Below are 43,702 nucleotides of genomic sequence, written 5' to 3' on the forward strand. Positions count from 1 at the left end.
CGATCTCGTCGGGCGGCGGCGGCGGCACGTCATAATCGATCGCCGCGAACTGCGGCGGCGGCTCCAGCGCGGCCGACAGATAGGAGAGCCGGCGCCTTGCGTCGTAAGCATGCGGCCCGCGCGGATAGCGCCGCAGGTACGACCAATACGCATCAGCCGTGTCGGCGTTGTAGGTGCGCCGCCAGGTGATGGCCTCGCGCCGCGCCGCCACGATCGCGCGCACGCGCTTGGCCAACGGATCGGTCGGGTAGGCCTGCAGATAGTCCTCGTAGCCTTGCAGCGTGTCGCGCTCCAGCGCCGCGGCATAGGCATCCTGGGCCGGGAAATCGCGGATCGGCTTGGTGCGCAGTCCGGCGTCGACCTGCTGCGGCGGCGCATCCGGCTTGCGCTCGAAGAACATGAAGGGCGCGTCGACCTTCTGCGCATTCCACGGGATCTCGGCGCCCTTGGTCATCTCGTTGACGCGCAGGCGGACGCGGTCGAACACCTCGGGCAAGGTCAGGCCGCCGGCGCGAATCATCTCCGCCAGCGCTTGCGCGTAGGGTCCGTAAGGCGGCGCACCGTCGGGGGCGACGGTGCCGGGCGCCGAATTGAAAGCGATCAGCATCTTCGGATCGGGATCGACCAGCGCAAGGCCGCCGGCCAGCGGCTGGCCGTCCTTGGCGAAGGAATTGCTGCGCGCCGCATCGAGCACAATCACGCCGGCCTTGATCGGCAGCGCCGACAGCTGATGGCTGTAATCGGAGAGGCGAATCGCCTCGACCGGCACGTCGGTGTCGCGGGCGATCTTGGCATCCACCGGCACGAAGTAATTCTCGCCGGTGAGCTGCACGCCGTAGCCGGCGAGGTAGACGAAGGCCACGGCGTTGGGCCCCGCGTCCTGCACCTTCTGGATGAAATCGCGGAACGACTTGCGGAGCGTCTCGCTGTCGAGATCGCGTGCCCCGATCACGTCGAAGCCGGCGGCCTGCAGCGTTTGCGCGATCAACCCGGCGTCGTTCGCGGCGGTCTGCAACGCGCTCGCCTGATAGGCGCCGTTGCCGACGACGAGCGCAAGGCGTTTCTCCTGGTCCTGCGCATGCACGGGAAGCGACGCAAGCGACACCAGACCGACGATCAATGCCCACAGAATGCGCGCCATAGTGGTCGTCCCTTTTCTTCTCAAGAGTTGGCGTAACGGATGGAAATGCTACTTCCGTGAATACGCGCTGAACAGGATTGCGGCAATTGTGGCAATCCTTGGTCTGAGCCGTCCTTGCCGCCCCGGACCCCGCTTCCCTGACCAGCGCCGTTCGGCGATATTATGCAGATAAAACAGGCAAAAAGGGAGCACTCGATGCCAATCGCCGGACAAGGCATGCTGCTGACGTCGATGGATATCGACAGCTTACACGAAGCTGAATTCAATCTCTGGTACGACCGCGAGCATCTCGAAGAACGAGTCGCGATCGACGGATTCCTGGAAGCCCGCCGCTACATCGCCCATGACGGCAGGCCGAAATATCTCAGCCTCTACTCGACCGCGACCTTCGACGTGCTCGAGAGCCCGGCCTACCGCAAGGCGCTCGCCAGCCAGACCGACTGGTCGAAGGCCAACATCGCGCGCTTCCAGAACATGATCCGCGGGGTCTCCCGCATCACGATCAGCCGCGGCGTCGGCCGCGGCGCCGCGCTCGGCATCATCCGCCTGCGCCCGCCGGCCGACGGCGCGGACAAACTCCGCGCTGCATTGCGGGAGCAACTCGATCCCGCCGCGCGCGACGGCATCATCTCGATGCACCTTTTGGAGAACGATCCCGTGCTGTCGAAGCCGCTGACACCGGACGCCGACAAAGCCGATCCCGGCGCCGGCGACTGGTTCGTACTGATCGACGCCACTGACGTTGGCGCAGTCCCTGCGGCCGCAACGGCCATCACCGGCAACGCTGCCTTGAAGCAGTTCGTGGTCACCAGCGGCGTCTACAGGCTGTTGTGGGATATCGCCAAGAGCGATCTTCCGCGCGCGTAACAAGCGCGGCTTGAAGCGCGCTTTGGCGGTGCAGTCATGCTGCACCGCCACATAACGAAAACGAGATTAACGCTGAGCGCACATCAGCCGCGCGAAAGCAGATGATCGGACAATTTAGCCTTTGCCTTCTCTGGAACGGCTCTAATAAGATAAACCTATGATCCAATTCAAAAACCAGAACAACGCCACGTGAGCGTTCGTCGTCAACGATAAGGCCGCGCGGTCAGGCATTTTCGCGCGGGTCAAAGGTAGGAATGAAACCGACTGATATCTCGGCGCCGGATTACTTTCATAAAGTAGTCGATTGCCAATGGGCCTGCCCCGCACACACCCCCGTTCCCGAGTACATCCGGTTGATTGCTGAGGGGCGTTACAGCGACGCCTACATGATCAATTGGAAGTCCAACGTGTTCCCCGGCATTCTCGGGCGCACCTGTGACCGTCCATGCGAGCCGGCGTGCCGCCGCGGCCGCGTCGAGGACAATCCGGTCGCGATCTGCCGCCTGAAGCGCGTCGCCGCCGACTTCAAGGACGACATCAAGCATCGCCTGCCGAAGCCGGGTCCGAAGAACGGCAAGCGCGTCGCACTGGTCGGCGGCGGCCCCGCCTCGCTCGCCGTGGCGCGCGATCTCGCCCCGCTCGGCTATCACTGCACCGTGTTCGACGGCGATCCCAAGGCCGGCGGCATGATGCGCAGCCAGATCCCGAAATTCCGCCTGCCCGACAGCGTGATCGACGAGGAAACCGACTACATCCTCGACCTCGGCGTCGAGTTCAAGGGCGGCCAGCGCATCGACAGCCTGAAGCAGCTGCTCTCCGAGAATTATGACGCGATCTTCGTCGGAAGCGGCGCGCCGCGCGGCCGCGAGCTCGACATTCCCGGCCGCAAGGAGGCCGCCGCCAACATCCATATCGGCATCGAGTGGCTGGCCAACGTGTCCTTCGGCCACGTCGAAAAGATCGGCCGCCGCGTCATCGTGCTCGGCGGCGGCAACACCGCGATGGATTGCTGCCGCACCGCGCGCCGCCTCGGCGGCGAGAGCGTCAAGGTGGTCGTCCGCTCCGGCTTCGAGGAGATGAAGGCTTCGCCGTGGGAGAAGGAAGACGCCCTCCATGAGGACATCCCGATCCTCAACTACATGGTTCCGGTGGCGTTCAAGCATGTGGCCGGCAAGCTGATCGGCGTGATCTTCCAGAAGGTGAAGGCGGAGTACGACGCCAAGGGCCGGCGCAATCTGGTGCCCTCGGGCGAGCCGGACGAGACCATCCCCTGCGACGATGTGCTCGTTGCGGTCGGCCAGGAGAATGCGTTCCCCTGGATCGAAGCCGATTGCGGCATTGAATTCGACAAGTGGCACATGCCGAAGGTCGACACCAAGACGTTCGTCTCGACCAATCCCAAGGTGTTCTTCGGCGGCGACGCTGCGTTCGGGCCGAAGAACATCATCTGGGCGGTGGCGCACGGCCACGACGCCGCGCTCTCCATTCACAAGATGCTGTCCGGCGAGGACATCAACGAGCGCGCGCTGCCCGAGGTGCATGTTTCCTCGCAGAAGATGGGCATCCACGAGTGGAGCTACGACAACGACATCTCCACTGACAAGCGCTTCAAGGTGCCGCATCGCGACAAGGTGATCGCGCTGAAGGACATCCGCGCCGAGGTCGAGCTGGGCTACGACCTCAAGCTCGCGCTCGGCGAAGCGGAGCGCTGCCTGAACTGCGACGTGCAGACGGTGTTTGCCGCGCCGCTCTGCATCGAATGCGACGCCTGCGTCGACATCTGTCCGATGGACTGCATCAGCTTCACCGAGAACGGCGAGGAGGATGATTTGCGGCAGCGGCTGAAGGCGCCCTCGCCGCATCACGACCAGGCGCTCTACGTCTCCGGCGACCTGAAGACCGGCCGCGTCATGGTGAAAGACGAAGACGTCTGCCTGCATTGCGGACTGTGTGCCGAGCGCTGCCCGACCGGCGCCTGGGACATGCAGAAGTACCTCATCGATATGGTTCAAGCGGGATCAACATGTCAGTCCAAAGCCCGATCAGCAGCGTAAACGACTTCGTCGTCCGTTTCGCCAACGTCAACGGTTCGGGCTCGGCTTCCGCCAACGAGCTGTTCGCACGTTCGATCCTGCGCCACGGCGTGCCGGTGTCGCCGCGCAACATCTTCCCCTCCAACATCCAGGGGCTGCCGACCTGGTATGAGGTGCGCGTCACCGAGGACGGCCATCTCGGCGCTCGCGGCGCTGTCGACATGATGGTGGCGATGAATCCGCAGACCTGGGACAAGGACGTCGCCTCGATCCAGCCCGGCGGCTATCTGTTCTATGATTCGACCAAGCCGATGCCGACGTCGAAATTCCGCGAGGACATCACGGTGATCGGCGTGCCGCTGACCGCGATCACCAACTCGACCTACACCGATCCCAGGCAGCGCCAGCTGTTCAAGAACATCATCTATCTCGGCGCGCTCTGCGCGCTGCTCGACCTCGATCCCAAGCTTGTCGAGCAGCTGATCGGCGAGCAGTACAAGGGCAAGGAGAAGCTGCTCTCCTCCAACGTCCATGCGCTGCATCTCGGCCGTGACTGGGCGCTGCAGAACCTGAAATGCCCGATCGGGCTCAGGGTGAAGAAGTCCGACAAGGTCGGCGATCGTATCTTCATCGAGGGCAACAGCGCGGCCGCGCTCGGCGCCGTCTATGGCGGCGCCACGGTGTGCGCCTGGTATCCGATCACGCCGTCATCGTCGGTGGCCGAAGCCTTCACCAGCCATTGCAAGAAGTATCGCCACGATCCCGAGACCGGCAAGGCGAAATACGCGATCGTGCAGGGTGAGGACGAGCTCGCCTCGATCGGTATCGTGATCGGCGCCTCCTGGAACGGTGCGCGGGCTTTCACCGCGACCTCGGGTCCGGGCATCTCGCTGATGACCGAGTTCATCGGCCTGTCCTATTTCGCCGAGATCCCGGCCGTGATCATGAACATCCAGCGCGCCGGCCCCTCGACCGGCATGCCGACCCGCACCCAGCAATGCGACGTGATCGCCTGCGCCTATGCCTCGCACGGCGACACCAAGCACGTGCTGCTGTTCCCGGAGGATCCGGCCGAGGCGTTCGAGTTCGCTGCCGCTGCCTTTGATCTCGCCGAGCGGCTGCAGACCACGATCTTCCTGATGCTCGATCTCGACATCGGCATGAATCACCGGCTGTGCCGCCCGCTGAAGTGGGATGACGCGAAGCAATATGACCGCGGCAAGGTGATGACGGCGGAGATGCTCGAGGAAGGCCGCGACTTCGGCCGCTACCTCGACGTCGACGGCGACGGCATCCCCTATCGCACCTATCCCGGCACGCATCCGACCAAGGGCTCCTACTTCACCCGCGGCACCTCGCGCGACCGTTACGCGCGCTATTCCGAGGAAGGCGCCGTCTACGCCGACAACATGCAGCGCCTGGTACGCAAGTTCGAGACCGCGCAGGACATGGTGCCGCGGCCGTTGCAGGCCAATGCGGCAAAGCCGACCAAGTATGGCGTGCTCTATTTCGGCTCGACCTCGCCCGCGATGGACGAGGCGATCGGGATTTTGGAGGCCCGCGGCCATCAGCTCGACCGCATGCGCATCCGCGCCTTCCCGTTCCACTCCAGCGTCGCGAGCTTCATCGCCGATCACGACTTCGTCTACGTGGTCGAGCAGAACCGCGACGCGCAGCTCCGTCAGCTGATCGTCAACGAGAACGGCATCGACCCGGTCAGGCTGGTGCCGATCCTGCACTATGACGGCACGCCGATCACCGCGCGCTTCATCGCCAACGCGATCGGCGACCACCAGGATCATCTCAAGGTGACCCCTCTCCGCAAGGCCGTGACATGACCTACATAGCAAAGCCGAAATTTCATCATCCCGGCCTGAAGAAGAACGAGCTGGGCTATACCCACCGCGACTACGAGGGGAAGATCTCGACCCTGTGCGCCGGCTGCGGCCACGATTCGATCACCGCCTCGATCATCGAGGCCTGCTACGAGCTGTCGATCGAGCCGCATCGGGTGGCGAAGATTTCCGGCATCGGCTGCTCGTCGAAAACCCCGGACTATTTCCTCGGCAACTCGCACGGCTTCAACTCGGTGCATGGCCGCATGCCGTCGGTGCTGACCGGCGCCAACCTCGCCAACCGCGACCTGATCTATCTCGGCGTTTCCGGCGACGGCGACAGCGCCTCGATCGGCTTCGGCCAATTCGCGCATTCGATCCGGCGCGCCGTCAACATGACCTATATCGTCGAGAACAACGGCGTCTACGGCCTGACCAAGGGCCAGTTCTCTGCGACCGCCGACCGCGGCTCGAAGTCCAAGAAGGGCGTCACCAACACCGACAACGCGATCGACCTGGTCGCAATCGCGCTGCAACTCGGGGCCACCTTCGTGGCGCGCAGCTTCTCCGGCGACAAGACGCAATTGGTTCCCTTGATTGCCGCTGCGATCCGCCATAAAGGCGCGTCCTTCATCGACGTGATCAGCCCGTGCATCGCCTTCAACAACCACGCCGGCTCGACCAAGAGCTTCGATTATGTGCGCGAGCACAATGACGCGGTGAACCGGCTCGACGTGCTGGTCGGCCGCGATCCGATCAGCGTCGACTATGCGCCCGGCACCGTGCAGGTGGTCGAGCAGCATGACGGCTCGCGGCTCGCGCTGCGCAAGCTCGACGCCGACTACGATCCGCATGATCGGCTCGGCGCGATGACCTTCCTGCAGAAGCATGCGGCCAAGGGCCAGATCGTCACCGGCCTGCTCTATGTCGATCCGGAGGCCGAGGATCTGCACACCCATCTCGACACCGTCGAGACGCCGCTCAACACGCTGGACGAACAGGCGCTCTGCCCCGGCTCGGCCGTGCTGGACAAGATCAACGCCAGCTTGCGGTAAATTCGAATTCGGTTACAGACCGGGCCTTCCGTTCCACCGGAAGGCCCGGTTTGCGTTTAGTCGGCTACTTGTGCAGCAAACTCTATGTCGTCCCTGCCTAGTGCGCAATTGCGCACGGGAGCAGGGACCCATAACCACCGATGCAGATTGTCGAGCTGCGCTGGAACAACGAGTCCCGTTCACAACAGAGGGCACGGCGTATGGGTCCCTGCTTTCGCAGGGACGACAGCGGAGTTGGTGACGACTACTTGTCGCTCAGCACGTCGCCGAACAGTGCCCAGGACTTGCCGTCGAACCGTGCCATCTGGATCTGTCGGATCGGCGTCACATTGTCGGGCTCGGTCTGCACCTTGATGCCCGGCAGCAGCATCGGCAGTTCCAGCGCCTTCAGGTTGGTCGCCTGCTTGATGATGTTGTCGCGGCTGTAGTCGCCGTTGCAGTTCTTCAGCACCGCCGTCATGACTTGCGCGACCGTGTAGCCCTGCACGTTGAAGAGATCACCTGCCCTCGCGTTCGGCTGATACTTCTTCATCCAGGCCGCAAACTCCTTCTGCGCGGGATCGTCGGCCCAGCGCGGATCGGTCGGGTCCTTCAGATAGAGGCCGGTCACGACCCCGATCACATTCTCGAGCCCGGCCGGCTCGAGCACCGCCGAGACCGAGTTGGAGACAGTCGGCAGGATGGTCAACGGCTTCCAGCCCATGCTCGCCGCCTTGCGCAACGCCTGCGCCGCGAATTTCGGGGTCGCTTCGGCGAAGAACACGTCCGCGCCAGACTCGCGCATCGTCACCATCTGGGAATCGATGGTCGGGTCGGTCGTGAGGTAGGTGGTCTCGGCCACGATCTGGCCGACATGCTCACCAAGCCCGTCCTTGAAACCCCTGAGATAATCCTTGCCGGCGTCCTCGTTCGGCGTGATCACCGCGATCTTCGCATCCGGCTTGGTCTTCAGGATGTATTTTGCGTAGAGCCGACCTTCGAGCTCGTAGGTTGGATTGAAACCGACCGTCCACGGGAATTGCTTCGGATCGTTCCAGCGCGTCGCGCCCGAGGACACGAACAACTGCGGCACTTTCTTGATGTTCAGGTACTTCTGCACGGAGATATTGGGCGCGGTGCCGACAGCGCTGAAGATCGCGAGCACCTCGTCCTGCTCGACGAGCTTGCGCGTCTGCTCGACCGTCTTCGACGGCGAATAGGCGTCGTCGAGACTCTCGAAGTCGATCTTGCGGCCGTTGATGCCGCCCTGATCGTTGAGCATCTGGAAATACGCGGCTTCGGCGCGCGCGATGGTGCCGTAGGCGGACGCCGGACCGCTGTAGGGCGCGGTGTTTCCTATTCTGATCGCGCTTTCGGCTGCGATGGATGGCGCGATCGAGGCGGCCGTGAGCACGGTGAAGGCGAGCAGGCCCGCCAGGCAAGAGCGAGTTGACAAGAGCATATCCTTTTCTTGGTTTTCTTGACGCGGCGCACATTATCAATCGCGCCGGAGCAGGCAATCACCAAGAAAGCCGCCGCGGAATTTCCGCATGCCGGCAATCACGTTCGCGCACGGAACGTGATGTGTTTTCAAAGCCTGCAATGTTGCCGGGATGTTCATGATGTGAGCCTTCGCCGGACGCGAAGGTTCACCGAGCAAGATCTGCATTCCGCGCGGCGGGCTGCGCCGCGCTCAGGTCAGCGAGAGCGTCATCCTCAAGCCGCGACCGCTGCCGCGCGCGGACTGACGACGTATTCCTTCAGCACCTTATCGGTACCGTCGACTTCGGTCAGCGCGACGTCGTAGGTCCAAAGATCGGCGAGATGCTGCAGCACGCGCCGTGTGTCGGTCTCGTTGAGCTGAGCGCCCTTCACGGTGGTGTGGCGCAGCATCAGGCGGCGATCGCCGTCGAGATCGACATCCACGACCTCGATATTGGCATCGACGAACCCGACGTCGTATTGCCGCGCCAGCTCACGACGAACCCGGCGGTAGCCACGTTCGTCATGGATCGCATCGACCTTGATCCCCTGGCTTTCGGCGGGGTCGTCGTGCAGATGGAACATGCGGAAGCGCCGGATCAATGCCGGACTGAGGAACTGGTTGATGAAGCTCTCGTCGCGATAGTTGCTCCAGATCTCGCGCAGCACGCCCTCGACGTCACCCTTGCCGGCGATGTCAGGGAACCAGTCACGGTCCTCGTCTTCCGGATTCTTCACGATCCGCTCGATGTCCTGCATCATGGCGAAGCCGAGCGCATAGGGATTGAAGCCGGAATAGCGGCGGTCATCGAACTCGGGCTGGAACACCACATTGGTGTGCGACTGCAGGAATTCGAGGAAGTTTCCGTCGGTGATCCGGCCCTGCTGATGCAGCCGGTTCATGATGCGGTAATGGGTGTAGGTCGCGGTGCCCTCGTTCATCACCTTGGTCTGACCCTGCGGGTAGAAGTACTGCGCGATGTGGCGCACGATGCGAATGAGCTCGCGCTGCCAGGGTGCAAGGCGCGGCGCGGTCTTCTCGAGAAAATAGAGGATGTTCTCCTGCGGCAGACCGAGCAGGGCGCGGCGGCGCTCGGCGGTGAGCGCGGCCTTGCTCTTGGCCTTGGTGTTCGGCACCGTCCGCCACAAATCGTTGAACACGGCCTCCTCGTGCTGCCGGCGCTCGCCGGCCCGCTTCTCCTCGGCACGCAAATCGAGCGTCTTCTTTCCGGGATAGCGATCGACGCCATGCGACATCAGCGCATGCGCGGCGTCAAGCGTGCGCTCGACCGTCTCGCGGCCATGACGGTCCTCGCAGACTGCGATGTAACCCTTGGCGAATTCGAGATAGTCGAGGATGCCCTCGGCATCGGTCCACTGCTTGAACAAATAGTTGTTCTTGAAGAAGTGATTGTGCCCGAACGCCGCGTGCGCGATCACCAGCGTCTGCATCGTCGCCGTGTTCTCTTCCATCAAATAGGAGATGCACGGCGAGGAATTGATCACGATCTCATAGGCGAGGCCCATCAGGCCCTTGCGGTAGGACGCTTCCTGGAAGGCGAACTGTTTGCCGAACGACCAGTGCTTGTAGAACAGCGGCATGCCGACCGACGAGTAGGCGTCGAGCATCTGCTCGGCGGTGATCACCTCGATCTGGTTGGGATAGACGTCGAGCCCGAGTTCGGTGCGCGCGATCTTCTCGCAGGCGTCGTGAACCCGCTGCAAGGTCTGGAAATCCCAGTCGGCGCCATCGAACAGCAGTTCCCCGGAAGAACCCATCACGCTACACCCTTTCCTGCTTGCTGCGGCGCTTGAACAGCTCCTGGAACACCGGGAAGATCTCGCCGCGTTCGCTGACCTTGCGCATCGACAGCGGCTGGCCCTCGTTGCGCAGGCGCTCATAGAGCGTCCAGAGCGAGGAGTCCGGCATGTCGAAGGTATAGTTGGCGGCTTCACCGACCTCGAGATAGGCGAAGAACTGGCAGACCGGCAGAATCTTGTCGGTCAGCAATTGCCCGGTCAGCCCGCTGTCCGAGGTCATGTTGTCGCCGTCGGAGGCTTGCGCAGCGTAGATGTTCCAGTCGGCGGGACGGAAGCGGGTGCGGACGATGTCGTTCATCGCGACCAGCGCGCTCGACACCAGCGTGCCGCCGGAAGCCGGCCCATGGAAGAACGTATCCTCGTCCACCTCCTCGGCGCGGTCGGTGTGCCGGATGAACACGATCTCGACGTGCTTGTAGCGCCGCTTCAGGAACACGTAGAGCAGCATGTAAAACCGCTTTGCCAGGTCCTTCATGTGCTCGGACATCGAGCCCGAGACGTCCATCAGGCAGAACATCACGGCCTGCGCCACCGGCTTCGGCACCGTCTCGAAGCGGCGGTAGCGGATATCGATCGGATCGATGAACGGAATTCGCTTGGCCTTGGCCTTCAGCGCCTCGAGCAGCGCCAGCAACTCGGTGCGGCGCGTCTCGTCGTCGCACTCTGCAAGCTCCGCCTCGAGCGTCTCGATCTCGTCCTTGCGCGGCCGGCGCAACGCCACGCGTCGCGCCAGCGCCCGGCTCACCGTGCGACTGATCGAGATGTTGGCGGGCGAGCCCGATGTCGCATAACCCGCGCGGCGGATCCCCTCGCTCTCGGTCTCCGCGAGCTTGCGCTTGGCAAGATCGGGCAATTCGAGGTCGTCGAGGAAGAGATCGACGAACTCCTCGCGGCTGAGCACGAAGCGGAAGGCGTCCTCGCTGTCGCCCTCGCCCGCGCCGGAGCCCTTGGCGCCGCCCTGGTTCGGGCGTTGCAGCCAGTCGCCCTCGACGAACTTCTTGTTGCCCGGCATCACCATGTCGCGCGTGCCGCCTTCGCGCCGGAACCGCGGCTCGTCCATGCCGTCCAGCGGGATGGTCACTTCGCCGCCCTCCAGGACATCCTTGATGTCCCGGTCCTGAGACGACTTCTTGACGGCTCCCTGCACCAGCGCCTTGGCGCGCCGCAGGAACCGCTGCCGGTTCTCCAGGCTCTTGCTACCCGGATTCAACCGCCGATCGACGATATGCATGACCACGTTGCATCTGCCTCACCGGATGCGATCATGACCAGTCGCATCGCATTTTTCTTGGACGGGACGGAACGGGACGAAACGGAAAGCCGATGCCGGCTTTCCGGATCGTGTACTAGCCGGCCTGCTTCACCCGCATGTACCACTCGACGAGGCGGCGGACCTGACGCTCGGTATAGCCGCGCTCCACCATCCGCTCGACGAACTCGCCGTGCTTCTTCTCGGTCTCGCCGTCCTTCTTGGAGCCGAACGAGATCACCGGAAGCAGATCCTCGACCTGGGAGAATATCCGCTTCTCGATCACGTCGCGGACCTTTTCGTAGGAGGTCCAGCTCGGGTTCTTGCCGTTGTTGTGCGCCCGCGAGCGCAGCGAGAACTTGACGACCTCGTTGCGGAAGTCCTTCGGGTTGGCGATGCCGGCCGGCTTCTCGATCTTGGTCAGCTCCTGGTTCAGCAGCTCGCGGTTCATCAGCTGGCCGGTGTCGGGATCCTTGAAGTCCTGATCCTCGATCCAGGCGTCGGCATAATCGACGTAGCGGTCGAACAGGTTCTGGCCGTAGTCGGAGTAGGATTCCAGATAGGCTTTCTGGATCTCGTTGCCGATGAACTCGGCGTAGCGCGGCGCAAGGTCGGCCTTGATGAATTCGAGATAGCGCTTCTCGGTCTCGTCGGCCAGCTGCTCGCGCCGGATCGCCTGCTCCAGCACATACATCAGGTGCACCGCGTCGGCGCCGACCTCTGTGGTGTCGTGGTTGAAGGTCGAGGCCAGCACCTTGAAGGCGAAGCGGGTGGAGACGCCGTCCATGCCTTCGTCGACGCCGGCAGCGTCCTTGTATTCCTGCACGCTGCGCGCCTTCGGATCGGACTCCTTCAGGCTCTCGCCGTCATAGACCCGCATCTTGGCAAACAGCGTCGAGTTCTCGTGCTTGCGCAGGCGCGACATCACCGAGAAGCGGGCCAGCGTTTCCAGCGTGCCGGCGCGCACGGCGCGGCGGCAAGCTCGGAGGTCTGGATCAGCTTCTCGTAGATCTTCTGCTCCTCGGCGACCCGCAGGCAGTACGGCACCTTGATGACGCAGATGCGGTCGATGAAGGCTTCGTTGTTCTTGTTGGTCTTGAAGCTCTGCCACTCGGCTTCGTTGGAGTGCGCGAGGATGATGCCGGTGAACGGGATCGCACCGATGTTCTCGGTGCCGATGTAGTTGCCTTCCTGCGTCGCGGTCAGCAGCGGGTGCAGCATCTTGATCGGCGCCTTGAACATTTCGACGAACTCGAGCACGCCCTGGTTGGCGCGGTTGAGGCCGCCGGAATAGCTGTAGGCGTCGGGATCGTTCTGGGCATAGGTCTCGAGCTTGCGGATGTCGACCTTGCCGACCAGCGAGGAGATGTCCTGGTTGTTCTCGTCACCGGGCTCGGTCTTGGCGACCGCGATCTGGCGCAGCCGGGAGGGCTGGATGCGCGCGACGCGGAACTGCGAGATGTCGCCGCCGAAGGATTCGAGCCGCTTGTAGGCCCAGGGCGACATCAGCCCGCTCAGCCGGCGGCGCGGAATGCCGTACTTCTCCTCGATCATCGGCCCGAGCTGCTCCGGATCGAACAGTCCGAGCGGGCTCTCGAACACCGGCGACAGCTCGTCACCCGCCTTCAGCACGTAGATCGGATGAATTTCCATCAGCGCCTTGATGCGCTCGGCGAGCGACGACTTGCCGCCGCCGACCGGCCCGAGCAGGTAGAGGATCTGCTTGCGCTCCTCGAGGCCCTGCGCGGCGTGACGGAAGAAGCCGACCAGCCGCTCGATCGTGTCCTCCATGCCGTAGAAGCCGGCGAAGGCCGGATACGAACGTATCGTACGGTTCAAAAAGATACGGCCAAGGCGTGGGTCCTTGGCCGTGTCGATCATCTGGGGCTCACCGATTGCCGCTAATAACCGCTCGGCCGCATTGGCATATCGCATCGGATCACTTCGACACGACTCCAGATACTCGGCCATCGACATGTCGGTCTGGCTTCGCGCTTCAAACGACCTTGCGAAGGCGTTGAACAAAGAATCGTTGTACATGATCCCTCTCTCCACGATATGTATCGCCGCACGACTGACACGAGTCGTAACCAGAGCGTCCAAGGATCGAATCAGCGTCGGCACGCTGGGTCCATTGGACACTCGACCGACTCACTTCGGCAATGCACGGCGCGTGCAGCCCCTGCCTTATCAACAGGCAGGAAGCTTAATGGTTCATCAATATCCCCCGTTGGTAACCTGATTTTAGCGGTTGTAACCCCTCAGCCACATCCGTGGTTTACCGGGGCCCAGGCTTCCGAGGCAGACATCCGAGCGGGGCAACTTCCCCATCCGGAGATGAACGTTGGGCTCCCTGAAAAGGTGTGGCTGTCCAGCCTTGGCGTCAAGATGCGTGCGTCACAGACTCGCATGAACAAACTGTCAGACGAGGTTGAACGTGCCTCCTTGTCGCCGCGACTAAGGCAACGAGCCCGCGCAGTTCCGCGCGGCACCATTGCCGCGCTGTAAAGATGACACTTTGGAGGCGCAGGCTATTCCCGAGGCGGTCATGAAGCAGACGTTTCTTGTTGTCGCACTTGCCGCCGCAGCCTGCGCCGGCGCGGCGTCGACCGTCCAGGCGCAGGAAGAGGTCGACAAGGCGGTCGACAAGGGCCTGGCAGCCGCCTCGACAACAGGATGTTCGCAGGCCCGCCCGGCGCGAAAGCCTATGCCTGCTTCGTGCGGCGATACGATGCAAATCATCTGGCGCAGCATCCGAAGCAGAAGGTCCGTTCGATGAAGCTTCTGGTGTCGGCCGAAGACGCACCGGAAGACAAGACCACCAACTACTCGTTCCGCCTCGGCGTCGCCTACCGCCACCGCTCCGGCAATTTCGACTCCAGCGGCTACTGCAACCACGCGGTCGCGACCGAATCCGGACACGAAATCCGCTTCGAATGCGGCGTGGATTGTGAGGGTGGCGGTATCAGCGTGGCGTTGTCGAAGGACGACAAATCCGCGATCGCACGCCTCGCCAGCATCAGGATGTGGAATCGCAACAAGCCCGACGTTGAGGCGAGCGAAGAGCTGCTCGCCGGCGCCGACGACAAGATCTTCCGCGTCGATCGCGTGGACCTGAGCGAATGCGCCGAACTCGTGACCGACCGCAAGGAACTCGCGGCGCTCCGTCACAAGTGATAGGCTTGCACAAGCGATAGGCTTGGTCAGGTCAACAATAATTGCGCGAGGGACGCCATGCACCGACGCAGCATCCTGTGGGGCACGCTCTCGGCGATCGGCGCCGCCTTCGCGGCGTCGCGGGCGACTGCCGCCACCGAACCATCGCCGCAGAAGCTGAGGATGGTCTATCACCTCGACGACCTCGACAAGGTCAGTTTCGTGATCGGCAACATCCAGAACCATCTCGACGGCGTCGGCGGCCCCGGCAATGTCACGATCGCGCTGGTGGTGCACGGCCAGGCGCTGAAGGCGTTTCATTCGTCAGGAGCCAATCCTGACCTGTCCAAGCGTGTCGGGCAGTTCAGCAAGGATGGCATCGAGCTCGCCGCCTGCGGCAACACCATGAAATCGCAGAACATCGGCCTGAAGGACCTGCTTCCCGGCTTCGTCGCCGCCGAGCGCGGCGGCGTGGTCCGCCTCGCCGAGTTGCAATCCCAGGGCTATCTCTACCTGCGGCCCTGACGCGCGGTCGCGCACCGCAACGCGTCATAAAAATGTGCTGAGTTCGGGGTCTGCTCGGACCGCGTCCGAGGGGATCGAACTGTTGTGAATGGCGTTATCCCTTGGGAATACTGATATTCCGCCCGGGCCACCAGCCATGTTGACAATCCCCCTCCGCGCCCGAAAGCTGCCCGAGAACCCAAAAATCGACCCTCGATCGAACGAGAACAGGCACCCATGAACCCCGTCAAAGCACTCGAAAATCACCGCCAGGCCGTCTGGCTGGACTTCCTCGCCCGCGGGTTCGTCGCCAAGGGCGACCTGAAGCGGCTGATCGAGACCGACGGCGTCAAAGGCGTGACGTCCAACCCCTCGATCTTCGAGAAGGCGATCGGCAGCTCGGACGAGTATGACGGGGCGATCGGCCAGGCCCTCAAGAAGGGCGACCGCTCGGTCGCCGACCTGTTCGAGCATCTTGCCGTCGCGGATATCCAGCATGCCGCCGACGTGCTGCGCCCGGTCTATGACCACAGCCATGGCGGCGACGGCTTCGTCAGCCTCGAAGTGTCGCCCTATCTCGCCATGGACACCAAGGGCACGATCGTGGAAGCCGAGCGGCTCTGGAAGGACGTCCACCGCAAGAACCTGATGGTCAAGGTGCCGGCGACGCCGGAAGGCCTGCCGGCGATCGAATATCTGATCGGCGAAGGCATCAGCATCAACATCACGCTGCTGTTCTCGCAGGAGGTCTATCGGCAGGTCGCCGAGGCCTATCTCAGGGGCCTGGAGAAGTACGTCGCCAAGGGCGGCGATCCCTCCCATGTGGCGAGCGTCGCCAGCTTCTTCGTCAGCCGCATCGACTCCGCCGTCGACAAGCAGCTCGACGAGAAGATCGCAAAGGCCAACGACCCGCACGAAAAGGAACGGCTCGCGGCATTGAAGGGCAAGGTCGCGATCGCGAATGCCAAGCTTGCCTACCAGGACTACAAGCGCCTGTTCTCGGGCCCGCGGTGGGACAGACTGACAGCCAAGGGTGCCAAGCCGCAGCGGCTGCTGTGGGCGTCGACCGGCACCAAGAACAAGGACTACAGCGACGTCCTCTATGTCGAGGAGCTGATCGGCCCCGACACCGTCAACACCGTGCCGCCGGCAACGCTCGACGCCTTCCGCGATCACGGCAAGGTCCGCGACAGCCTCGAGGAGAATGTCGAGGACGCCCGCCACGTGCTGGAGGAGCTGGAGAAGTCCGGCATTTCGCTCGATGCGATCACCGAGGAACTGGTGAAGGACGGCGTCAAGCTGTTCGCCGACGCGGCCGACAAGCTCTACGGCGCGGTGGCCCACAAGCGCGCCACCTCGCTCGGCGGCGGCATCGATCACCAGAAGCTGGCGCTCGGCGCCACCATTTCGAAGGCCGTCGAGAAGAGCACCGAGGAATGGCGCACGTCGGCCAAGATTCGCCGGCTCTGGCACAAGGACAAGTCGGTCTGGACCGGCGACGACGAGGACAAATGGCTGGGCTGGCTGACCAGCGCCGCCTCCGCCGATGTCGCCGACTACGAGGACTTCGCAGCGCGCGTGAAGGGACAGAACTTCACCGACGCCGTCGTGCTCGGCATGGGCGGATCGAGCCTCGGACCGGAAGTGCTGGCCCAGACCTTCCCGCACAAGTCCGGCTTCCCGCGGCTGCATGTGCTCGACTCCACCGATCCGGCGCAGGTGCGCGCGATGGAGGAGTATGTCGACATCGCCAGGACGCTGTTCATCGTCTCCTCCAAATCCGGCGGCACCACCGAGCCGAACGTGATGAAGGACTATTTCTTCGACCGGGTGGCGAAAGCGATCGGCAAGGACAAGGCCGGCCACCGCTTCATCGCGGTCACCGATCCGGGCTCGTCGCTGCAAAAGGTCGCGATCAAGCAGGGCTTTGCCCGCATCTTCTACGGCGATCCCGCGATCGGCGGCCGCTATTCCGTGCTGTCGCCGTTCGGCCTGGTGCCGGCGGCAGCCGCAGGCATCGACCTCCGCAGCCTGCTCGGCCATACGCTCGCCATGGTGCGCTCGTGCGGCGCCGACGTGCCGCCGCAAGAGAACCCGGGCGTCCAGCTCGGGCTTGCGATAGGCATCGCCGGGCTCGAAGGCCGCGACAAAGTGACGATCTTCGCCTCGCCCGACGTCGCCGATTTCGGCGCCTGGGCCGAGCAGCTGATCGCGGAGTCGACCGGCAAGGACGGCAAGGGCCTGATCCCGATCGAGGGCGAGACGATCGGCGACGCCGCGGTCTACGGCAACGACCGCTTCTTCATCGACCTCCGCACCGAGAGTGAGAGCGACGCCGCGCATGAGGCGAAGCTCGCCGCGCTCGAGGCCGCCGGCCACCCCGTGGTTCGCATCGTGATGAAGTCGATCGGCCATATCGGCCAGGAGTTCTTCCGCTTCGAGATCGCGACCGCAGTGGCGGGCTCGATCCTCGGCATCAACCCGTTCAACCAGCCCGACGTCGAGGCCGCCAAGATCAAGACGCGCGAGCTGACGGCGGCGTTCGAGAAGACCGGGTCGCTGCCGGCCGAGCAGCCGGTGGTGTCGGCTGATGACGTCGAGCTCTACACCGACGCGCAGAACGCCGAGGAGCTGCGCAAGGCCGGCGCCAATGGCGATCTCAATTCCTGGATCAGAGCGCATCTGTCGCGCTCCGGCCGCGGCGACTATGTCGCCCTGCTCGCCTATATCGAGCGCGACGGCGACACCATCGACGCCATGCAGGCAATGCGGCTGAAAGTCCGCGATGCCAAACACCTTGCGACATGCGCCGAGTTCGGCCCGCGCTTCCTGCATTCGACCGGGCAGGCCTACAAGGGCGGGCCCGACAGCGGCGTGTTCCTGCAGGTCACGACCGATGACGCCCAGGACCTGGCGGTGCCTGGCCAGAAGGCGAGCTTCGGCGTCATCAAGGCAGCGCAGGCGCGCGGCGATTTCGACGTGCTCACCGAGCGCGGCCGGCGGGCGCTGCGCGTGCATCTCAAGGGCGATCTCACCTCCGGGCTCGCGGCGCTCGACGCCGCGATCTCGGCTGCACTGAACTGACGGAGGCCCACGATGCAACTCGGCATGATCGGCCTCGGGCGGATGGGCGGCAACATCGTCCGCCGCCTGATGACCCAGGGCCACACCACCGTGGTCTATGACAAGGACCCCAAGGCAGTCGCGGCGCTGGTCGCGGACAACGCCACCGGCGCCTCGTCGCTGGAGGATTTCGTCCTCAAGCTGGAAGCGCCGCGCACCGCCTGGGTGATGCTGCCGGCCGGCAAGATCACCGAAGCCACCATCGAGGCGCTCTCGAAGCTGATGCAGCCCGGCGACGTCATCATCGACGGCGGCAACACCTTCTGGCAGGACGACGTCCGCCGCGGCAAGGCGCTCAGGGAGCGCGGGCTGCATTACGTCGATGTCGGCACCAGCGGAGGCATCTGGGGCATCGAGCGCGGCTACTGCATGATGATCGGCGGCGACAAGCCGGTGGTCGACCGGCTCGACCCGATCTTCAAGACGCTGGCGCCCGGGATCGGCGACATCCCGCGCACCCAGGGCCGCGACGGCCGCGATCCACGCATCGAACAGGGCTACATTCACGCCGGCCCAATCGGCGCCGGGCATTTCGTCAAGATGATCCACAACGGCATCGAATACGGCCTGATGCAGGCCTATGCCGAAGGCTTCGACATCCTGAAGAACGCCAACATCGAGGCGCTGCCGCCGGAGCATCGCTTCGATCTCGACATCGCCGATATCGCTGAGGTCTGGCGGCGCGGCAGCGTGATCCCGTCCTGGCTGCTCGACCTCACCGCTTCGGCGCTGGCGCAGAACCAGACGCTCGACAATTATTCCGGCTTCGTCGAGGATTCCGGCGAAGGCCGCTGGACCGTCAATGCCGCGGTCGACGAGGCCGTGCCGGCCGAGGTGCTGACGGCCGCGCTCTACACGCGCTTCCGTTCGCGCAAGGATCACACCTTCGCGGAGAAGATCCTCTCGGCGATGCGCGCAGGTTTTGGCGGCCACAAGGAACCGCCGAAGAAGTCTTGAATCGAACGTGGAAGGTCACGTGCAGAAGAAACCCGACCCTTGCTCCTTCATCGTCTTCGGCGCCACCGGTGATCTGACGCACCGGCTGGTGGTCCCGGCGCTCTACAATCTCGCTGCCGGCAATCTGCTGCCGGACAAGTTCTGCGTCGTTGGCATCGCTCGCAAGGGTATGTCGAGCGAGCAGCTGACCGACAGCCTGCTGCAAGGGTTGCGCAAGTTCGCCACCCGTCCCGTGGACGAGGCGATCGCGAAGCGGCTGTTCGAATGCGTCACCGCGATCGAAGCCGATCCGAGCGATCCCGGGTCTTTCGATGCCATGAATGAACGACTCGACAAGCTCGAGAAGGCGCGCGGCACCGGCGGCAACCGTCTGTTCTATCTCGCGACCCCGCCAAAGGCCTTCCTGCCGATCAGCGAGCAGCTCGGGCGCACCGGCATGCTGGCGGAGAACGGCGTCTGGCGGCGACTGATCATCGAAAAGCCGTTCGGGACCGATCTGGCATCGGCTCGGGCGTTGAATGCCGCGCTGCTGAAGCTGATGGACGAGCACCAGATCTATCGGATCGACCATTACCTCGGCAAGGAAACCGTCCAGAACATCCTGGTGCTGCGCTTTGCCAACGGCATGTTCGAGCCGATCTGGAATCGCAACCACATCGACCACATCCAGATCACTGTCGACGAGAAGCTCGGCGTCGGCCATCGCGGCAGCTTCTACGACGCCACCGGCGCACTGCGCGACATGGTGCCGAACCATCTGTTCCAGCTGCTGTCGCTGGTGACGATGGAGCCGCCGGCGCGCTTCGACGCCCATGCGGTGCGCTCGGAGAAGGCCGAGGTACTGAGCGCGATCCAGACCCAGACCGAGCAGGAAGCATTGTCCAACTCGGTGCGCGGCCAGTATCACGCCGGCCGGATCGGCGACACCGAGATCGAGGACTATCTCAAGACCCCGGACGTCAAGCCCGATAGCTGGACTGAGACCTATGCCGCGCTGAAACTGACCATTGACAATTGGCGCTGGGCCGGCGTGCCGTTCTATCTGCGCACCGGCAAGGCCCTGACCACCAAACGCACCGAGATCGCGATCAAGTTCAAGCAGGCGCCGTTCGCGATGTTCCGCGACACGGCGGTCGACCGCCTGTCGCAGAATTACCTGGTCATCTCCACCGAGCCGACCGAAGGCATCGAGCTGCAGTTCAACACCAAGGTGCCGGGCCCGGCCATCAACATCGACGGCGTCGAGATGAAGTTCCGCTACAAGGACTACTTCAAGGCCGAGCCGTCGACCGGTTACGAGACGCTGATCTATGACTGCATGATCGGCGACAATCTGCTGTTCCAGCGCGCCGACAGCGTCGAGGCCGGATGGACGGCGGTACAGCCCTTCATCGACGCCTGGAAGACTGCCGGCGGGCGCGGCCTGCAACCCTACAAGGCCGGCAGCGAAGGCCCGGAGGCTGCCAACGCGCTGCTCACGCGCGACGGCCGCAGCTGGCGGAAGCTGGGCTGACATGGCTACGCCCGGCGAGCGCACAATCATCACGGTCGCCGATCCGGCAGCACTGGCGAAGACGGCCGCCGAGCGGGTGATCGCCAGGATCGACGAGAACAGCGGCCGGATCGCGATCTGCCTCACCGGCGGCTCCAGCCCCAAGGCGCTCTACCAGCTGCTGGCGACACCGGACTATCGCCAGCGGATTCCGTGGGACCGGATCGACTGGTTCATCGGCGACGAGCGTCTGGTGCCGCGCAAGGACCCGTTGCACAATATGGCCATGGCGCGCCAGGCCTTCCTCGACCGCTGCGCGCCGGCGGCGAATGTGCACCCGATCGCGACCGATACCGCCGATCTCAGGGACCCCGACGTCAGCGCGGCGCTGTACGAGAACGAGCTGATGGCGTTCTACGGCGCCGAGCAGCTCGATCCGAAGCGGCCGCTGTTCGACCTGGTGCTGATGGGCATCGGGCCCGACGGCCACACCGCCTCGCTGTTTCCCGGATATCCGGCGGTCGAGGAAACCCAACGCTGGGTGGTCGAGGTACCCAAAGCCAATGTCGAACCGTTCGTGCCGCGGGTGTCGCTGACCCTCCCCACGCTTGCCTCCTGCCGCGAGATGCTGTTCGAGGTCGCGGGCGAAAACAAGCGCGCGATCTTGACGCGCCTGTTCGCAGGCGAGAACCTGCCGGCAAACCGCGCGCGATCGCTGGGCGAGACCGTCTGGCTGATCGATCAGGCCGCGTTGCCGGAGGATTTTCGTGGATGATTTTCTTGATGAGCTTCTTGGGTGACCTTCTTGGGTGAGGAGCAAAACCCCTGCGCACTGGTCGTGATGGGCGTCTCCGGATCGGGCAAGAGCACCATCGCCGACCGCCTTGCAATCCGGATCGGCTGGCGCTTCGAGGACGGCGACAGCTTTCATCCGCCGAGCAATGTCGCGAAGATGCATTCCGGCCAACCGCTCACCGACGAGGATCGCTGGCCTTGGCTGCGCGCGATCGCCCATGAGATCGACCGCACCTGCGGCGTCCGCGAGCGCGCCGTCATCGCCTGCTCCGCGCTGAAGCGCAGCTATCGCGACATCCTGGTGCATGGCCGCCAGGATATCCGGATCGTCTTCCTCGACGGCACGCAGGAGCTGATCGCCGGGCGGCTGGCCGCGCGCAAGGACCATTTCATGCCGCCGGGCCTGCTCGCGAGCCAGTTCAGGACGCTGGAGCCGCCGACGCCGGACGAACGCCCGATTACGGTCGCGATCGACCGATCGGTCGACACCATCATCGAAGACATCGTCACTCAATTGAAGCTGGACCGCTCATGACCCGCATCGCCCTTGTCGTATCCGATGTCGACGGTACGCTGCTCACCAAGGACAAGACCTTGACCGACGGCGCCCTGACGGCGGTACGCAGGCTGCACGTAGCCGGCATCGGCTTCACCATCGTCTCCAGCCGGCCGACCATCGGGATGGGCTTTCTGGTCGCGCCGCTCGCGATCACGCTGCCGATCGGCGCCTTCAACGGCTCGTCGATCGTCGATCCGCAACTGAAGCCGCTCGAGCAGCATGTGATCCCCCCGGCCGTGGCCAAGCGCTGCATCGATTTGCTCCGCGAGCGCGGCATCGATATCTGGCTGTTCACCAACGACCGCTGGCTGACCCGCAATCCTGATGGCGAGTACAACGCGCACGAAAAGCGCGCGATCAAGCATGACCCGACCATCGTCGAGGATTTCGCACCCTATCTCGACCAGGCCTGCAAGATCGTCGGCGCCAGCTCGGATGCGCCCCTGCTGCAACGCTGCGAAGCCGACATGCAACAGATGGTCGGCCGTGACGCGACCGCGGTCCGCTCGCAGACCTATTATCTCGACGTCACCCCGCCCGGCCACGACAAGGGAACCTTCGTCGAGGGCATCGCGAAGCGTCTCGGCGTGCCGCTCGAAAATGTCGCTACGATCGGCGACATGCAGAACGATCTGTCGATGTTCGCGCGTAGCGGAATCTCGTTTGCGATGGGCAATGCCGGCGATGATGTAAAGGCGCGCGCCACGCATGTCACTGAGACCAACGAGAACGACGGTTTCGCGCGCGCGATGGATGTCGTGCTGACGACGGGCCGCTAAAGCGCGATGAGATTGGGTTGAATCGTCATCGCGCTTTAGCTCCTTGTTTGAGCATGACCCTTTCGGAAAACCGCTTCGCACTTTTCCGGATCATGCTTTAAGCCACGATCCGGAAAATCAGGTCGACCGCTGCACCGCAGGCTTCTCGGCGTCGGCCCTTGCGGCACTGAGATTGTGCGCGGTGTTGATCAGCGCGATATGGGTCAGCGCCTGCGGGAAGTTGCCGGTCTGCCGGCCGGCGCCGGAATCGAATTCCTCCGCCAGCAGCCCGAGATCGTTGGCGACCGCCACCACGCGGTCGAACATGGTCTGCGCCTTGTCGACGTCTCCCGCCAGCACATGGGCGTCGGCGAGCCACAGGCTGCAGGCCAGGAACGCGCCCTCGATCGGCTGGATTTCATCGGATACCTCGCGCGGATCGTGACGCAGCACGAACCCGTCACGCATCATGTGCCGGTCGACCGCCTCGATCGTGCCGCGAATGCGCGGATCGGTCGGCGGCAGGAAGCCGACCGACGACAGCAGCAGCAGGCTGGCGTCGAGCAGCTTTGAACCATAGCTCTCGACGAAGCTGTTGAGACCGGAGTCGAAGCCCCGTTGGCAGACGTCGCGATGGATCGCCTCGCGCAGCACCCGCCATTTGACCAACGGCGCCTTGAAGCCGAACCGCTCGGCGCTCTTGATGGCGCGGTCGAACGCGACCCAGCACATCACCTTGGAGAACACGTAGTGTCTGGGCGTGCCGCGGCGCTCCCAGATGCCGTGATCCGGCTGGTCCCAGACCTCGGCGAGATGATTGACGACGGTACACTCCAGCGACCAGTTCTCCTCGTCGAGCTTCAGCCTGGCCATGCGGGACTGGTGGAAGGCGTCGATCAGCTCGCCATAGACGTCGAGCTGGAGCTGCGCATGCGCAGCGTTGCCGACGCGAACCGGCGTCGCCCCCTCATAGCCGGGCAACCATCCGGCTTCCCATTCCAGCAGGCGACGCTGGCCGAGAATGCCGTACATGATCTGCATGTTGGCCGGCGCGCCGGCCGCAGCCCGCAGCAGCCAGTTGTGCCAGGCCGCCGCTTCCTCGGTATATCCCGAATTCATCAGCGCCAGCAGCGTGAAGGTGGCGTCGCGCAGCCAGCAGAACCGATAGTCCCAGTTCCGCGCGCCGCCGAGCTTTTCCGGCAATGACGTGGTCGGCGCCGCGACGATGCCGCCGGTCGGCCTGAAGGTCAGCGCCTTCAGCGTAATCAGCGAGCGCATCACGAGGCCGCGCAGATCACCGCCGTCGTAGGTCGAGCGGCTGCACCATTCCCTCCAGTAGTCCTCGGTATCCTTCAGCGCCGCCTCGGGATCGATCGGCGCCGGCACCGGCTGAAAGGACGCGCCGTAGGTCAGCACGAACGGCACGGTGTCGCCCTCGCCGATCTCGAAATCGGCGAGCGTGGTCAGGTCCTTGCCTGATGTCGCGACCGGCGTGCGCAGCACGGTCATGTCCTGCCCGCTGATCGCGAGCAGCCCCTCGCCGTCCGGATTCTTCTTCACCCAGGGCACGTCGACGCCGAAGCCGAAGCGGATCACCAGCTCCATGTGCATCTTGACGCGGCCGCTGATGCCGCGAACGAGGCGGACCACGTCGGAAGCGTTGCCGCGCGGCGGCATGAAGTCGATCAGCGCGACCACGCCGCCCTCGGTCTCGAACCGCGTCTCCAGGATCAGCGTATCGTCCAGGTAGCGGCGCGAGGTCCGCTTGATCGTCCCGGCCGGCGCCAGCTGCCAGCGGCCGTTCCGTGACGTGCCGAGCAGCGCCGCGAAGCAGGCATCGGAATCGAATGCCGGCCAGCACAGCCAATCGATCGAGCCGTCGCGGCCGACCAGCGCCGCCGTCTCGCAATCGCCGATCAGTCCATAGTCTTCGATCCGGGAAGCCACACACCGTGCTCCGCGTTAGCCTGCGTGCGACCGCTCACGGGTTGCGCGCTTGAGCGCGTCGGGGTCGATCGCCGACGCGAGTTGCTCGAGCAGGACCGGCAGCCGCCGCTTCCAGTTCGGATGCTCGCAGACGGTGCCGGGGATGTTCGGCTGCTCGACGATGCCGAGCAAATCCTCCATCGAAACCGCCATCATCCGCGACCGCGTCCGTGCCATGAAGCTCACCACCGAATAGAAATCGTTGTGGTGGATGTCGTGCCGGCGCAGCACGTCGTCGAGCTGACCCAGTGCGTCCCAGCGCCCCTGGTCGGTCTCGCCGGGGTCGATCCCGAGCGCGCGCTTGGTCTTGAGGTCGCTGAACGAGCGCCAGCCGGCATAGGTCGAGAGATCGTGGGTGTTGAAGGTGACCAGCGCATTCGGCAGATAGTAGTCGGCGTTGCGGAAGGCGCGCTGGTCATCCTGCTCGAACATCATCACAAGATAGGACCAGATACCCCAGCCACTCATCTGCTCGCGGAAACCCGGCGGCACGGTGCCGAGGTCCTCGCCGATGACGACGCAGCGGCTCGCCACACTCTCCTGCGCCGTCGCGGCCAGCAGCGCCTCGAACGGCATCAGCACATAGGCGCCGTTGGCCGGGCCGAAGCCGCGCGGCACGAGATAAAGCCGCTTCAGCCCGAAGGCATGGTCGAGCCTGATCGCGCCGGCATGGTGCATCGAGGCGCGCAACATCTGCCGGAACGGCTCGAACAAACGCTGTTCGAGGCCGGCGGCGTTGAAGCCGGCCAGCCCCCAATCCTGGCCCGCGGTGTTGAGCGGATCGGGCGGCGCGCCAACGCCGAGATGACGCGAGATCGCGACCTGCTCATTCCATGCGTCGAAGCCATCCGACTGCACGCCGACGGCAACATCGAGATAAAGTCCGACCCGCATGCCGAGCTTGTGCGCGAGCGCCTGGCAGGCGCCGAGCTGCCGATCCGCGGTCCATTGCACGAATTCAACGAATTCGACCTCAGTGGCGGTGTCGCGCGCCCGGCGCAATTTCGCGCACGCCGTATCGTTGGGCTGCCGCCATTCGTCCGGCCATTCCCACCACGGCGTGTTGAATTTGTGCCGCATCACCTCGAAGCAGGCGAAGCGCGACAGCAGCACGCCCTGCTCCTTGCGATAGGCCTCGAAATCCTGCCAGCGGCCGAGGCCGGGATTGGCCTTGAAGGCTGCGAAAGCCGCGCGCAGCGCGGGCCATTTCAGCGCCGCGGCACCGACATAGTCGACCATGTCGCGGCTGCGGAGCTGCGCCAGCGCGGCTTGGGTTTCGGCATCGGCGCGGAATTCGGGAATCTTCGCGACGTCGACATAGAGCGCGTTGAGGAACAGCCGGCTGTTCGGCGAATACGGGCTGCAATCGCCCGGCCGATCGTCGAACAGCGCATGCAGCGGATTGAGCCCGATGCCATCGGCGCCGAGCCGATGGGCGAATTCGAGCAGGCCCTGCAAATCGGTGAAGTCGCCGATGCCCCAGTTGCGCGCGGACCGCACGCCATAGAGCTGGACCGCGATCACCCAGCAGCGGTCGAACGCGCCGCCGAATGCGCCGTCCGGCGCCACCAGCAGCGGCAGCTCCTCGCTGCCCGATGCGTCCTTGAGCTGCAACCGGTGCACGCCCTCGGGCAGGCCCGACGGCCACGTCACACTCCGCTCATGCGCCTCGCCTTGCGCGAGCACCGCAGTGCCGTTGGTGAGCTTCCATTGCACCGGAAGCCGGGCCGTCTCCGCGAGCTGCGTCTGTCCGCCATGGCCGCCTCTGACGACCACGGGATCGGCGATCATCCGACGCGGCGTCTGGGGCGGCAGCGCCGCGAGGATCGCCGTCAGCGCCTCGGGGGTTGTCACACGGCGGTGACCGCTACCATCGATATACTCGGTCTGGATTCCCAGGGTCTGGGCTTTGGCGTAAAGGTCCATTCGGCACGCTGCTTGCTCGCAACGGTATTGGGATCGTTGCTAAATTGTACAGATACGGGAAAGGGATAGTTGATGTTCAACGCTCCACCCTATCCGGCGTTCCCACCGGGAACCATTGCCCGGCGAGCGGCTTTCTATATGGGTCTGGCGTGCCTCCTTCCCGGCGCCGGGACTTCATTTGCCTATTCAATGGCGGCATCACCGTGAACAAAACCGCCCGGCCTGTCGAGAGTGCCTACGGCACTTTTCATATTACCGATGTCTATCCGTCGGTTGATGGCGGCCGCTTTGCGGTCAAGCGCATCGCGGGCGAACCTGTCGAGGTGTGGGCCGATATCTACCGTGACGGACATGATGTGATCGCAGCGGCATTGGTGTGGCGGCATGAGGGCGATGGCGAATGGCAACACGCGCCGATGATGCCGCACAGCGACGACCGCTGGGGCGGCAGCTTTGTGCCCGGCCGGCCGGGCCGCTACAGTTTCGCGATCGAGGCCTGGACCGACGACTTCGCCAGCTGGCGGCATCGCTTCGAGCAGAAGCAGCGCGACGGCTGTGACCACACGCTGGATGCGGTCGAAGGCGCGGGCATGCTGACCCAGGCGCAGGCCGGGGGACCTGCCGCAGCCGCAATCATCATCAGGCAGTGCGAAATCTTTCTGCAGACCGGCGAGCCGGGCGCGCTGCTCGCACCCGAATTGCGGGAGGCGATGGCCGGCAGCCAGTTTCGCCGCGACCTGGTGCGATCGCAGCTTTATCCCCTGACCGCGGACCGGCCGCGGGCGCGCAGCGGCGCGTGGTACCAGATGTTTCCGCGCAGCCAGGGCAGGACGCCCGGTGCGCATGCGACCTTCAACGATTGCATCGCCCGGCTTCCCGACATCGCCGCGATGGGCTTTGACGTCCTGTTGCTAGCACCGATCCACCCGATTGGACAGACGCACCGCAAGGGCCGCAACAATGCCGCCATCGCGCAGCCAGGCGATCCCGGCAGCCCCTATGCGATCGGCGCGGCCGAGGGCGGCCACGACGCGGTGCATCCGGAGCTCGGCACGCTCGACGACTTCCGCGCTTTCGTGGCGGCATGCCACGCCCATGGCCTCGAGGTGGCGCTCGATTTCGCCGTGCAGTGCTCGCCCGATCATCCCTGGGTGACCGCGCATCCGGAGTGGTTCAAGCGGCGTCCGGACGGATCGATGCGCACCGCCGAACATCCGCCGCAGCGCTGGGACGATGTCATCAATCCGGATTTCGGATCCAAGGACGCAGCCGCGCTATGGCGTGCGCTGCGCGATGTGGTGCTGTTCTGGGTCGAACAGGGCGTCACGATCTTCCGGGTCGACAATCCGCACACCAAGCCGCTGGCATTCTGGGAATGGCTGATCCGCGAGGTGCAGGACCGCGATGCGGATGTGCTCTTTCTTTCCGAAGCCTTCGCGCGGCCGAAACTGATGAAGGGTCTCGCCAAGCTCGGCTTCACGCAGTCCTACACTTACTTCACCTGGCGCACCCAGCGCGTCGAGCTCGAACAGTATCTCGGCGAGTTGACCTCGTATCCCGAGCGTGACTTCTTTCGGCCGAATTTCTTCGTCAACACACCCGACATCCTGCCCTTCCACCTGCAAAGCGGCGAGTCCTGGATGTTCAAGTCGCGTCTCGCGCTGGCCGCGACGCTTTCAAGCAGCTACGGCATCTATAGCGGCTTCGAGCTACTCGAGCACACGCCGGTCCCCGGCCGCGAGGAATATCTCAACTCCGAGAAATACGAGATCAGGGTTCGCGACTGGGATCAGGTGGGGAACATCAAGCCCTATATCGCGGCCCTCAACCGAATCCGGCGCGGCAATCCGGCCCTGCAACAATTCGCCAATCTGCGCTTTATCAATGTCGATGACGGTGGCGTGATCGGTTTCATCAAGGAGGCCGCCGATCAGGGCAATGTGATTGCGGCTGCGATTGCATTGTCGGGCGAGCCGCGCGAGGTCTGGCTTCCGCTCGGCGACATCATGGTCGGCCGCGGCGAGGCCCGCCGCCCCGTCACGGAAGTGGAAGACCTCGTCACCGGCGAGCGCCACCTGCTCGAATGGGGAGGCATTCGCCTGCATCTCGATCCTGCGCGCGATCCCGCGTTGCTGTTGCGCTGTGTCGCCTGAAGGAGCTTTCATGAACGTATTCTCCTCCGTCGATGCCGAGGTGAAGGTCGCAACCGAGACCGCGGACCAACTCTGGTACAAGGACGCGATCATCTACCAGCTGCACGTCAAGGCGTTCGCGGACAGCAACAACGACGGCATCGGCGACTTTGCGGGGCTGACGGAGAAGCTCGGCTATCTGCAGGAGCTCGGCGTCACCGCGCTGTGGCTGCTGCCGTTCTATCCCTCGCCCGGCCGCGACGACGGCTACGACATCGGCGATTATGGCGACATCAATCCCGATTTCGGGACGATGAAGGACTTCAAGCGCTTCATCCAGGAAGCCAAGAAGCGCGGCCTGCGCGTCATCACCGAGCTGGTCGTCAACCACACTTCGGACCAGCATGCCTGGTTCAAGCGTGCGCGCCGCAGCCCGCCGAATTCCAGCGCGCGCAGCTGGTATGTCTGGAGCGACACCGATCAGAAGTACCTGGATACGAGGATCATCTTCACCGATACCGAGAAGTCGAACTGGACCTGGGATCCGGAGGCCGGCCAGTTCTACTGGCACCGCTTCTTCTCGCACCAGCCGGACCTCAACTTCGACAATCCGCGCGTGGTGCGCGCCATCGTGCAGGTGATGAAGCGCTGGCTCGACACCGGCGTCGACGGCTTCCGGCTCGACGCCATTCCCTATCTGTGCGAGCGCGACGGCACCAACAACGAGAACCTGCCGGAGACGCATGCCATCATCAAGCGGCTGCGCCAGGAGCTCGACGCCTATGCCAAGGGCAAGATCCTCCTGGCCGAGGCCAATCAATGGCCGGAGGACGTGCAGGAATATTTCGGCCATGGCGACGAATGCCACATGGCCTATCACTTCCCGCTGATGCCGCGCATCTACATGGCGATCGCCCAGGAAGACCGCTTTCCGATCACCGACATCCTCCGGCAGACGCCTGACATTCCGGCCGCGGCCCAGTGGGCGCTGTTCCTGCGCAATCACGACGAACTGACGCTGGAAATGGTCACCGACGTCGAGCGCGACTATCTGTGGTCGACCTACGCCAACGACCCGCGCGCCCGCATCAATGTCGGCATCCGCCGTCGCCTCGCACCGCTGATGGACAATGACCGGCGCAAGATCGAGCTGATGAACTCGCTGCTGCTGTCGTTCCCCGGCACGCCGATCATCTATTACGGCGACGAGATCGGCATGGGCGACAACATCTATCTCGGCGACCGCAACGGCGTGCGGACGCCGATGCAATGGTCGCCGGATCGCAATGGCGGCTTCTCGCGTGCCGATCCCGCGCGGCTCTACGCACCGATGATCATGGACCCGGTCTACGGCTATGAGGCCGTCAATGTCGAGGCGCAGTCGCGCAGCCTGTCGTCGCTGCTCTCGGCGACCAAGCGGCTGATCGCGGTGCGCAAGTCGACGCTCGCCTTCGGGCGCGGCACCATGACCTTCATCCGCCCGGAGAACCGCTCGGTGCTCGCTTATGTGCGCCAGTACCAGGGCGAGGTGATCCTGTGCGTCGCCAATCTGTCGCGCTCGGCGCAGGCTACCGAGCTCGACCTCTCCGCCTTCAAGGACCGCATCCCGCTCGAGATGCTCGGGCGCACGCGCTTCCCGGCGATCGGCGAGCTGCCCTACATGATCACGCTCGCCCCTTACGGCTTCTACTGGTTCCAGTTGCAGGAGCGCGACAAGTCCGAGCCGGTGACGCCACGGGCCGTGCCGGAATTCGAGACGCTGGTGGTGCCGCTCAATTCGACCTGGACCTCGCTGGCGCGCGAGCGCGGCGTGTTCGAGCACGACGTGCTGCCCGGCCATCTCGCCCGTACGCGCTGGTATCCGGAGCATTCCGCCAAGGCGATCCAGCCAACGCTGGTGTCGGCGATCCCGTTCTGCGACGTCGGCGACAACAGGCCCTGGCTGATCGTCTTCGAGACCACGCAGCGCGGTACCACCAGCCGCTACGTGCTGCCGATGCAGATCGAGTGGGTGCGCTTCGACCGTGAACGCTACAATCCGCGCGCTTTCGCCGCCGTGCGCCAGGGCGCGCGCGAAGGCACGCTGCTCGACGTCGCCACCGACCAGATCTTTACCGGCCTGTTCCTGCGAAACTTACGGGAAAACCTCACAGTCGACGAGGGCGAGCAGGGCCTGAAGCTCGAATTCCGGCCGACCAGCCGCTTCTCCGACCGGCCGGTGCGGCAGCCCGAGCGCATCCGTGTGTTCGAGAACGATCAGCCACATTCGACCGCGCTGGTCGACAACGAATATGTCACCAAGATCTACCGGAAGCTCGAGGTCGGCATCAATCCGGAGATCGAGATGGGCCGCTTCCTTACCGAAGTGGTCGCCTTTCCGAACACGCCGGCTTTGCTCGGCACCTCCGAACTGGTCGAGGGCGACAAGCGCAGCGCGGTCGCCGTGCTGCATGCGATGGTGGTCAACCAGGGCGACCTCTGGACCGTCGCGGCCTCGCATCTCGACCGCCTCATCGAGCGACAGCGCCTGCTGGCGGCGAGCGAACGTCCGGAGGAGAATGGCGATCATGCGACCTGGCTGCGCCACATGTCGCACGGCGGAAAGCACCTCGCCGAGCTGCACATCGCGCTCGCCAGCAATCGCGACCTGCCGGACTTCGCGCCCGAGCCGACCAGGCCCGAAGACCTGCAGCGCTGGATCGACGAGATCATGGCGCGTGCCGAGCGCGTGTTCGACACGCTGAAGCAGCGCCGCGGCTCCCTCAAGGAGCCCGAGCGGCTGCTGGCCGATCAGTTGCAGGCCCAGCACGACATGCTGCCGGAGCGGCTGAAGGCGCTGCTGCCGCGCGAGACCGACGGCTTCAACATCCGCCATCACGGCGACCTGCATCTCGGCCAGCTCCTGGTCGCCAAGGACGACATCTTCATCATCGATTTCGACGGCGGACCCGGCCGCACCATCGCCGAGCGGCGGCGCAAGGCGCCGGCGGCCCGCGACGTCGCCGGCCTGATCCGTTCGATCGACTATGCCGCGACCGCGGCGCTGGAACGCGCGCTCAGGGTCGCGCCCGACGAGAGCGGCAGGCTGAGCCTGGCTCTCGCCGAATGGCGCGACCAGGCCACGGAGGTCCTTTTGACCGCCTATCGCGAGACCATGGCCGGACAGCGCCTGTGGCCGGCAGACGCCAGGGCGGCCGACCGACTGCTCAACTTTTTCCTGCTTGAGAAAGCCTTCTACGAGATCGAGTATGAGCTGGCCAACCGGCCGGATTGGCTCCGCGTCCCACTGACTGGCCTGTTGAGACTCCTGGCCCAACAGCCGCATGAGGTTGCATGACCAAACTGCCCGCCGAGGCCTATGCCATCATCGAGGGCCGCCACTCCGATCCCTTCCACTATCTCGGGCTCCACGCCGAGGGGGATCGCAACGTCGTGCGCGCCTTCCTGCCTGATGCCAGCAATGTCGAGGCGATCGGCGAGCATGGCGAGGCGGCGCCGCTGGCCAAAATCCATGACGCAGGCCTGTTCGCGGGTCCCTTGCCGAACGGCTCGACGCGCTACCAGCTCCGCGCCCGCTTCGGCGACAACGTCGTCGAGCTGGAGGATGCCTACCGCTTTCCGCCGATCCTGAGCGATTTCGATCTCTATCTGCTCGGCGAAGGCACGCATCTGCGCGTCTACGACACGCTCGGCGCCCATCCGATGACGCTCGACGGCGTCGACGGCATCGGCTTCGTGGTGCTGGCGCCCAATGCGCGGCGGGTCAGCGTGGTCGGCGACTTCAATTTCTGGGACGGACGGCGGCATCCGATGCGGGTACGCGGCCCGGGCTATTGGGAGCTGTTCATCCCGCGCGCACGCGTCGGCGACCACTACAAGTTCGAGATCATCGGGCGCAACGGCCAGCATCAGCCGCTGAAGTCCGATCCCCTGGCGTTCGCCGCCGAGGTGCGCCCGAAGACCGCCTCGATCGTGCTCGACGAGCGCAAGATCCCGCATCCGCGCCCGGCGCCCGATCGCGTCAACGCGCTGAGCTCGCCGATGTCGATCTACGAGGTTCATCTCGGATCGTGGCGCCGCAAGGGCCGCAACGAGTGGCTGACCTATCGCGAGATGGCGGAGCAACTACCGGCCTATGCCCGTGACATGGGCTTCACTCATGTCGAATTCCTGCCCATCACCGAGCATCCATTCGACGGCTCTTGGGGCTATCAGCCGACCGGCATGTTCGCGCCGACCAGCCGGTTCGGCTCGCCCGACGATTTCGCCGCGCTGATCGACGCCTGCCACGGCGCAGGGGTTGCCGTGCTGCTCGACTGGGTCCCCGGGCATTTCCCCGACGATCCCCACGGTCTCGGCAATTTCGACGGCACCGCGCTCTATGAGCACGCCAATCCGCTGCAAGGCCGCCACCTCGATTGGGGCACGCTGATCTACAATTACGGGCGCACCGAGGTCACCAACTTCCTGGTGTCGAATGCGCTGTTCTGGCTCGATCGCTACGGCATCGATGGGCTGCGCGTCGATGCCGTCGCCTCGATGCTCTATCTCGACTACAGCCGTCCCGCCGGTGGCTGGATCCCGAACAAATATGGCGGCCGCGAGAATATCGAGGCGATCGATTTCCTGCGCCGCTTCAACACCGAGCTGTTCGCACATTTTCCGCAGGCAACGACGGCGGCGGAAGAGTCCACGGCGTGGCCGCAGGTGTCGCGCCCGGTCGAATATGGCGGGCTCGGCTTCGGCTACAAGTGGAATATGGGCTGGATGCACGACACGCTGAAATATATCGGCAAGGATCCCATCCACCGCAAATTCCATCACGGCGACATCCTGTTCGGCTTGCACTACGCCTTCTCGGAGAACTTCATCCTGCCGCTGTCCCACGACGAGGTCGTGCACGGCAAGCGCTCGATCCTCGGCCGCATGCCCGGCGACGACTGGCAGCGCTTTGCCAATCTGCGCGCCTATTACAGCTTCATGTTCGGCCACCCCGGCAAGAAGCTGATGTTCATGGGCTGCGAGTTCGGCCAGGAGCGCGAGTGGAATCACGACCATTCGATCGATTGGCATTTGCTGCAACAGCCGAGGCATAGCGGCATCCAGAACCTGGTCCGCGATCTCAATCGGCTCTACCGCGCGCTGCCGGCGCTGCACGAGCTCGACTGCGACCAGGCCGGGTTCGAATGGGTCGTCACCGACGACGCCAACAACAATGTGTTCGGCTGGATCCGCAAGGGCAATGACGCGCGCGCCCGCTGCCTCGTGGTCCTGAACTTCTCGCCCAACGTCTATCGCAACTATCGCGTCCGGGTGCCGTTCGCAGGCAAGTGGCACGAGGTGTTCAACTCGGATTCCTCCCATTACGGCGGCACCAATGTCGGCAATGTCGGCGAGGTCCGTGCCTCGGAGGGCGCCACGCCGGAGCTCAGCCTCACCATTCCGCCGCTGGCAGCGATCTTCCTCGTACCGGAAAGCTGATTCATGCGACTGACCGGAGGAACGTCCGCACGGCTCGGTGCAAGCTGGGACGGCAGGGGCACCAATTTTGCGCTGTTCTCGGCCAACGCGGAGAAGGTGGAGCTGTGCCTGTTCGACGGCCAGGGCCGCCGCGAGCTCGAGCGGATCGAGATGCCGGAGCGCACCGAGGACGTCTGGCACTGCTATCTCAACGACGTCTCGCCGGGCCAGCTTTACGGCTACCGCGTCTACGGGCCCTATGCGCCGGAGCGCGGCCACCGTTTCAACGCCAACAAGCTGCTGCTCGATCCCTACGCCAAGCGGCTGGCGGGCCGGCTGGTGTGGAGCGATGCGCATTTCGCCTACCGCACCGGCAGCGCACGCGAGGATCTCTCGTTCGACCGGCGCGACAATGCCCGCGGCATGCCGAAGGCGGTCGTGGTCGACGAGACCTTCAACTGGGGTCGCCGCGAGATCCGGCCGCACATTCCCTGGGAAGACACCATCATCTACGAGGCGCACGTCAAGGGCCTGACGCAGAAGCGCGAGGACGTGCCGCCGAACCTGCGCGGCACCTATGGCGGGCTGTCGTCGCCGGCGATGATCGATCACCTGAAGCGGCTTGGCGTCACCACCATCGAGCTGTTGCCGATCCATGGGCTGATCGACGACCGCATCCTGGTCGAGAAGAAGCTTTCGAATTACTGGGGTTACAACACCATCGCCTTCTTCGCACCCGAGGCACGCTACGCCCAGGACAATGCGCTGGATTCGTTTCGTACGACAGTCGCGCGACTGCACGATGCCGGCATCGAGGTGCTGCTCGACGTCGTCTACAACCACACCGCCGAGGGCAACCATATGGGCCCGACGCTGTGCTTCCGCGGCATCGACAATGCCTCCTACTACTGGCTGAACCGCGAGAACCCGCGCTTCTACGACGACTTCACCGGCTGCGGCAGCTCGGTCAATCTCACCCATCCGCGCGTGCTGCAGATGGTGATGGATTCGCTGCGCTATTGGGTCGAGGTCTGCCATGTCGACGGCTTCCGCTGCGATCTTGCCACGACACTTGCCCGCGGACCGAACGGGTTCGATCGCAACCATCCCTTCCTCACCGCAATACGCCAGGACCCGGTGCTGGCGACCGCAAAGATGGTCGCCGAACCCTGGGATCTCGGTCTCGGCGGCTATCAGGTCGGTGCGTTTCCGTCGCAATGGTCGGAGTGGAATGACCGCTATCGCAGCGCGATGCGGCGCTACTGGAGCGGCGAAGGCAGCCTGATCGGCGACATCTCGGGCCGCATGACCGCCTCGTCGGATTTGTTTCACCACGACAACCGCGCGACCCGCGCCAGCGTCAACCACATCACGGTGCATGACGGCTTCACGCTCGCCGATCTCTTCAGCTACAATGAGAAGCACAACGAAGCCAACGGCGAGGACAATCGCGACGGCTCCAACGACAATCACAGCAACAATTGCGGCCACGAAGGCCCGACCGATGATCCCGCGATCATCGCGCTGCGCCGCCAGCTCAGAAGGAATGCGCTGGCCTGCCTGCTGCTTGCCCAGGGCACGCCGCTGATCCTCGCCGGCGACGAGGTCGCCAACACGCAAGGCGGCAACAACAACGCCTATTGCCAGGACAACGAGACCGGCTGGATCGGCTGGGAGAATCTCGGCACGGACGACGACGCCATCGATTTCATCGGCCATCTCACCGCGCTGCGCCAGCGCTTCGGTCAAATCCGCTGCCAGAGCTGGCTCGACGGCCGCCGCGGCGACGGCAGCTACGGCGTGCTGTGGCTGACGCCGGCGGCAGAGGAGATGAAGGAGTCCGACTGGAAATTCCCGGAAAGCCGGTTCCTCGCCTACGTGCTGGGGCCGATGGAACAAGGCCAGGCGCCGATCTTTATCGTGCTGAATGCCGCGCCGCAGGAGATCGTGTTCAGGATGCCGAGGATGGCGGAATACAGCAGCTGGCGGCAGGTCTTGAACACCACCAAGGCGGAGCAGACCGGTGACCAATTCGCATCCGGCACCGACACCACGGCACCGCCGCGCTCGGTGCTGGCATTTGCGGGCTCCGCATGAGCAGGCAGCATTTCGGCGCTGAGCTGACGCCCGATGGCGCGCGCTTCCGGCTGTGGGCGCCGGCAGCCAGGCGTGTCGACCTCCTGCTCGACAAACCGCATGCACTCACGCGCGATGCGGCCGGCTGGTACGTTGCCGAGATTCCGGGCGCACGGGCGGGCACCCGTTATAAATTCCGCATCGATGACGAAGTCGATGTGCCCGATCCCGCCTCCGCATTCCAGCCGGACGACGTGTTCGGCCCGAGCGAGGTGATCGATCACACCGCCTTCAAATGGCGCGCGACCGAGTGGCGCGGACGGCCGTGGCATGAGGCCGTCGTCCTCGAGGCTCACGTCGGCACCTTCACGCCGGAGGGCACCTATCGCGCGATGATCGACAAGCTCGATCACCTCGTCGCAACCGGCATCACCGCGATCGAACTGATGCCGCTGGCGGATTTCGCAGGGACGCGCAACTGGGGCTACGACGGCGTGCTGTGGTACGCGCCCGACAGTGCCTATGGCATGACCGAAGACCTCAAGACCCTGATCGACGAGGCGCATCTGCGCGGGCTGATGGTGATGCTCGACGTGGTCTACAATCATTTCGGACCCGAGGGGAATTATCTCGGCCGCTATGCGCCCGCCTTTTTCAGCGACGCGCACACGCCATGGGGCAGCGCGATCGACTACCGCGTGCCCGAAGTGCGCGCCTTTGCGATCGGCAGCGTCGTGAGCTGGCTGCGCGACTACCGCTTCGACGGGCTGCGGTTCGACGCCGTCAACACCATCGTCGAAGCCGGCGAAGTCTCCATCCTGCACGACTTCAGCAAGGCCGCCGGCCAGCTAGCCACCGAGACCGGCCGGCAGATCAACCTCGTGCTGGAGAACGGCGACAACATCGCAAGCCTGCTCGATGCCGCAGAGGACCCGCCGCATGGCAAATTCCGCGGCCAGTGGAACGACGACTATCACCACGCCTGGCATGTGCTGCTGACCGGCGAAGCCCAGGGCTACTATGGCGATTACCGCTCACCGAAGCAGGACCTCGCACGCGCGCTGTCGTCCGGCTACATCTATCAAGGTGAGGTCTCGGAGTTCTGGGGCGGCAAGGCGCGCGGCGAGCCGAGCGGCGCGCTGTCACCGACCTGCTTCATCAACTTCCTGCAGAACCACGACCAGATCGGCAACCGGCCGCTCGGCGATCGGCTCGAAAGCCTCGCAAAGCCTGCGGCGATCGAAGCCGCGCTGGCGGTGACGCTGATCGCACCCAACACGCCGATGCTGTTCATGGGCGAGGAATGGGGTGCGACGACGCCCTTCCCGTTCTTCTGCGATTTCAAGGGTGACCTCGCCAACGCGGTCCGCGCCGGACGGCGCAGGGAATTCGCCTGGGCCTATGCCAAATATGGCGACGACATTCCCGACCCGCTTGCCGAGGAGACGGTGCGGTCGGCGGTGCTCGGCTGGGCGACGCTCGGCCACGATCCCGCCCGCACACGGCTTGCGCTGGTGCGTGACCTGCTCGCCGTGCGCCGGCGCGAAATCACGCCGCACCTCCCAGCGGCACGGTTCGGCGGTGACCGCGTCACGGGCGATCTCCTGACTGCGCATTGGCAGATGGGCAGCGGCCGCACGCTGTGGCTCACGGCCAATCTGTCCGATCGAGAGATCACCGGCACACCGGAGCCGAAGGGAACTGCGATATGGGGCGGCGCGTTGTCGAACGACCTCCCCGGCTGGGCGGTGCGCTGGTACATCGGATAGCACAATGCCTCCGGCGATCCCGATCGCGACATACCGACTGCAACTCACCGCCGATTTCGACTTCGATGCTGCCGCCGCCGTGGCGCCGTATCTGAAGGCGCTCGGCATCAGCCATGTCTATGCCTCGCCGTTCATGAAGGCGCGCCAGGGCTCGACCCATGGCTACGACGTCGTCGACCACACCAAGTTCAATCCGGAGCTCGGCGGCGAAGAAGGCTTCGCGCGGCTCAGCGATGCGCTGAAGAAGAACGACCTCGGGCTGATCCTGGATTTCGTGCCGAACCATGTCGGCATCCATTTTGCCGATAATCCGTGGTGGCTCGATGTGCTGGAATGGGGACCGGTATCGCCGCACGCGGTCTCCTTCGACGTCGATTGGGACCAATTGCCCTATCGCGGGCGCGGCGGCGTGCTGCTGCCGATCCTCGGCTCGTCCTATGGCCAGGCGCTGGAGCGCGGCGACATCGCGCTGCGTTACGACGCAAATGAAGGCAGCTTCTCCGCCTGGTATTTCGAGCACCGCCTGCCGATCGCACCGGAGCGGTACGGCGAAGTGCTGCGGACCATCGTCCGCGAGGCCGGCGCCGAAGACGGCGCAGCTGGACGCGCCATGCTTGAACTCGCCGCGCGATACCGCGGACTGCGCCATCCGAACCGCGTCGAAGCCCCGACGCTGAAGGCGGCGATCAAGGCGATCGATGATAGCGCCGCGATCATCGCGCGCGGGCTCGATGCCTATCGCGCCGGCGAGGATCGCCCGACCCAGACGCTGGCGCTACACCACCTGCTGGAGCGCCAGCACTACAAGCTCGGCCACTGGCGGCTGGCCTCCAGCGACATCAACTATCGCCGCTTCTTCGACGTCAATACGCTGGCCGGCCTCAGGGTCGAGGACGCCGCCACCTTCGAAGCGAGCCACAGCCTCGTGAAGCGGCTGATTGCGGAAGGTCGGCTGCAGGGCCTGCGGCTCGACCATATCGACGGCCTGCGCGATCCCGCGCAATATTTCCAACGGCTGCGCCGCCTGATCCGCTCCGCGCAGGGCGCCAAGGCAAAGCCGTTCTACATGGTGATCGAGAAGATCCTCGGCGAGGACGAGAAGCTGACGAAGTTTGCCGGCGTCCACGGCACCACCGGCTATGAATGGATGAACACGATCAGCCAGGTGCTGGTCGACGGCACCGGCCTCGATCCGCTCAACGAGATCTGGCGCCAGATCAGCAACCAGTCGCCGAACCTGACGCCGGTGCTGCGCGCAGCCAAGCGCCGCGTGCTGGAGACCTTGCTGACCAGCGAATTCATCGTGCTGGCGCGGCTCGTCGCACGCATCGCCAGCGGGCATTATTCGACCCGCGACTTCTCCGCCGACAGCCTGCGCCAGGCGCTCGAACTCTACGTGCTGCATTTCCCGGTCTATCGCACCTATCTCACCGGCTCCGGCCCGACCGTGCATGACCGTGCGCTGATCAGCGAGACCATCGAGCGAGCCCGCGCCGACTGGTTCGCCGCCGACGAGGGCATCTTCGATTTCCTGCGCGATGCCCTGACGATGGACCTGCTGAAGCCCGGCCGCCCCCCGCACAGCGCGCCGCGGGTGCGGCGCTTCGCGCTGAAGGTGCAGCAATTCACCGGGCCGCTGATGGCGAAGTCATTGGAGGACACGACGTTCTATCGCTATCACCGCCTGCTGGCGCTCAACGAGGTCGGCGGCGATCCGGCGGCGCGTGCGATTGCGCCTGAGACCTTCCACGCCATGATGCAGGCCCGCGCCCGCGAATGGCCGCACGGCATGACCTCGACCGCGACCCACGACACCAAGCGCGGCGAGGACGCCCGCGCCCGGATCATGGCGCTCGCGGAAACCCCCGGCGAATGGACCAGCGCGGTGGCGCGCTGGAAGGTGCTGAACGCGCCGCATCTGGTGCTCGATGGCGAGATGCGCGCACCGTCGGCGACGTTCGAATACATGCTGTACCAGGCCCTGCTCGGGGCCTGGGACCCGGATGATCCAGCGCTGGTCGCGCGCATCCAGGCCTATGCGCTGAAGGCGGCGCGCGAGGGCAAGCAGGAAACCAGCTGGCTCAATCCGCACCAGCCTTACGAGGCCGGCGTGAAAACCTTCATCGAGCGGATCCTCGATCGCAAGACCTCGCCTGAGTTCCTCGATGCGCTCAACACGCTGGCAGAACGCACCGCGCTGATCGGCGCATTGAATTCGCTCAGCCAGATCACGCTGAAGGCGACCATGCCGGGCGTGCCGGACTTTTACCAAGGCACCGAAAGCTGGGACCTCTCGTTGGTCGACCCCGACAATCGCCGTCCGGTCGATTTTGCCGCACGCGCGGAAGCGCTTGCAGCGCTGGAGACGCCGGATTGGGACGCGCTGGCACAGAGCTGGCGCGACGGCCGGCTCAAATTCGCATGGACGCGGCATCTGCTGCGGCTGCGCAACGAGGCGGCCGAAATCTTCACCAGCGGCGGCTACGAACCGCTGGCCATCAGCGGGCCGCACCGCGATCGTGTCATCGCCTTCGCACGGCGCCATGGCCGCGAGGCAGTCATCGTCGCGGTGACGAAATCGTTCGCGCCGTTCACGCAGGGCGGTCGCAGCTGGCCGCCACCTGAGGCCTTTGAAGGCGAGCTCGGCCTGGTTGGATACGCCCTCCCCAGCGGCGATAACAAAATTCAGCTCTCGACACTGTTCGCCAGTCTGCCGGTCGCGGTGCTGAAGGCCAAGGTTGCGGCAGCATCGAGGCAAGCCTCAAAGCGCGCGCGCTCACACAGCTGACACCGCGCGTCAGCGCTTGGTCAGCAGCAACTGTCCGCTCTTCTGAATGGCGGCCTGCGCGACCTCGGCGAAGCGTTGCAGCAGCCACGGCAGCGTCACCTCCACACGCACGACGGCATCCTCGACGTCGACATGTCCGGCCGCGACCTGCCCCATCGCGCGGACACGAAAGTTCATGCGGTTATTCTCCCAGCGCTCCTCGTCGACACTCAGCACCGGCACGTTCGCGGCTGCGCGCGACAGGCCTGTCTTCAGGCGGCGCATCGCCTCGTCGCGGCCGAGGCTGTGGGGAATCGAGACAATCAGCGGAGCCGACATCGTGGTGTACTCCTCCATGGATTCTGTTGATGTAATTCTGTTCCACCGCAAATGGAAGATCACACAGTTTTATCGCACCGCTCAAACCGGAACCTTCACAGTTGCGGGTTGTTTCCTCCCCCGAAGGGCAGAGACGACAGGCCCGTGGGCTGAGGAGAACTGAGATGTCACTTGGAACGATCATTCTTATCATTCTGGTCATTGCGCTGCTTGGCGGCTTCAGCGGCATCGGCGGCGGACCGTTCTACGGCACAGGCTATTATGGCGGCGGCGGTCTCGGCCTCGTGATCGTGATCCTGCTGATCCTGCTCCTGCTGGGACGCTTGTAGCGCCGGGGCGTGTGTTGCGCCCTATCCGCATCAACAACTGTCATCACCCGCGAAAGCCTTCGCGGGTGATCCAGTATTCCAGAGGCGTCGACGATTGAATCGATGAGCCGCGGCGTACTGGATACCCCGCTTTCGCGGGGTATGACGACGTGAGTCAACGGCACAAGCCCGCCCGATGACGGCTACAATGCCGCGAGCTTCTTCATCGCCGGCTTGATCGACGAGGCCGCGCCCTCATAGCCGTCCCAGGCCTTGGTCTTCGCGAGCAGGGTAGGCACCGACCGCACCGTGTATTTCTTCGGATCGAGATCGCCGCGCACCTGGGTCCAGGTCAGCGGCATCGACACGGCGGCGCCCGGCCGCGCCCGCGGCGACAGCACCGCGACCGCGGTCGAGAGCCGGTCGTTGCGCAGGTAGTCGAGGAAGATCTTTCCGGTGCGCTTGGCCTTCGACATGTTGACCAGATAGCATTCGGGATCATCCTGCGCCATCCACCGGCAGATCGCTTGCGCGAACGCCTTGGCTTCCTTCCACGTCACCTTGTCCTTCGCACTTGAGAGCAGCGGCGCCACGACGTGAAGGCCCTTGCCGCCGGTGGTCTTGCAGAAGCTCTCGAGGCCGACCGCGGTGAGCCGCTGGCGCATGTCCTTGGCGGCGTCGATCACGTCGGAGAACGCGACGTCGGGCGCCGGATCGAGATCGAACACCAGCCGACCCGGCGTGTCATAGGCATCCGGCGCGCAATTCCAGGGATGTAGCTCGAGACCGCCGAGCTGTGCGACCGCAGCCAGCCCCTCGATCTGGTCGATCTGCAAATAGGGTTTGCGGTCGCCGGAGACCTTGGCGAGCTTCAGGAGCTTCGACGTGCCGGCCATCGCGTGACGCTGGAAGAACGTCTCGCCCTTGATGCCGTCAGGCGCACGCACGATCGAGCACGGCCGGCCCTTGAGGTAGGAGATCATCCATTCGCCGACCGCTGCAAAATAGTTTGCTAGGTCGAGCTTCGTCACCGCCTCGCCGTCGCCAGCGTCGGGCCATAGCGCCTTGTCGGGATGGGAGATGGCGACGCCCATCACCTCGCCGGATGATTTCCCCTTGGCCATCGGCTTCACCACTCTGGTTACGACCGGCCGCTCGGCCTCGACCTCATGCGCCGGCTTGTCCCGGCGCAGGCCTTTGAACGCGGCCTGACGGATATTGCCGGCGTCGGTCCAGCCGGCGAACTCGATCTCGGCGACCAGTTCGGGCTTCAGCCAGTGCACGTCGCGGGTCTTCTTCGGTGCGTCCTCGCCGCCGAACGGGCTGGTGTCCGATGCCGCGGCCTTCAGCGCCGGCATGATGCGGCGGACCGTGTCCTGGCCGAAGCCGGTGCCGACGATGCCGACAAAGGCGAGATGACCGTCGCGATAGACGCCCGCCATCAGCGAGCGGAATTTGCCGTTGGTGGTCTTCCAGCCGCCGATCACCACCTCATGGCCGGCGCGGATTTTCGCCTTGGTCCAGTCGTCCGAGCGGCCGGAGCGATAGGCGCCGTCGAGCCGCTTGGAGACGATGCCCTCGAGCCCGAGCTTGCGCGCCGAGTCCAGCACGGCCTCGCCGCGCTCCTCGAAATGCTCGACATAGCGGATCAGGACGTTCTTGCCCTTGCGCGCCGCGAGCAACGCCTTCAACCGCGCCTTGCGCTCGGTGAGTGGCAGCGGGCGCAGATCCTCGGTGCCTGCGAACAGCAGGTCGAACGCGTAGAAGATCAGCTGGTCGGTCTTGCCGTCGGAGAGCGCCGCCTGCAGCGTCGAGAAGTGCGGGATGCCGTTCTCGGCGAGCGCAACGATCTCGCCGTCGATCAGGGCATCCGGCAGCTTGCCCGCCTCCTTCACGATCGCGCCGAACTTGTCGGACCAGTCGAGCCCCTTGCGGGTCTTCAGCACGGCCTCACCATCCTCGACGCGGAGCTGCACGCGATAGCCGTCGAACTTGATCTCGTGGCACCATCCCGCGCCATTGGGCGGGCTTTCGACCGCGGCGCAGAGCTGCGGCGAGGCGAAATCAGGCATCTCCGCCACCTGCTTCGATATCGCCTTCGGTCGCTCCTTCAACTTTGCTTTCGGCGCCGGC

Annotated in this window: 27 protein-coding genes and 2 pseudogenes; 19 read left to right on the forward strand and 10 right to left on the reverse strand. The window is 64.6% G+C overall.

The genetic code is table 11. The annotated features are described in order from the left end of the window. Positions 1-1,141: caspase family protein (locus tag H8A95_RS18915; protein WP_229184487.1), on the reverse strand; the 1,141-nt coding region annotated here is incomplete at its 3' end. Between the two features lie 195 nt (positions 1,142-1,336). On the opposite strand from H8A95_RS18915, the gene H8A95_RS18920 reads away from it, so the two are divergent. The 4 genes from H8A95_RS18920 (at position 1,337) to H8A95_RS18935 (ending at position 6,931) form a co-directional block, all read left to right on the forward strand. After that, positions 1,337-2,008, forward strand: coding sequence for a DUF4286 family protein (locus H8A95_RS18920; protein WP_229184488.1), 672 nt, complete (start codon positions 1,337-1,339; stop codon positions 2,006-2,008). Between the two features lie 254 nt (positions 2,009-2,262). After that, on the forward strand, positions 2,263-4,062 hold the full coding sequence (locus H8A95_RS18925; RefSeq protein ID WP_229184489.1) for an FAD-dependent oxidoreductase: 1,800 nt from the start codon (positions 2,263-2,265) through the stop codon (positions 4,060-4,062). Next, complete coding sequence (locus H8A95_RS18930; protein WP_229184490.1) at positions 4,032-5,879, forward strand: 2-oxoacid:acceptor oxidoreductase subunit alpha; 1,848 nt, start codon at positions 4,032-4,034, stop codon at positions 5,877-5,879. The genes H8A95_RS18925 and H8A95_RS18930 overlap by 31 nt, the downstream gene beginning before the upstream one ends. Continuing rightward, positions 5,876-6,931 (forward strand): 2-oxoacid:ferredoxin oxidoreductase subunit beta, encoded by a 1,056-nt coding sequence (locus H8A95_RS18935; RefSeq protein ID WP_194459507.1) that lies wholly within the window; start codon positions 5,876-5,878, stop codon positions 6,929-6,931. Before H8A95_RS18930 ends, H8A95_RS18935 begins: the two co-directional genes overlap by 4 nt. 244 nt (positions 6,932-7,175) lie before the next feature. Here H8A95_RS18935 and H8A95_RS18940 read toward each other — a convergent pair whose 3' ends face one another. The 5 genes and pseudogenes from H8A95_RS18940 to H8A95_RS18960 all read right to left on the reverse strand — a co-directional run bounded on the left by H8A95_RS18940 (position 7,176) and on the right by H8A95_RS18960 (position 13,502). After that, complete coding sequence (locus H8A95_RS18940; protein ID WP_420839427.1) at positions 7,176-8,372, reverse strand: ABC transporter substrate-binding protein; 1,197 nt, start codon at positions 8,370-8,372, stop codon at positions 7,176-7,178. 36 nt (positions 8,373-8,408) lie between these two features. Beyond that, positions 8,409-8,579 (reverse strand): hypothetical protein, encoded by a 171-nt coding sequence (locus tag H8A95_RS18945; RefSeq protein WP_229184492.1) that lies wholly within the window; start codon positions 8,577-8,579, stop codon positions 8,409-8,411. A gap of 47 nt (positions 8,580-8,626) precedes the next feature. Continuing rightward, positions 8,627-10,171 carry a SpoVR family protein gene (locus H8A95_RS18950; protein WP_229184493.1) on the reverse strand — a complete coding sequence of 515 codons (1,545 nt, stop codon included), beginning with the start codon at positions 10,169-10,171 and terminating at the stop codon, positions 8,627-8,629. Positions 10,172-10,175: 4 nt separating this feature from the next. Continuing rightward, positions 10,176-11,444 carry a YeaH/YhbH family protein gene (locus tag H8A95_RS18955; protein ID WP_229184511.1) on the reverse strand — a complete coding sequence of 423 codons (1,269 nt, stop codon included), beginning with the start codon at positions 11,442-11,444 and terminating at the stop codon, positions 10,176-10,178. Between the two features lie 115 nt (positions 11,445-11,559). After that, a pseudogene (locus H8A95_RS18960) lies at positions 11,560-13,502 on the reverse strand (PrkA family serine protein kinase). A gap of 508 nt (positions 13,503-14,010) precedes the next feature. Here H8A95_RS18960 and H8A95_RS18965 point away from each other — a divergent pair. The 8 genes and pseudogenes from H8A95_RS18965 (at position 14,011) to H8A95_RS19000 (ending at position 22,827) form a co-directional block, all read left to right on the forward strand. Next, positions 14,011-14,639 (forward strand): annotated as a pseudogene (locus tag H8A95_RS18965) (hypothetical protein). Positions 14,640-14,696: 57 nt separating this feature from the next. After that, positions 14,697-15,143 (forward strand): DsrE family protein, encoded by a 447-nt coding sequence (locus H8A95_RS18970; RefSeq protein WP_229184494.1) that lies wholly within the window; start codon positions 14,697-14,699, stop codon positions 15,141-15,143. Positions 15,144-15,359: 216 nt separating this feature from the next. Further along, complete coding sequence (locus H8A95_RS18975; RefSeq protein ID WP_229184495.1) at positions 15,360-18,206, forward strand: bifunctional transaldolase/phosoglucose isomerase; 2,847 nt, start codon at positions 15,360-15,362, stop codon at positions 18,204-18,206. A 12-nt stretch (positions 18,207-18,218) separates the two neighbouring features. Next, the gene (gene gnd, locus H8A95_RS18980) at positions 18,219-19,202 is read left to right on the forward strand and encodes a phosphogluconate dehydrogenase (NAD(+)-dependent, decarboxylating) (protein WP_229184496.1); all 984 of its coding nucleotides are present in this window, start codon (positions 18,219-18,221) and stop codon (positions 19,200-19,202) included. A gap of 19 nt (positions 19,203-19,221) precedes the next feature. After that, a complete protein-coding gene (gene zwf, locus H8A95_RS18985) occupies positions 19,222-20,715 on the forward strand; it encodes a glucose-6-phosphate dehydrogenase (protein ID WP_229184497.1) in 1,494 nt (497 codons plus the stop codon). Between the two features lies 1 nt (position 20,716). Continuing rightward, a complete protein-coding gene (gene pgl, locus H8A95_RS18990) occupies positions 20,717-21,469 on the forward strand; it encodes a 6-phosphogluconolactonase (RefSeq protein ID WP_229184499.1) in 753 nt (250 codons plus the stop codon). Between the two features lie 66 nt (positions 21,470-21,535). Further along, positions 21,536-22,024, forward strand: coding sequence for a gluconokinase (locus H8A95_RS18995; RefSeq protein ID WP_229184512.1), 489 nt, complete (start codon positions 21,536-21,538; stop codon positions 22,022-22,024). Continuing rightward, on the forward strand, positions 22,021-22,827 hold the full coding sequence (locus tag H8A95_RS19000) for an HAD family hydrolase (RefSeq protein ID WP_229184500.1): 807 nt from the start codon (positions 22,021-22,023) through the stop codon (positions 22,825-22,827). Before H8A95_RS18995 ends, H8A95_RS19000 begins: the two co-directional genes overlap by 4 nt. A 117-nt stretch (positions 22,828-22,944) precedes the next feature. Here the strand turns inward: H8A95_RS19000 and H8A95_RS19005 are convergent, their stop codons facing one another. Continuing rightward, positions 22,945-24,753: a glycoside hydrolase family 15 protein gene (locus H8A95_RS19005; RefSeq protein ID WP_229184501.1), complete on the reverse strand. Its 1,809-nt coding sequence runs from the start codon at positions 24,751-24,753 to the stop codon at positions 22,945-22,947. A 15-nt stretch (positions 24,754-24,768) separates the two neighbouring features. Then, positions 24,769-26,718 carry a 4-alpha-glucanotransferase gene (gene malQ / locus H8A95_RS19010; protein ID WP_229184502.1) on the reverse strand — a complete coding sequence of 650 codons (1,950 nt, stop codon included), beginning with the start codon at positions 26,716-26,718 and terminating at the stop codon, positions 24,769-24,771. A 203-nt stretch (positions 26,719-26,921) separates the two neighbouring features. On the opposite strand from malQ, the gene H8A95_RS19015 reads away from it, so the two are divergent. From H8A95_RS19015 to treY, 6 genes are read left to right on the forward strand one after another with little or no spacing between them, the layout of a single operon-like run. Beyond that, entirely contained in the window at positions 26,922-28,871 is a 1,950-nt protein-coding gene (locus H8A95_RS19015) for an alpha-1,4-glucan--maltose-1-phosphate maltosyltransferase (RefSeq protein WP_229184503.1), read from the forward strand. 10 nt (positions 28,872-28,881) lie between these two features. Further along, positions 28,882-32,187, forward strand: coding sequence for a maltose alpha-D-glucosyltransferase (gene treS, locus H8A95_RS19020; RefSeq protein ID WP_229184504.1), 3,306 nt, complete (start codon positions 28,882-28,884; stop codon positions 32,185-32,187). Continuing rightward, complete coding sequence (gene glgB / locus H8A95_RS19025) at positions 32,184-34,331, forward strand: 1,4-alpha-glucan branching protein GlgB (RefSeq protein ID WP_229184505.1); 2,148 nt, start codon at positions 32,184-32,186, stop codon at positions 34,329-34,331. Before treS ends, glgB begins: the two co-directional genes overlap by 4 nt. 3 nt (positions 34,332-34,334) lie before the next feature. Next, positions 34,335-36,407 (forward strand): glycogen debranching protein GlgX, encoded by a 2,073-nt coding sequence (gene glgX, locus H8A95_RS19030; RefSeq protein WP_229184506.1) that lies wholly within the window; start codon positions 34,335-34,337, stop codon positions 36,405-36,407. Continuing rightward, positions 36,404-38,155, forward strand: a complete 1,752-nt coding sequence (treZ, locus tag H8A95_RS19035; protein WP_229184507.1) for a malto-oligosyltrehalose trehalohydrolase — start codon at positions 36,404-36,406, stop codon at positions 38,153-38,155. The genes glgX and treZ overlap by 4 nt, the downstream gene beginning before the upstream one ends. Positions 38,156-38,159: 4 nt before the next feature. Further along, positions 38,160-40,943 (forward strand): malto-oligosyltrehalose synthase, encoded by a 2,784-nt coding sequence (gene treY / locus H8A95_RS19040; protein WP_229184508.1) that lies wholly within the window; start codon positions 38,160-38,162, stop codon positions 40,941-40,943. A gap of 9 nt (positions 40,944-40,952) precedes the next feature. Here treY and H8A95_RS19045 read toward each other — a convergent pair whose 3' ends face one another. Next, a complete protein-coding gene (locus H8A95_RS19045) occupies positions 40,953-41,261 on the reverse strand; it encodes a polyhydroxyalkanoic acid system family protein (RefSeq protein ID WP_229184509.1) in 309 nt (102 codons plus the stop codon). A 164-nt stretch (positions 41,262-41,425) separates the two neighbouring features. On the opposite strand from H8A95_RS19045, the gene H8A95_RS19050 reads away from it, so the two are divergent. Beyond that, positions 41,426-41,590, forward strand: coding sequence for a DUF3309 family protein (locus tag H8A95_RS19050; protein ID WP_076865768.1), 165 nt, complete (start codon positions 41,426-41,428; stop codon positions 41,588-41,590). A 182-nt stretch (positions 41,591-41,772) separates the two neighbouring features. On the opposite strand, the gene ligD is transcribed toward H8A95_RS19050, so the two are convergent. After that, the coding region (gene ligD, locus H8A95_RS19055; RefSeq protein ID WP_229184510.1) for a DNA ligase D at positions 41,773-43,702 on the reverse strand (1,930 nt) is incomplete at its 5' end.

The sequence above is a fragment of the Bradyrhizobium oropedii genome (assembly GCF_020889685.1).
Classification (GTDB): domain Bacteria; phylum Pseudomonadota; class Alphaproteobacteria; order Rhizobiales; family Xanthobacteraceae; genus Bradyrhizobium; species Bradyrhizobium oropedii.

Excerpts from the sequence above, each read along its gene's own strand:
- treY (WP_229184508.1), top strand. The coding sequence starts at position 38,160 with ATGCCTCCGGCGATCCCGATCGCGACATACCGACTGCAACTCACCGCC.
- treZ (WP_229184507.1), top strand. The coding sequence starts at position 36,404 with ATGAGCAGGCAGCATTTCGGCGCTGAGCTGACGCCCGATGGCGCGCGC.
- H8A95_RS18970 (WP_229184494.1), top strand. The coding sequence starts at position 14,697 with ATGCACCGACGCAGCATCCTGTGGGGCACGCTCTCGGCGATCGGCGCC.
- H8A95_RS18995 (WP_229184512.1), top strand. The coding sequence starts at position 21,536 with ATGGGCGTCTCCGGATCGGGCAAGAGCACCATCGCCGACCGCCTTGCA.
- glgX (WP_229184506.1), top strand. The coding sequence starts at position 34,335 with ATGCGACTGACCGGAGGAACGTCCGCACGGCTCGGTGCAAGCTGGGAC.
- malQ (WP_229184502.1), bottom strand. The coding sequence starts at position 26,718 with ATGGACCTTTACGCCAAAGCCCAGACCCTGGGAATCCAGACCGAGTAT.
- H8A95_RS18930 (WP_229184490.1), top strand. The coding sequence starts at position 4,032 with ATGTCAGTCCAAAGCCCGATCAGCAGCGTAAACGACTTCGTCGTCCGT.
- pgl (WP_229184499.1), top strand. The coding sequence starts at position 20,717 with ATGGCTACGCCCGGCGAGCGCACAATCATCACGGTCGCCGATCCGGCA.
- treS (WP_229184504.1), top strand. The coding sequence starts at position 28,882 with ATGAACGTATTCTCCTCCGTCGATGCCGAGGTGAAGGTCGCAACCGAG.
- H8A95_RS18920 (WP_229184488.1), top strand. The coding sequence starts at position 1,337 with ATGCCAATCGCCGGACAAGGCATGCTGCTGACGTCGATGGATATCGAC.
- H8A95_RS18940 (WP_420839427.1), bottom strand. The coding sequence starts at position 8,372 with ATGCTCTTGTCAACTCGCTCTTGCCTGGCGGGCCTGCTCGCCTTCACC.
- gnd (WP_229184496.1), top strand. The coding sequence starts at position 18,219 with ATGCAACTCGGCATGATCGGCCTCGGGCGGATGGGCGGCAACATCGTC.
- H8A95_RS18975 (WP_229184495.1), top strand. The coding sequence starts at position 15,360 with ATGAACCCCGTCAAAGCACTCGAAAATCACCGCCAGGCCGTCTGGCTG.
- H8A95_RS18955 (WP_229184511.1), bottom strand. The coding sequence starts at position 11,444 with ATGCATATCGTCGATCGGCGGTTGAATCCGGGTAGCAAGAGCCTGGAG.
- H8A95_RS18935 (WP_194459507.1), top strand. The coding sequence starts at position 5,876 with ATGACCTACATAGCAAAGCCGAAATTTCATCATCCCGGCCTGAAGAAG.
- H8A95_RS19050 (WP_076865768.1), top strand. The coding sequence starts at position 41,426 with ATGTCACTTGGAACGATCATTCTTATCATTCTGGTCATTGCGCTGCTT.
- H8A95_RS18945 (WP_229184492.1), bottom strand. The coding sequence starts at position 8,579 with ATGCAGATCTTGCTCGGTGAACCTTCGCGTCCGGCGAAGGCTCACATC.
- H8A95_RS19000 (WP_229184500.1), top strand. The coding sequence starts at position 22,021 with ATGACCCGCATCGCCCTTGTCGTATCCGATGTCGACGGTACGCTGCTC.
- H8A95_RS18925 (WP_229184489.1), top strand. The coding sequence starts at position 2,263 with ATGAAACCGACTGATATCTCGGCGCCGGATTACTTTCATAAAGTAGTC.
- H8A95_RS18950 (WP_229184493.1), bottom strand. The coding sequence starts at position 10,171 with ATGGGTTCTTCCGGGGAACTGCTGTTCGATGGCGCCGACTGGGATTTC.
- H8A95_RS19045 (WP_229184509.1), bottom strand. The coding sequence starts at position 41,261 with ATGTCGGCTCCGCTGATTGTCTCGATTCCCCACAGCCTCGGCCGCGAC.
- glgB (WP_229184505.1), top strand. The coding sequence starts at position 32,184 with ATGACCAAACTGCCCGCCGAGGCCTATGCCATCATCGAGGGCCGCCAC.